Source organism: Ruegeria sp. CDSC068, from assembly GCF_059610545.1.
Window position 1 is genome coordinate 172410 of the sequence record NZ_JBXWNV010000001.1, and the last position, 55827, is coordinate 228236.

Annotated in this window: 54 protein-coding genes and 3 tRNA genes (2 of these 57 running past the window's edge); 32 read left to right on the forward strand and 25 right to left on the reverse strand. The window is 57.0% G+C overall.

The features are described 5' to 3' along the window. From AC2FID_RS00770 to AC2FID_RS00780, 3 genes are all read left to right on the forward strand, one after another. A protein-coding gene (locus tag AC2FID_RS00770) for a TetR/AcrR family transcriptional regulator (protein ID WP_282150876.1) crosses the window boundary here: on the forward strand, positions 1–446 show its 3' portion. It extends 223 nt beyond the left edge of the window; the window shows 446 of its 669 coding nt (coding positions 224–669); its start codon lies beyond the left edge, outside the window; it ends in the stop codon at positions 444–446. A gap of 129 nt (positions 447–575) precedes the next feature. Beyond that, complete coding sequence (locus AC2FID_RS00775; protein ID WP_496834958.1) at positions 576–1856, forward strand: hypothetical protein; 1281 nt, start codon at positions 576–578, stop codon at positions 1854–1856. Next, positions 1853–2635 (forward strand): COG3904 family protein, encoded by a 783-nt coding sequence (locus tag AC2FID_RS00780; RefSeq protein WP_496834960.1) that lies wholly within the window; start codon positions 1853–1855, stop codon positions 2633–2635. The genes AC2FID_RS00775 and AC2FID_RS00780 overlap by 4 nt, the downstream gene beginning before the upstream one ends. A gap of 31 nt (positions 2636–2666) precedes the next feature. Here AC2FID_RS00780 and AC2FID_RS00785 read toward each other — a convergent pair whose 3' ends face one another. Then, positions 2667–4091: a serine hydrolase domain-containing protein gene (locus AC2FID_RS00785; protein WP_496834962.1), complete on the reverse strand. Its 1425-nt coding sequence runs from the start codon at positions 4089–4091 to the stop codon at positions 2667–2669. A 206-nt stretch (positions 4092–4297) separates the two neighbouring features. Between AC2FID_RS00785 and AC2FID_RS00790 the strand changes: the two genes are divergently transcribed. Continuing rightward, positions 4298–7405: an ATP-binding protein gene (locus tag AC2FID_RS00790; protein ID WP_496834964.1), complete on the forward strand. Its 3108-nt coding sequence runs from the start codon at positions 4298–4300 to the stop codon at positions 7403–7405. A 13-nt stretch (positions 7406–7418) separates the two neighbouring features. Here the strand turns inward: AC2FID_RS00790 and AC2FID_RS00795 are convergent, their stop codons facing one another. From AC2FID_RS00795 to AC2FID_RS00815, 5 genes are all read right to left on the reverse strand, one after another. Next, a complete protein-coding gene (locus tag AC2FID_RS00795) occupies positions 7419–8420 on the reverse strand; it encodes a HupE/UreJ family protein (RefSeq protein WP_496834966.1) in 1002 nt (333 codons plus the stop codon). Further along, entirely contained in the window at positions 8417–9247 is an 831-nt protein-coding gene (locus tag AC2FID_RS00800) for a peptidyl-prolyl cis-trans isomerase (protein WP_496834968.1), read from the reverse strand. Before AC2FID_RS00800 ends, AC2FID_RS00795 begins: the two co-directional genes overlap by 4 nt. 76 nt (positions 9248–9323) lie before the next feature. Beyond that, positions 9324–11246 (reverse strand): DUF3604 domain-containing protein, encoded by a 1923-nt coding sequence (locus AC2FID_RS00805; RefSeq protein WP_109311954.1) that lies wholly within the window; start codon positions 11244–11246, stop codon positions 9324–9326. 290 nt (positions 11247–11536) lie between these two features. Further along, positions 11537–11968: a hypothetical protein gene (locus tag AC2FID_RS00810; RefSeq protein WP_496834892.1), complete on the reverse strand. Its 432-nt coding sequence runs from the start codon at positions 11966–11968 to the stop codon at positions 11537–11539. Next, positions 11965–13377, reverse strand: coding sequence for a GMC oxidoreductase (locus AC2FID_RS00815; protein ID WP_282168618.1), 1413 nt, complete (start codon positions 13375–13377; stop codon positions 11965–11967). Before AC2FID_RS00815 ends, AC2FID_RS00810 begins: the two co-directional genes overlap by 4 nt. Before the next feature lie 264 nt (positions 13378–13641). Here AC2FID_RS00815 and AC2FID_RS00820 point away from each other — a divergent pair, with 264 nt between their 5' ends. The 8 genes from AC2FID_RS00820 (at position 13642) to AC2FID_RS00855 (ending at position 22622) form a co-directional block, all read left to right on the forward strand. After that, the gene (locus tag AC2FID_RS00820; RefSeq protein WP_496834970.1) at positions 13642–15045 is read left to right on the forward strand and encodes an MATE family efflux transporter; all 1404 of its coding nucleotides are present in this window, start codon (positions 13642–13644) and stop codon (positions 15043–15045) included. Positions 15046–15235: 190 nt separating this feature from the next. After that, positions 15236–16597, forward strand: a complete 1362-nt coding sequence (locus AC2FID_RS00825; protein ID WP_109311955.1) for a V-type ATP synthase subunit B — start codon at positions 15236–15238, stop codon at positions 16595–16597. Continuing rightward, the gene (locus tag AC2FID_RS00830; RefSeq protein ID WP_282168616.1) at positions 16575–17180 is read left to right on the forward strand and encodes a V-type ATP synthase subunit D; all 606 of its coding nucleotides are present in this window, start codon (positions 16575–16577) and stop codon (positions 17178–17180) included. Before AC2FID_RS00825 ends, AC2FID_RS00830 begins: the two co-directional genes overlap by 23 nt. Continuing rightward, positions 17177–18973, forward strand: a complete 1797-nt coding sequence (locus tag AC2FID_RS00835; protein WP_496834972.1) for a V-type ATP synthase subunit I — start codon at positions 17177–17179, stop codon at positions 18971–18973. The genes AC2FID_RS00830 and AC2FID_RS00835 overlap by 4 nt, the downstream gene beginning before the upstream one ends. Next, positions 18970–19413, forward strand: a complete 444-nt coding sequence (locus AC2FID_RS00840) for an ATP synthase subunit C (protein WP_108858997.1) — start codon at positions 18970–18972, stop codon at positions 19411–19413. The genes AC2FID_RS00835 and AC2FID_RS00840 overlap by 4 nt, the downstream gene beginning before the upstream one ends. Then, positions 19413–20090, forward strand: coding sequence for a hypothetical protein (locus AC2FID_RS00845; protein WP_496753542.1), 678 nt, complete (start codon positions 19413–19415; stop codon positions 20088–20090). Before AC2FID_RS00840 ends, AC2FID_RS00845 begins: the two co-directional genes overlap by 1 nt. Position 20091: 1 nt before the next feature. Next, complete coding sequence (locus tag AC2FID_RS00850; RefSeq protein ID WP_496753543.1) at positions 20092–20784, forward strand: hypothetical protein; 693 nt, start codon at positions 20092–20094, stop codon at positions 20782–20784. Further along, positions 20781–22622, forward strand: a complete 1842-nt coding sequence (locus AC2FID_RS00855; protein WP_496834975.1) for a V-type ATP synthase subunit A — start codon at positions 20781–20783, stop codon at positions 22620–22622. Before AC2FID_RS00850 ends, AC2FID_RS00855 begins: the two co-directional genes overlap by 4 nt. A 10-nt stretch (positions 22623–22632) precedes the next feature. Here AC2FID_RS00855 and AC2FID_RS00860 read toward each other — a convergent pair. From AC2FID_RS00860 to AC2FID_RS00885, 6 genes are all read right to left on the reverse strand, one after another. After that, positions 22633–22707 (reverse strand) — tRNA-Glu (locus tag AC2FID_RS00860). Between the two features lie 24 nt (positions 22708–22731). Beyond that, a tRNA-Glu gene (locus AC2FID_RS00865) sits at positions 22732–22806 on the reverse strand. A 98-nt stretch (positions 22807–22904) separates the two neighbouring features. Continuing rightward, a complete protein-coding gene (recJ, locus tag AC2FID_RS00870) occupies positions 22905–24647 on the reverse strand; it encodes a single-stranded-DNA-specific exonuclease RecJ (protein ID WP_496834977.1) in 1743 nt (580 codons plus the stop codon). Between the two features lie 90 nt (positions 24648–24737). Further along, positions 24738–25721 (reverse strand): class II fructose-bisphosphatase, encoded by a 984-nt coding sequence (gene glpX, locus AC2FID_RS00875; RefSeq protein ID WP_058274789.1) that lies wholly within the window; start codon positions 25719–25721, stop codon positions 24738–24740. 70 nt (positions 25722–25791) lie between these two features. After that, a complete protein-coding gene (locus AC2FID_RS00880; protein ID WP_472723458.1) occupies positions 25792–27078 on the reverse strand; it encodes a homoserine dehydrogenase in 1287 nt (428 codons plus the stop codon). Between the two features lie 127 nt (positions 27079–27205). Continuing rightward, a complete protein-coding gene (locus tag AC2FID_RS00885) occupies positions 27206–27454 on the reverse strand; it encodes a hypothetical protein (protein WP_496834979.1) in 249 nt (82 codons plus the stop codon). Between the two features lie 99 nt (positions 27455–27553). On the opposite strand from AC2FID_RS00885, the gene AC2FID_RS00890 reads away from it, so the two are divergent. Next, positions 27554–28141: a TetR/AcrR family transcriptional regulator gene (locus AC2FID_RS00890; RefSeq protein WP_282118800.1), complete on the forward strand. Its 588-nt coding sequence runs from the start codon at positions 27554–27556 to the stop codon at positions 28139–28141. A 14-nt stretch (positions 28142–28155) separates the two neighbouring features. On the opposite strand, the gene AC2FID_RS00895 is transcribed toward AC2FID_RS00890, so the two are convergent. Then, positions 28156–29067: a pirin family protein gene (locus AC2FID_RS00895; protein ID WP_496834981.1), complete on the reverse strand. Its 912-nt coding sequence runs from the start codon at positions 29065–29067 to the stop codon at positions 28156–28158. Positions 29068–29225: 158 nt separating this feature from the next. On the opposite strand from AC2FID_RS00895, the gene AC2FID_RS00900 reads away from it, so the two are divergent. Then, positions 29226–29717, forward strand: coding sequence for a hypothetical protein (locus tag AC2FID_RS00900; protein WP_282168607.1), 492 nt, complete (start codon positions 29226–29228; stop codon positions 29715–29717). Here AC2FID_RS00900 and AC2FID_RS00905 read toward each other — a convergent pair. The 3 genes from AC2FID_RS00905 to AC2FID_RS00915 are packed head-to-tail and all read right to left on the reverse strand — an operon-like array spanning position 29653 to position 32607. Next, on the reverse strand, positions 29653–30267 hold the full coding sequence (locus tag AC2FID_RS00905) for a TadE/TadG family type IV pilus assembly protein (RefSeq protein WP_282118797.1): 615 nt from the start codon (positions 30265–30267) through the stop codon (positions 29653–29655). The genes AC2FID_RS00900 and AC2FID_RS00905 overlap by 65 nt on opposite strands. 1 nt (position 30268) lies before the next feature. After that, positions 30269–30823, reverse strand: a complete 555-nt coding sequence (locus tag AC2FID_RS00910; RefSeq protein ID WP_282118796.1) for a TadE/TadG family type IV pilus assembly protein — start codon at positions 30821–30823, stop codon at positions 30269–30271. After that, complete coding sequence (locus AC2FID_RS00915; protein ID WP_282168606.1) at positions 30820–32607, reverse strand: TadE/TadG family type IV pilus assembly protein; 1788 nt, start codon at positions 32605–32607, stop codon at positions 30820–30822. Before AC2FID_RS00915 ends, AC2FID_RS00910 begins: the two co-directional genes overlap by 4 nt. Before the next feature lie 325 nt (positions 32608–32932). Between AC2FID_RS00915 and AC2FID_RS00920 the strand changes: the two genes are divergently transcribed. The 4 genes from AC2FID_RS00920 (at position 32933) to rpoD (ending at position 38946) form a co-directional block, all read left to right on the forward strand. Then, positions 32933–34363, forward strand: coding sequence for a Glu/Leu/Phe/Val family dehydrogenase (locus AC2FID_RS00920; protein WP_282118794.1), 1431 nt, complete (start codon positions 32933–32935; stop codon positions 34361–34363). Positions 34364–34516: 153 nt separating this feature from the next. Further along, complete coding sequence (locus AC2FID_RS00925) at positions 34517–34813, forward strand: hypothetical protein (protein WP_282168605.1); 297 nt, start codon at positions 34517–34519, stop codon at positions 34811–34813. Between the two features lie 80 nt (positions 34814–34893). After that, complete coding sequence (gene dnaG, locus AC2FID_RS00930; RefSeq protein WP_496834985.1) at positions 34894–36843, forward strand: DNA primase; 1950 nt, start codon at positions 34894–34896, stop codon at positions 36841–36843. Between the two features lie 114 nt (positions 36844–36957). Further along, a complete protein-coding gene (rpoD, locus tag AC2FID_RS00935) occupies positions 36958–38946 on the forward strand; it encodes an RNA polymerase sigma factor RpoD (RefSeq protein WP_058277324.1) in 1989 nt (662 codons plus the stop codon). Between the two features lie 192 nt (positions 38947–39138). Here the strand turns inward: rpoD and AC2FID_RS00940 are convergent, their stop codons facing one another. After that, positions 39139–40146, reverse strand: coding sequence for a helix-turn-helix domain-containing protein (locus tag AC2FID_RS00940; RefSeq protein ID WP_496834987.1), 1008 nt, complete (start codon positions 40144–40146; stop codon positions 39139–39141). Between the two features lie 294 nt (positions 40147–40440). Between AC2FID_RS00940 and AC2FID_RS00945 the strand changes: the two genes are divergently transcribed. From AC2FID_RS00945 to ribD, 6 genes are all read left to right on the forward strand, one after another. Further along, positions 40441–40875: a thiol-disulfide oxidoreductase DCC family protein gene (locus tag AC2FID_RS00945; protein ID WP_496834989.1), complete on the forward strand. Its 435-nt coding sequence runs from the start codon at positions 40441–40443 to the stop codon at positions 40873–40875. Further along, a complete protein-coding gene (locus tag AC2FID_RS00950) occupies positions 40876–41424 on the forward strand; it encodes a DUF4166 domain-containing protein (RefSeq protein WP_496834990.1) in 549 nt (182 codons plus the stop codon). A 78-nt stretch (positions 41425–41502) separates the two neighbouring features. Beyond that, the gene (locus tag AC2FID_RS00955) at positions 41503–41904 is read left to right on the forward strand and encodes a hypothetical protein (protein ID WP_496834992.1); all 402 of its coding nucleotides are present in this window, start codon (positions 41503–41505) and stop codon (positions 41902–41904) included. Positions 41905–41922: 18 nt separating this feature from the next. After that, the gene (locus AC2FID_RS00960) at positions 41923–42336 is read left to right on the forward strand and encodes a secondary thiamine-phosphate synthase enzyme YjbQ (RefSeq protein WP_282150903.1); all 414 of its coding nucleotides are present in this window, start codon (positions 41923–41925) and stop codon (positions 42334–42336) included. A 121-nt stretch (positions 42337–42457) separates the two neighbouring features. Further along, positions 42458–42928 (forward strand): transcriptional regulator NrdR, encoded by a 471-nt coding sequence (gene nrdR, locus AC2FID_RS00965; RefSeq protein WP_058274803.1) that lies wholly within the window; start codon positions 42458–42460, stop codon positions 42926–42928. Beyond that, entirely contained in the window at positions 42925–44025 is a 1101-nt protein-coding gene (gene ribD / locus AC2FID_RS00970; protein ID WP_496834994.1) for a bifunctional diaminohydroxyphosphoribosylaminopyrimidine deaminase/5-amino-6-(5-phosphoribosylamino)uracil reductase RibD, read from the forward strand. Before nrdR ends, ribD begins: the two co-directional genes overlap by 4 nt. Here ribD and AC2FID_RS00975 read toward each other — a convergent pair. The 3 genes from AC2FID_RS00975 to AC2FID_RS00985 form a co-directional block, all read right to left on the reverse strand. Then, positions 44022–46019 (reverse strand): capsule polysaccharide biogenesis protein, encoded by a 1998-nt coding sequence (locus tag AC2FID_RS00975; RefSeq protein ID WP_496834996.1) that lies wholly within the window; start codon positions 46017–46019, stop codon positions 44022–44024. The genes ribD and AC2FID_RS00975 overlap by 4 nt on opposite strands. Next, positions 46019–47170, reverse strand: a complete 1152-nt coding sequence (locus tag AC2FID_RS00980; protein WP_282118786.1) for a polysaccharide biosynthesis/export family protein — start codon at positions 47168–47170, stop codon at positions 46019–46021. Before AC2FID_RS00980 ends, AC2FID_RS00975 begins: the two co-directional genes overlap by 1 nt. A gap of 80 nt (positions 47171–47250) precedes the next feature. After that, positions 47251–48549: a capsule polysaccharide biogenesis protein gene (locus AC2FID_RS00985; protein WP_496834997.1), complete on the reverse strand. Its 1299-nt coding sequence runs from the start codon at positions 48547–48549 to the stop codon at positions 47251–47253. Positions 48550–48690: 141 nt separating this feature from the next. On the opposite strand from AC2FID_RS00985, the gene AC2FID_RS00990 reads away from it, so the two are divergent. The 4 genes from AC2FID_RS00990 (at position 48691) to nusB (ending at position 51545) form a co-directional block, all read left to right on the forward strand. Further along, entirely contained in the window at positions 48691–49278 is a 588-nt protein-coding gene (locus tag AC2FID_RS00990; protein WP_496834999.1) for a riboflavin synthase, read from the forward strand. 112 nt (positions 49279–49390) lie between these two features. Then, the gene (gene ribB / locus AC2FID_RS00995; RefSeq protein WP_496835000.1) at positions 49391–50512 is read left to right on the forward strand and encodes a 3,4-dihydroxy-2-butanone-4-phosphate synthase; all 1122 of its coding nucleotides are present in this window, start codon (positions 49391–49393) and stop codon (positions 50510–50512) included. Positions 50513–50514: 2 nt separating this feature from the next. Next, a complete protein-coding gene (locus AC2FID_RS01000; RefSeq protein WP_282168596.1) occupies positions 50515–51066 on the forward strand; it encodes a 6,7-dimethyl-8-ribityllumazine synthase in 552 nt (183 codons plus the stop codon). Next, entirely contained in the window at positions 51063–51545 is a 483-nt protein-coding gene (gene nusB, locus AC2FID_RS01005; protein WP_058274810.1) for a transcription antitermination factor NusB, read from the forward strand. The genes AC2FID_RS01000 and nusB overlap by 4 nt, the downstream gene beginning before the upstream one ends. 154 nt (positions 51546–51699) lie before the next feature. On the opposite strand, the gene AC2FID_RS01010 is transcribed toward nusB, so the two are convergent. Further along, entirely contained in the window at positions 51700–52479 is a 780-nt protein-coding gene (locus tag AC2FID_RS01010) for a helix-turn-helix transcriptional regulator (RefSeq protein WP_496835003.1), read from the reverse strand. Between the two features lie 94 nt (positions 52480–52573). Between AC2FID_RS01010 and AC2FID_RS01015 the strand changes: the two genes are divergently transcribed. Continuing rightward, the gene (locus AC2FID_RS01015) at positions 52574–52870 is read left to right on the forward strand and encodes a hypothetical protein (RefSeq protein ID WP_282168594.1); all 297 of its coding nucleotides are present in this window, start codon (positions 52574–52576) and stop codon (positions 52868–52870) included. Between the two features lie 255 nt (positions 52871–53125). Here AC2FID_RS01015 and AC2FID_RS01020 read toward each other — a convergent pair whose 3' ends face one another. Further along, complete coding sequence (locus AC2FID_RS01020) at positions 53126–53551, reverse strand: SRPBCC family protein (protein WP_282168593.1); 426 nt, start codon at positions 53549–53551, stop codon at positions 53126–53128. After that, a complete protein-coding gene (locus AC2FID_RS01025) occupies positions 53548–53868 on the reverse strand; it encodes an ArsR/SmtB family transcription factor (protein WP_282168592.1) in 321 nt (106 codons plus the stop codon). The genes AC2FID_RS01020 and AC2FID_RS01025 overlap by 4 nt, the downstream gene beginning before the upstream one ends. Positions 53869–53984: 116 nt before the next feature. Here AC2FID_RS01025 and AC2FID_RS01030 point away from each other — a divergent pair, with 116 nt between their 5' ends. Beyond that, positions 53985–54416, forward strand: coding sequence for an MmcB family DNA repair protein (locus tag AC2FID_RS01030; protein WP_058274815.1), 432 nt, complete (start codon positions 53985–53987; stop codon positions 54414–54416). A 4-nt stretch (positions 54417–54420) separates the two neighbouring features. Here AC2FID_RS01030 and AC2FID_RS01035 read toward each other — a convergent pair whose 3' ends face one another. Next, positions 54421–54609 carry a DUF6324 family protein gene (locus AC2FID_RS01035; RefSeq protein WP_058274816.1) on the reverse strand — a complete coding sequence of 63 codons (189 nt, stop codon included), beginning with the start codon at positions 54607–54609 and terminating at the stop codon, positions 54421–54423. Between the two features lie 77 nt (positions 54610–54686). Here AC2FID_RS01035 and AC2FID_RS01040 point away from each other — a divergent pair, with 77 nt between their 5' ends. Then, on the forward strand, positions 54687–55169 hold the full coding sequence (locus tag AC2FID_RS01040) for a GNAT family N-acetyltransferase (protein ID WP_496835006.1): 483 nt from the start codon (positions 54687–54689) through the stop codon (positions 55167–55169). Between the two features lie 47 nt (positions 55170–55216). Continuing rightward, positions 55217–55293, forward strand: a tRNA-His gene (locus tag AC2FID_RS01045). 104 nt (positions 55294–55397) lie between these two features. Here AC2FID_RS01045 and AC2FID_RS01050 read toward each other — a convergent pair. Then, on the reverse strand, positions 55398–55827 hold the 3' portion of the coding sequence (locus AC2FID_RS01050) for an ABC transporter permease (protein WP_282118774.1). 377 nt of this gene lie beyond the right edge of the window; 430 of the gene's 807 nt are visible here — the last part of the coding sequence; its start codon lies beyond the right edge, outside the window; the stop codon is at positions 55398–55400.

The following is a 55827-nucleotide window of genomic DNA, read 5'->3' on the forward strand; positions in this document are numbered from 1 at the left end:
CTAGTGAACTATCGCAAGAGCGCCGTGAAACCATCAGCCGATTGGAGGAGTGCGGCGATTGGGACGCCGCGGACCTGATGTCAGCCTTCATGAGGCCGTTGTTGACCCGCGCATTCAGTAATGATCCCCAATGGCTGGCCTATGCGCGCATTGTGGCGATCGTTTCCGCTGATGCGCGTTGGCATACGCTGGCGAAAACCCATTTTGACCCGGTCGCCTCGCTGGTCGTTCAAAAGCTGTGCACAAAATACCCCGAGGCCGACCCGGCGAACGTTGCCGGGGCGCTGGTTTTTTCGGTGTCGTCTATGCTGGCGTTGTGCACGTCGGAATGGCGGATCAGGGCACTTTCCGGCCCTGACCAAAAACGCGACGCCGAGGGTGCAATCCGGAACCTGTTGCAGTTCTGTCATGCTGGGCTCACCGGTGTTTTGGATCCGTCCGGGTAGTCCAGCGACGATCAAACAACTTAGCCCCAACCCGCTCAACTTGAAGTTACGCACGGGACCATATCAAATGGTCCCGTGCGATATTATCTAGTGATTAACCAAGATTAACGATTGGGAGCGTGGGGTGACATGACAGAGACAAGGGACCGACTGACCGCGGAGGAGGCGAGGGGGCTGCGGACGGCCAAAGAGCTTGAGGCGCATCTAGTCTGGTTGGACACGTTCACGCCCGCCGCTTTGGGTGTTTTGGCCATAGCCTCAGGTATTTACACTTACCTTGGCGTTTCATCATTGCTGGAAGACAATGGCGCGGTGACCTTCTTCGCTGCGGTCGCCTATTCGATCGCAGTGTCCGTCGGCATCTTTGTGTTCTGGAGCTATATGCTGCGCTTACTGCCGTCGATGCGCACGGCCAGCGGTTTCATTGGCCTGACGATCTCGACGATCGTTGGATCCGTTGCAATCATCGCCATGTCCAGCTGGCTTAACGCTGCTGCCCTGGCCGGCGCGGCTGCGGTCGAACAGCACCTTGAAAACACCGTGCGCGACTACCAGGCGGCGCTTGAACAGGCGCATGACATTGCACTCAGCGGTCAGGCACTGGGGCGCGAGGTCGAACGCGCGCGTCAAAGCTTCGAAGAACTGGCCGAGCTGGAGCAATCCGGTGATCTTTCGGGCACGGCGGGCCGTGGGGCAGTGTTTCGCGTGCTGACCCAAAAGGCCGAAGAGCTGCGCAATCTGGAAGAGCAGATCGCAAACCAGCAGCCGCTGATCGAAGATGCGTTCCAGCAGGGCAACGAAATCCTCGCCCGAATGCGTGAGCTTACCGTTGTCCCGGGGCCGGTTGATCGCCGGTCAGTGCAGTTTTCCGAAGAAAGCGTGAAGCTGGCCGGGGTGATTTCGCGTCTGAACCAATACAACGTGGCGCCGCTTGTTGCGCGCGCTGCCGGGGATTTGCCGTCGTCGGTCGTGCTGCCCGAACTTGATGGGCGCAGTTCCGAGGTGCGCGATGCCCAGTCATCGACCATCAACTCGGTCCTGAACGCACTTGATCAGCGTGGCAAAACCCTTCGGACCGCTGCTGAAGAGGTTTTGGAGATCGAGCCGCCAATTGAGACGGCCTATAATCCCATTTCCAGTGCAGATGCGGTGATCAAGTATGCGCACAACTTTGTGCCGTCCTGGGCCGGAGCCATCGCAATCGACCTGCTGCCCGCCGTTCTTGTGTTCGTGCTGGCGATCACCCAAGCCGCTATCCGAAGCGGGAAGGACGGTATGAGCATTGAGGATACGCTAACGCTGTCTGACCTGCGCGCGGCCATGAATGCGATGAAAGATGTCGAGGCAACGATGGGCGTCGCAGATGCCGCAATTCTTGATCGCGCCACGCCGAAAAAAGACGAAACATGATGGGCTTCCTGTCCCGAATTGATGTGCGCAGGGGGCTGCGATACGTGCTGGTGGTCCAGCTGGTGATCGCAGGTATTCTGATCCTGTCGGATGTGGCCGACGTTGTCTCCAACCCGTTCACGCCAAGGGTTGAATTGCCGACAGGCCCCATCTCACCTGGGGATCAGCGGCGCGAGTACCGCACCGACCGCACCGATCCGTCGCTGTTGCCGCAGGACCAACCGCTGGATGTGCCGGTGCCTCAGAGCTTTCCCACGCGGTTGGAATTTACTGAAAAGCAAGCCGGTGATCTGGGGCGGGTCCTTCTGGTGAGCGGACAGATTGAAACAGGTGATGCTGATCGGTTCGAAAACCATTTGTCCGAGATGCAAGAACAACCCGACCTGATCGCGCTGCACAGCCCGGGCGGCCAAGTGTCCGAAGCTTTGTTGATCGGCGCGCAGATACGCGAGGCCGGGTTGTCATCGGCCGTACTGCCCGGCGCGGTCTGCATGTCCGCCTGTCCATATATTCTGGCCGGTGGGGTCGCGCGTATCGTGTCACTACAAGGCATTGTCGGACTTCATCAGCATTACTATGACCAACCGCGCCTGATCCCCGTGGTCTTTGCCGTTGAAAGCATCCAGAAAGGGCAGGGCGAGACGATGCAGCATCTGATCGACATGGGTGTCGATCCTGCATTGATGTTGTATTCTCTGAACACGCCGCCGGATCAGATCTATGCCCTTGTAGAAGATGAACTGACAAGCACCGGTATTGCAACGCAAATTCTGGATTAGCAAGAAGGACCCGACCAGCGGGTCCTTCTTATCAATCCTGCAAGACAGAGATGAGCGCCTCGGCCAGCGGCAACGAGGAATATCCGTGCCGGGAGGGTGTCAGACCCAGTCGCACAACGACCATGTCTTGGGATGGAAACACGCCGATAAACTGCCCGTCATGCCCCTGAAGCCAGACGGCATCTTCATAGGGTGGTAACCCACCCGGAGAGTCCAGCCACAGATGACCTTTGGCGTACATTCCGTCAGATGCGGCAACCGGCTCAAACATCCAGTCCGTAAAACCCTCGGGCAGGATTTGTTGGTCGTTCCATTCGCCTTTCTGCAATAGAAGTTGCCCAAAACGCGCCCAGTCGCGCGCAGTGGCATACATATAGCTGGACCCGACAAATGTGTCCGCCGCATCGGTCTCGAGCACGACGGATGTCATGCCCAATGGTTCGAACAGCGCCTCTTGTGGATAGGTCAGACTGCCATCGGTCAGTTTGTCCTGCCAGACGCGCGACAGGGCTGTAGTTGTCCCCGAAGAGTAGTTGAAATCCGCCCCAATCTCACTTTCCGCCGGGCGGCCCGAGACAAAACCTGCCATGTCATCATTAAGATACAGCATCTTGGTCACGTCCGAGACGTCGCCATATTCCTCATTCCATTGCAGGCCACTGGACATGGCCAGCATGTCCTTAAGGGTGATGTTTTTGCGTCCGTCCTGTGCCCAGTCCGGATAACTGTCGGTCAGCGTATCCTCCAGCGACATCTGGCCGGATTTGATCAGGGTGCCGATCAAGCCCGCAGTAACTGTCTTGGTTATCGACCACCCAAGCAAAGGCGTGTTTTCGTCAAACCCCTCCGCATAGGTCTCGCCAACGATACGCCCATCCCGCACGACAACCACGGCGCGGTATCCTTCGCCCAGAAGTGTGCTATCCGCCAGGATACGCGCGATTTCAGGGTCTTGTGACAGTTGAACTTCGGTACCGACGGGCCAGATTCCAGTGGGCAAGGGCTCGATCGTGGTCAGGGTCGCGTCGCTGAGCGTCGCGTCATGGACATTGGTGCAGCCAAGCCCCTCGCGATATTGCGAGGTCGCGGGGGCAAAAAACCGGAAAATCCGTGCCGTCACGGTTTGGGCTTCAGCGTCCACGTCGATCGAGATCTGCTTGAGCAGTGGGTGCCCCGGGGCCTGAACATCGACGGTCAGAACGTCTTCCGGGTCGCGCCCGGCAATGAAGACGTTGGAACAGACGATCTTGGCCGAATAGTTTGTTCCCACCTTCAATAGGTCAGGCGGGGCGATCAGCAGATAGCCCACAATTGCGACGACACCCAGAATAAGCGTGCCTGCGATGATTTTCAGCGCTTTGATGATCAATCGACTTTCTGAACCGGTCGTGCCGGCCCCCTCCCGTTTGTCTCCGGATTTCGTCCGAGTTAAGAGCGTATCGTCTTTGGTTGCCACCATTCCGTCGCGTAGGTTCCGGCCAATTTCAACTGTGGACCCGCCTTTTTCGTTTCACTTGACCAAAGCCTTGGGGTCGTCCTTGATGGTGACAAGCCCTGTCGGTCACGCCGGTAACTGAACCGGCAATTCCGATATCCTGGGCGCAATCAGGGAACGTTCGCTTGAATGAGCCCTGTTTGGATGGACGCAAGTGAAACGATTGCATGTCTGAAATCGAGATCTGGCTGGAAAAAAACGGCCTGTCAAAATACGCCGAGGCCTTCGCCCGTCATGAAATAGTGGTGGGTGATCTGCCTGAGCTGACAGAAGACGATCTTGTCGCAATTGGACTGCCGCTTGGGCCAAGGCGACGGTTTGCAAAAGCCTTGCGCGAACAATCCGGGGCCGGCGTTCCGTCACTACATTCGACCCTCAGCCCGACAATCGTTGCCGAACGGCGGCAGTTGACTGTCATGTTCATCGACCTCGTCGGGTCCACCGAGATCGCGCAGCGCTTGGACCCCGAGGATCTGGCCGAGGTTCTGCGCCTGTTCAAGGAAACCTGCGCGGCGGCTGTGGCTGCGTATGACGGCCATATCGCAAGTTATTATGGCGATGGCATTATGGTCTTTTTCGGCTTTCCGCATGCGCATGAGGATGACCCCGAACGCGCGATACGTGCGGGGCTGAGGATCATTCAGGAAATGCCGGAAGTTCGCACCCACGCAAAGCTCGAAGTGCGGATAGGGATCGCGACGGGGTTGGTCGTTGTCGGCGACCTGCGCGGTGAAAACATGTTCGAAGACGGCACCGCCATGGGCGAAACGCCAAACCTGGCAGCGCGCCTTCAGGCTATGGCCGATCCGGGCACTCTGATCGTCGCTCCGACCACGCACCAACTGGCAGGCGACGCGTTCGAGTATGTTTTGCGCGGTGCGTTCAAACTCAAAGGCTTCGCGAAAGAGGTTGAGGCCTGGCAGGTCACCGGAACACGAGAGACGATCAGCCGGTTCATGACGACGGACAGTACCGCGTTGCGCCCGTTGATTGGACGCGACCCGGAGTTTGACATTCTGCGCAGCAAATTGGCGCTGGCCCGGGCAGGCCAGGGGCAGGTCGCATTGGTATCCGGCGAAGCAGGTATCGGTAAATCCCGCTTAATCGAAGAACTGCGGTTGGGCGTTGCCAAGGCAGAAGCGTTGCAAGTGCGGTTTCAGTGCTCACCATATCATGAGACAAGTGCGCTTTATCCTGTGATCCGTCAGATTGAAAACGCTGCGGACCTGCGTGCTGATGATACAGGGAGCGTCCGGCTCAGGAAAATCGCCAAACATCTGGAAAATCCGCCTGACCACAGCGTGAAGCTGGCAGCGGCACTTTTGTCTGTTCCATTCGAAGACCAACTTGGTTCGCTGGATCTGACGCCACAGCAAGTCATGGATCAGACCCTGGACATGTTAGCCGGTCAGCTTATTGCACGGGCCGCGCGAAAGCCCATACTGTGCCTCATTGAAGACGCGCATTGGATTGATCCGACGACGAAAACCTTGCTTGACCGGATCGTGGACAGAATTCAGGAAGTACCGGTTCTGATCGTCATGACCTACCGGACGGCTTTTGATCCGGATTGGGCCGCCAAGCCCAACGTCACTCATGTCCCTCTCCGGCAGTTGGATTTCGCGCAGGTCCGCGAGATTGTTCATCAGGTGGCTGGGGATAAGCCGATCTCGCCCGAAATGTTCGGCGTGATCGCGGGGCGGACGAACGGTATTCCCCTCTATGTTGAAGAGGTGACAAAAGATTTGCTGGAATCCGGTCAATTGGCCGATCGGGCAGATGCACTTGGATTAGATGGCGCGCCCGGTCCTGCACCTTTGGTCCCCAGCACGTTACAGGATGCGTTGATGGCGCGATTGGACCGTTTGAGTTCGGCGAAGGAAGTCGCACAAATCGGTTCTGTGATCGGCCCGCATTTCACCTATCAATTGATTTCCGGCGTGTCCGGGTTTGGGGATAAGGCGTTGCGCGCGGGTCTGGATCTGCTGGTCGACGCGGGCATTGTCACCGTGACGCAGAAAAAGGCAGAAGAGACATTTGCCTACCGTCACGCTCTTATTCGTGACACGGCTTATAACAGCCTCCTGAAAAGCGAACGCCGCGGGTTGCATGCGCGCGTAGCAGAGGCCTTGCATCACGGAACGCATAGTCACGCAGATGCAGGCCCCGAAGTTCTGGCGCACCACTACACCATGGCGAAAATGCCCCGCGAGGCCATCGAACAGTGGCACCTTGCAGGCCAACGCGCAGCCGAGCGTTCTGCGAATGTCGAAGCGGTGACCCAGCTGGGACATGCGATACAGCAGTTGCACGAATTGGAAAGCACCGTTGAACGCGACCGCAAAGAGGTCGAGATACAAGTGCTTCGCGCGGGCGTGACCCGTTCGACGGCTGGCATTGCCGCCGATGAAACGGGCGCTGTCTATGCCCGAATTCGAAAGCTGTGCAACCGCTTGGACGAGACCGAGAACCTGTTTCCTGTTCTCAATGGCCTTTATTCGTTCCATTTGGTGCGGGCCGAATACGATTTGGCGAAGGACGCGGCGCGGCAAATCCTCGATCTGGCAGGTCAGTCTGACGAGGCGCATCATGTCATGATTGCCCATCGCGCGATGGGGGCGGTTTTGCTGCATATCGGTGATCTGGACGCGGCGCATGAACATCTACAGTTGGCGCTGGACCTCTATCAACCCGATCTGCATGGACGGCTTGCTTATGTCTACGGATCCGACCACGCAGCGATAACGTCGTGTTTTTTAAGCATGGCGCTGTGGTTGAAAGGCGATCCTGACCGAGCCGTTGATATCCAGCGAAGGGCCGTCGATGCCGCCAAGGACCTAAAGCATGCCCACAGTATCGCCCAGGCGCTGACCTATCTTTGCATGTTGCATACTTTGCGTCGTGAACCGGATCATGTTTTGAAAGCCGCTCAACAGCTTGAAGAGGTGTCCGAGAGGCACTCGTTTACCTTCATGACTGTTACTGCCAATCTGTGGCGCAGTTGGGCGACTGCTTATGATGTGCCGACCTTTAACAACATCAGCGCGGTACGTCAGGCGGCCGAGGCCTGGTGGGACAGCGGTGCGGGGAACTACAAACCGTTCCTTTTGACTTTAATCGCCGAGCTGATTTTGAAAGCCGGTGATCCCGAGGGTGCCCAGCAGGTATTGTTCGAGGCACGCAAGCACCAGAAACTAACCAACGAAGGCTGGGCTCAGGTGGAAACGGACCGGGTTCAGGCGCGTTTACTGCAGCAGCAAGAGGCCGCGAAGTAGCGGTCGCTCCAATCTAAAACCCGCTGACGCGTTCAACCAACCAGTACATCGACACGCAGCCGATGGCATATCCTGTGACGGGTACGGCGACTACGCCAGCCCTTTGGGAAATTGTGGGCAGCGTAAGGCGCCACACCAAGATCAGGGCCGACAGTCCGGCAATAAACAAAAGTTGCCCGGCCTCGACCCCGATGTTGAAGGCCAGCAGTGCGGCGAAGATATCCTCAGTTGGAACTCCAATATCGGCCAGCGCGCCGGCAAATCCCAGCCCGTGCAACAGCCCGAAGCAAAAGCAGACGATCCAGGGATATTGTTCGGACAGGCGCAGCTCACCATCTTTTCGGTTGAGGATTTCCAGAGCGAGGAACACGATTGACAAGGCGATCACGGCTTCGACCGGAGGGCCGGGCACGTTCAGCACGCCCAGAGTGGCAAGCGCCAGCGTAATGGAATGCGCGACGGTAAAGGCGGTCACCGCCCCGACCAACCGCCATGGATCGCGCACCAGCACAAACAAGGCAAAAACAAACAGAAGGTGATCCCAACCTTCCAGAATATGTTCGAACCCAAGGCGGAAGTAACTGCTCAGAACCGACCAGGTCGTTGGCTGTTCTGGAATGATCAATGCAGGTGTCTCGGGTGTGAACCGCAATGTGGATGGTTCTGACGAGATGGGTTGGATGCGCAGCAGAACGTCGTTTCGTTGTTGCTCCAGCCCTTCAATGGTGATGGTGTGACCGGCGATATCGTCCTCGCATTCAAGAACCCAGGTCGCGATCCAAGCTGTTCCGTCGGACCGTGGCTCGGGTGCTCGGTTTTGGGCACAGTGAGCGGGCAATATGGCATCGATACCCATGGGGCGGCCATTCACATCAGGCTTGCGCCATAGCACTTGCCAGGTGTTGCTCGCCAATTGCCGCAGGTCCAAATAACCGGGGTCAAGTGCATGTGCATGTCCCGCTTGTGCAGCGAACATCAGCCAGCCCGAGAATAACAGGCAAAAGAGCCGCTTCATTCGACTGCCTTGTCCATGTCGGGTGTTTCGACTTGGTAATTCGACGCCAGGCTTTCATATTGCGCCTGCGCCAGGTCCGACCCGGCTTCGCGGCGCCATTCCAGTAAAACGGTATCGCGGATATCTTCCAGCTTTGGCAATATGGGGTCTTGTTTGTCTGTAACGCGAACGACGTGGATGCCATATGCGGATCGGACTGGGCCGGACCAGTTGCCTGGCTCCAACGAATTCAGAGCCGCCGAAAAGCCAGTGCCAAAGTTTGCGTCCACCATGCGCACTACTGTCAGAGGCATCGACTTTGGAAGCAAAGTTGTCGATCCGATGCTGCTCCAGTCCTGCTGAGTGTTTGCGGCCTCGATCGTGCTTTCGATGGCATCCAGCTCAGCGTTCTCGTTCAGGTAGATCTGATCAAAAGCAATCTGTGCCGGTTTGGTAAACCGTTCCGGGTTTTCGTTCAGAAAGGTCTGCAACACTTCGGGCTCGGGTTCGATCGAAGCTGCGATTGCGTCAGTCAGAAAATCCATCTTCTGCGCCAGGCGTGCACGGATGACCTGATCACCTTGATCCAGGCCCAGCTTGCGTGCTTCGCGCACAAGAACTTCTTCGCGGATCGCCCCGTCTATCAGGGCCTGTAACTCATCTTCCGTCGGTGGGCGGTTCCAGCTGTTTTGGAAACGTGTTTTCAGGAGGGCGACATCATTACCGTCGATTGTGATCGTGTCGGCTTCTTCAGCGACGTCCTGTTGCGGGGAAACCCATGCAAACCAAGCGAAAATGGCAACCCCGATCAAAATGAAGTGGAATAACGGCTGTTTTAGAATTTGCATTCGGGTTCTCAATGTCGTGTCGCAATATTGCCGGGCGGGGTTGACCGCCCGGCAATGTCATTAGTGTCTTGTTCGGTTATTCGCTAGGTGTGTACCAGATTGGCGACGAATACGCGCGCTCTTGATGGATCAGCTGCGCCTCTTCCGGCAATTCAATACCGAACCGGACCTTGTCGTACAGGACCCAACGGGGTGTGGGGATTTCAAGCGCCCGGACATAGTAGAAGGCCCGCGCATTTGGATCAAAGTCTGGATCGGCCCAAACCGACACAAGCTCGGCGGTTCCAATCGTGTTACTCCAGCTGGCGGTTTCGATATCGACGGTGTTGCCGACAGCCGGGACTTTGCCGTTTTCATCAGCAGCCCGGTCATCCGACCATGCAACGTCGTAGACTTTCTCGTGCAACTCTCCTTCGCCATCGAGCCACCCTTTTACGACCTGTACCCGGTCCAGATTGGCCCCAACCGGATCGCGTAGCGCTGCAATCAGGAATGAAGGCGCTCCATCACCTTCGTTAGGGCGTAAGTCCGAGCCCATCGGAACGCCTTTGGTGTAGCCAACGTCCGCAAGGAACCGGGTCTCAAGATCTGCTTCGTCAAATTCCCATCCACCAAAGAACCGCAGACCGATCCGAGGACCAGTCGTGGCATAGGTTTCACGCCGTTTGAAAGCATCAAAGATCGCGGAACGCGTGTTCTCGGTGGCCCAGACGGCAGTGTAACCAGATGCGACAAGAAGGTCGCCGGGGATTTCGCCAAGATCATTGGCGATGAAGGGGTGCTGGATTCTTGTGGCCGACGGTTCAACGCTGACGGACTTTCCGAAAAAGTTGTCCTCTTCAGCTGTTGCCAGCGATGTGTGGCTGTCTGTTGCCCCACCCATTCCGAACTTATAAGGGTTCACCCCGAATTTTTCTTCCAGCATCAGGCCACGTTTCAAGGCTTCTCTGGCATATTCACCGGCCAGCATGTCCTCTGTTTTCAGCTCGGTAATGTCGAGGTTGCCGACGTCCCAGTTTTCATAGTCCGCAAATTCGTCTTCCGGGCTTAGGAAGGGGTGTGCTTCTCCGTCGCCTTTGATTTGGGTGACCTCATAATGCGGCTCCCACTTGGCGCGGTTCTGCACGTATTCTTCGTCTACCTTGCCGCCGTGATAAGTATCCTCAGTGGGGAACATCCAGCCATTTGACAGGTTGCCGTTATGTGCAAAAGCAACCGCGCGACCGCCGGTTTTACCCTGATATTCTTCAAGCCACGCATAAAGCGCCTTGGGGTCGGTGTCGCCGTAAGGAGGCTGAGTCACGGGTGGCACCATTTGCAGTGCCCGAATTGGTCCGTCACGTAGCATGACATTGCGGTGCAGGTTGAACCCCTTGGGAACGGACGTCCATTCAAACCCAATAAAGGCGGTGAAATTGCCGGGGTCGTTGTGCCGTTCCGCTGCCATAACGATGTTTTCCCATGTAAATGCGAATGCGTCCGCGCCTGGGCTGTATGACTCAAGTAGGATTTCCGGCAGGGTCATTTGAGAGAAATTTGTAATAATGTCGAAGGCCGCTTTCCCGGCTTCTTCACCGCCTGCTTTGTATCCCTCGTACCACTCCAAGCCTTTTGGGTCACCAATAACGCCAGGTTTACCGGCCTGCAGGTCCGGGGCGAAACCCATCAAATCAGTATGATCCGTCAGCACCATCCAATCCAGGGGCCGCGCCAGCCTGACGGCCTGACCGGTTGACGAAATAACTTGTTCCCCCTTTGCGAACCGCCATGCCTCATCAGGAAGCAAGGTGTTTCCGAATGCGCCCGCATCCAGCGACAAACCGGTGTGCAGGTGTGTGTCACCCCAGAGTGGCCGTTCAGGAAATGATCGGTTGGCGTAAGGCGAATATGGGCGGTCGGCAAAGGTGCCCTCGGCAGCCTCTTTGCTGGGGACCGCGTCTGCCCATACAAGTGATGGTAATGTCAGCAAAGAGATCAAACAGGTTGTAAGTCGAAGCATTGAAACCTCCCCAGGTCGTCGCGCAAATCGAATATCGTAAATTCAGTATATTCATTTCTTATAATGTATTGGACGAACTTTTGTACTGATTTTTCTACCATGGGACCTGCATCCAGCGCAGGCCGGTGCCTCTTTCGGGTGGGGGTGCTTGGATAACCAACTCAAATACAGCTCGAATACGGGTAAGGTCGCCCCGAAAGTTGTAGCGAAACAGAAGTATCCACGCCGGTTTTGTGGTTTATGCTTGCAGGCCCGAACCGTCGCATACCGCACCGGAAACTGTGGTTCGATCACGCCAGGGTGTACCCCTGCGCGCCCAGCTGGTTCTGGCAAGAGTTGAGAAAAGGATCGAACAAGGCAACGAATTCAAGTGGCTTGCCGAGTTCGGTTGCAAGGATCACATTCGTTGAGGTCGCAAACTTGTCCACGACGCTGTCTTTTATCCGTCCGAGCTTTTCGTCTACAAAAGGAACGTCCTGAAGACCGGTCCAGTAAACCATATCCAACACCTGACCCTGCGTACCTTTCTCAAGGACGAAATCCTCGTACGCCTGTGCAAATTCATGTGCTACCGGATCATCGGCGATCTCGGGGCCGTAGACGTCGCGGATCACCTCCAGCGCATGCGCTGCGATGCCATGCCCTTTGATCCCCCGATATGCCAGGCCAAGGCCGACGACCCCTGCACCTAACGCGATTACCTTGCGACGGGAAAACTTCATGTAACCGCCTCCGATGCGCGAAGCGCCAGCGCCGAGATTGTCAGCGACGGGTTGGCGGGCGAACAGGTGGGGAATGCACCCGAGCCAAGTACAAAGACGTTGGCTGCGGAATGTAGGCGCAGCCTGTCGTCAACGACTGAGTCTTCGGCGGAAACGCCCATCCGGTGCGTGCCCTGGATATGAGCGTCAGATGGCAGAATGTCTGAAAACCACAGATGTTCGATTGTGTCCGGAATTATGTCGGGCAGACCAGTCTTTACTCGCTCTATACCGCGTTTGGCATAGTCGGAATATCCAGTCCATTCGATGACTGGTTCATCATCTTCCAAAATGACGCGGTTTTCGGCGATGGGAAGATCTTCAACTGCTAGGCGCAGGTTAATACGGTTTGCCCATTTGCCGGGTTCTTTTCGGATCGATACAGGTGCGTTTATGGTTTCGATGAGGACCGCTGCGGACGTTCTACGATCTACGTCATGGTAAAAATGATAGCCAAGTCCGGTTTCCGATGTGCCGCCAAAAAAAGCCTTTAGTTTGGCTGTGTCCACTAGGACTTTCACTGCCGCTTGTTCGTGAAGGTACCGTCCTAGCGCGTCATTGCGAACGTCCGAGCGTTTCAAAATGGCTGCGTTGAATATTGCATTGGTACCCAGCGCAACTGTGTCGGCGCGAAGGCGCACTTCATTGCCATCGTTACTTTTGACGCGAATACCGCGTGCGCGTCCGCCTTCGATATCTACCGCCCTCACTTCGGTGCCAAGTAGGTAGTGCGAACCAGGATGGGTGAGTTTGTCGAAACTGTTCAATACGGTAAATTTGGAGTCGATAGGACACGTCCGACATACCCCGTTTGCACAGCACGTTGGTCGTGAACCGCCGTTTGACGTAGCGTTGGATGCAGGTACCCATAGAGGCGAAGATTCCTGTAAAGCAGCATCAGCACGCGAAGGAGTATGTGCGGGGTAGGGAAATGGCTTTCGGCGTGGAAGAATATCCTGTGACTGACCGCCAGCAACTTCGATGATATCTTCGACACGTTCCCAATAAGGTTCGAGATCATCGTAACTAATAGGCCAGTCAATACCGACACCAAACATGCTGTTCAGGGCAAAGTCGTTTGGATGGAATCTGGGTACATTGCCCCACCAGTAATTCGAGTTTCCACCAAGTAGAGTGTAGGCGAGCCAATTTTTTTTCAGCCCGGACGAGTTTCGTTGTGTAAAAGCTTCTTGAACCGCGGGGCCGTTTTCGATCTGGTCCGAATGTGTGTATTCATCGCCCTTTTCGACGAACAACACATTCAGGTCCTGCGGAAGCCCATGACCGAAGAACATCGCTGAGAAACTGGATCCTGCGATTATCACGTCCCATTCACGAGAGCTGGCTTCGTCTAAAGATACGCGCTGCATGACAACAGGTTGACCTTTTTACTCATCAAACAAACAAGGGGCTGAAAATCAGCGTAGAATAACAATTCTGCATAGTATGGCATGAAAACGGCCGCGCGCAAGTCAACTGGCCGATAGGGCTATGATCATTGATGGGCAAAGGCGGCCTAATTCACAAATTGAATAAACATTGGGCGACTCCGGCGCGCGCAGATCAGTTTGAGGTTGCTGATTGGTGCCCATCACGGGCAGATTGCTGGTGAGGGCAAATGGACGGACCAGCCAATGACACAACAATCCAAGGGCATGGCTGTCTTTTTGACCGGCAGTTTGATGCGGCATGTGACCCGAATGTCGCTGACCACCAGCATTGGTCTTATGGCAATCTTTGCCGTGGATTTCGTGGACATGGTGTTCATCTCGATGCTGGGCAACGACGCGTTGGCCGCAGCGGTCGGCTATGCGGGCACGCTTTTGTTTTTCACCAACTCGATCAATGTGGGGCTGTCCATTGCAGCCGGGGCTCTTGTCGCCCGCGAGTTGGGGGCCGGGCGGCCCGAAAAAGCCCGGCAATTCGGAACCAGCGTTGCCCTTCTTGGTATTTTGATGGGATTGATTGTGTCTGCCATGGTCATGATTAATATCAAGTTTCTGCTGTCTTTGCTGGGCGCGCAGGGTGAGGTTCTGCAATTGGCCGCACGGTATGTCAGTATCATTCTGCCGACCATGTGGGTGATGGCTGCGGCAATGACGGGTATGGCTGTGTTGCGTGCGCACGGTGATGCGCGCCGGTCCATGCAGGCTACGATTTACGGCGGGCTGGCAAACGCAATTTTGGATCCGATCCTGATCTTTGCTGTTGGTCTTGGCCTGGATGGAGCGGCGATTGCCTCGGTCATTGCGCGTATCTGTATGCTGATAGCAGCGGTCCGGCCCGCCGTGCGCGTGCACCGTGGATTTGCGCGACCGTCGCTGAGGCACTTGAGGGAAGACCTCCAGCCGGTGCGGGCGATTGCGATACCGGCGGTTCTGACCAATGTCGCCACGCCGGTCGGCAACGCCATCGTGATCCGTGAGGTTGCGCAGTTTGGCACCGATGCCGTGGCAGGCATGGCCGTAATAGGACGGCTGATGCCTGTTGCCTTTTCCGTCGTGTTTGCACTGTCCGGGGCCATAGGCCCGATCGTGGGGCAGAACTTTGGGGCAGGGCAATATGGTCGGGTGAAGGGTGCATTCCTGGCAGGCGTAAAATTCACCGCCGTCTATGTGGTTCTGATGGCGGCGGTGCTGTTCGTCCTGCGTGCCCCCATCGCCGACTTGTTTCAGGCCCAAGGCGAGACGCGGGTGCTGATCTATCTGTTCTGCGGGCCGTTGGCCCTGGCGTCGTTCTTCAACGGTGTGATCTTTGTTGCGAATGCAAGCTTCAACAACCTTGGCTATCCCATTTATTCCACGTGGGTTAACTGGGGGAGACATACGCTGGGCACGTGGCCCTTTGCGGTCGCCGGGGCCTATTTGGCTGGCGCTCCAGGTGTGTTGTTGGGGCAGGCGCTGGGCGGTGTGATATTTGCTGCAATCTGCTGGGTAATGGTGCGCGGCGTTGTCTCGGGCCTGACTGCGCCAACAGAGATCGACCCATTTGCCGGGCAAAGCCGGCTGCAATCCCTGTTTGGGCGCAGGGGGTGGTGAACTGTCCCGGGCGCTGGAACACCAATGATTTTTGGTCACCAGAAGCGACTTTTGTCTCCTTTTTTGCAGCCAAGGTATCCTCATTTGCCAATTCATGAATTCGTTGTAAGCTGAACTTATGATTGCAAAAAACGCCAAGTTGTTTCGGGGCGTTGATTTAAATAGCACCTTTAACGACCGAGGATGAGCAATGTCCGGAAGTCTTTTGAAGTACACGCGTGTTCTTGAGATTGTCGGAGACACGATCAAAGTCAGGGTGCCTCTGGACGGATCGACTGACGCAGCAGTGCGTTTCAATGATCTGGCCGTAATCGAAACCGTGGACGGCCACAAGACACTGGCGCAGGCCATTTTTATTGACCGGGATGTTGTCACCCTGCAGGTGTTTTCCGGCACCAAGGGCATCTCGACCGAGGCGACGGCGACGTTCCTGGGCCACCCGATGCAGACGCCATATTCCCAGAACATACTGGGCCGTGTTTTTGACGGCGCGGGTGTATCTATTGATGGTGGACCTGACCTGTCGTCTGAGCCGCGCGTGGATATTGGCGGGCCAACCGTGAACCCGGCGGAACGCGCCGTGCCCAACAAGATGATCCGGACGGACGTGCCGATGATCGACGTGTTCAACACACTGGTCGAAAGTCAGAAAATCCCGATTTTTTCCGTCTCGGGTGAGCCGTTCAACGCGTTCCTCAGCAGAATTGGTGTTCAGGCGGACGCGGATATCGTGGTGTTCGGCGGGCTAGGGTTGATCTTTGACGACTACTTTACCTTCAGGACGTCCTTCGAGGATGCGGGCGTGTTTTCCCGAACAGTGATGTTCGTCAATCAGGCGATGGATCCGCTGGTCGAACGGCTGCTGGTACCCGATATGGCACTGGCCGTGGCCGAAAAATTCGCGGTAGAAGAAGGCAAGCGCGTTCTGGTCCTGCTGACCGATATGACCGCCTACGCCGATGCGATGAAAGAGGTCGGGATCAGCCAGGAACGCGTACCCTCGCAGCGTGGATACATGGGGGACCTCTATTCCCAACTGGCCCGCCGGTACGAAAAAGCCTGTGACTATGCCAAGGGCGGATCGGTCACTGTGCTGACCGTGACAACGATGCCGGGCAATGACGTGACCCATCCAGTGCCGGATAACACGGGCTATATCACCGAAGGGCAGATCTATCTGCATTCGGGCGTGATTGACCCGTTCGGCAGTCTCTCGCGCCTCAAGCAGAACGTGATTGGCAAGACAACGCGCGAGGATCACGGGCAGATCATGAACACCATGATCCGGTTCTATTCCGAAAGCCGAGACGCCGCGCAGAAACAGGCGATGGCCTTTGACCTGTCGGATTATGACCATCAGCTGCTGAAGTTTGGCGACCTGTTCAAGACCCGTTTCATGGACATCAACGTTTCAATCCCGCTGGAAGATGCGCTGGATTTGGGGTGGAAAACTCTGGCCGAGTGTTTCGCACCTGGGCAGCTACTGATGAAGCAGGCCCTGATCGACAAGTATTTTCCAAAGGATGCCGATGGCGCGGTTGCAGCTGAATAAATCGTCGCTCGCGCGCGAGCAGACGCAGCTGAAAAGCTATGAGCGGTTCCTGCCATCGCTGGACCTTAAGCGTCAGCAATTGATGGCAGAGCGCGCGAAGGCGCGCGAAGATGTGCAGCGCCTTCAGGATGAGGTGCAGGAACTGGCGCAAAAGGTTGGAGAAAAACTGCCGATGCTGGCGCAGCAAGGCGTTGATCTGGACGGGTTGGTCGAGCTGAAAGACTACAAAGTCAAAGAGGTCAACGTCGTGGGGGTCAAGATGCCTGCGCTGGACCGGATAGAGGTTGCGGTGCGTCCGTATTCCTATCTGGCCAAACCTCATTGGGTCGATGCGGCGGCCCGGTTGCTGCACGATATGATCGAGGCGCGTCTACGGGTCAAAGTGGCCGAAGAGCGGGTGAAGATATTCGATAGGGCTGTGGCCACCATCACCCAGCGTGTCAATCTGTTCGAAAAGGTTCTGATCCCGCGCGCCAAAGCCAACATCAAGAAAATCCGCATCTATCTGAGTGATGAGCAGATGCAGGCCGTCGTGCGCTCGAAAATCTCGAAACGCAAACATGCGCAGGAGGCTGTGTCGTGAGTGTTGCGAGGCTCAAAAAACTGTCGCTGGTCGGGCAAGCAGGCCAGAAGGCTGCGACCCTTGAGGCGCTGCAGAATCTGGGCTGCATGCACGTCCTGCCGCTGGCTTCGCCACCCGCTGAGCCGGAAAAGATCAGTGAGCGCGGCGCGCGCAATGCCTATAAGGCGCTGCGGTTCCTGAATGACGTGTCCGAACCGCGCCGACAGATCCAGCGCGATCCCGGTTTTGGGATGGACCAGTTCGTCGGGGATGTGCTGGACTTGATGCAGCGCACTCGTGACATGACGGATCATAGGGATTTTCTTGCCAACCGCATTGCAAAGGTGCGCCCTTGGGGCGATCTGGATTTTCCACCAGACGATGTTTTGGCGGGGAACCGGTTGTGGTTTTATCAACTGCCACTGAAGTATCGCGATGCGTTGGAGGCCCTGGATATGCCCTGGGCCATACTCGAGCAGGACCATAGGTTCATCTATGCCGTACTGATCGACCCGGATGAGCCGGATGACGATATCCTGCCAGTTCCGCGCACACACACAGGATCGCTGCCCATTCACGAGCTTGAGGCGCAACTGGAAGAGGCTGAGATCGCCATCGAAGCGCTTGAGGCTGAACGCGTTGCGCAAACCCGATACCTAGCACTGATGCGCCGGAACCTTTCGGTTGCCGAAAGCGCGGCCGAGCTGGCCCATGCCACGCAAAAGGTTCGCGACGAAGAGGCGATGTTTGCCCTTCAGGGCTGGGTGCCCGAGGATCGTATAGATGCGGTTCTGGACATGGCAATCGCCAAGGACGCTGCCGTACTGATCGAAGAACCCAGCCCCTATGACAGCCCGCCAACCTTGTTGGAACAACCGGAAAAGCGCAGTGCTGCCGTGGACTTGGCGCTGTTTTATCAAGTGCCGGGTTACAAGGGCTGGGACCCCAGTGTCATCGTCGCCGTTTCATTTGCGGTCTTCTTCGCAATGATCGTAGCCGACGCGGGATACGGCGCGATTATCCTGTTGGGCCTTTTACTATTCTGGAAGCGGCTTGATGCAACACCGGGTGAACGATCCTGGCGACGCTTTGGGGTGATCATTTCCAGCGCAACAATCCTGTATGGCATCCTCGTCGGCAGTTATTTCGGCGTGTCGCCAGCCGAGGGGTCGTTCTGGTCCAAGCTCAAATTGCTCGACCTGAACAATTTCGGCGCGATGATGTTGGTCTCGATTGTCGTTGGCGTTTTGCATTTGGTACTGGCCAATGCGCTTGCCGCACGGGCGGCATGGGGGCACCGGAAGGCCATCGCCAATCTGGGCTGGATCGCTGCGCTGATTGGCGGGTTCGTTCTGTGGCTCAGCTACATGAAGGGTAACTCTCCGGTGCCGGGCGCGGCCTTGATGGGGATCGGGGTTCTGGCCATCGTCTGGTTCTCAAGCGAGCGGATAATCAAGAAACCAACCGACTGGATTTGGCGCCTGATCGGAGGGCTGCAAAGCCTTGCCGGGGCCATGGGGGCATTCGGCGATGTGCTAAGCTACATGCGCCTGTTTGCGTTGGGTCTGGCCTCGGCCTCACTGGCGATCACGTTCAACGATCTGGCGGTTTCTGTCATGCATTCGCTCAAGGGGTTGGGCGTTCTGTTCGCCCTGCTGATCCTGATCATCGGCCATATTCTCAACTTCGCGCTCGCCATGATGAGCGGCGTCGTCCACGGTTTGCGTCTCAATTACATCGAATTCTTTAAATGGGGTCTGCCGGACGAAGGCATTGTCTTTCGACCGTTCGCCCGCAAGGAGGTTCAGGAATGAATGAGCTTGTTTTGACATTGGGTTGGCTTGGCATCTACGCGCCAATGGCGCTGGGCGCAGCCGCCAGCGCCGTCGGATGCTCGATCGCGGGCATGGCCAGTATTGGGGCCATGACGGAAACCGACGGCGGCTATGGCCGCTTTGTCGGCGTTTCGGCCTTTCCTTCGACGATGGTGATTTATGGCATCGTCATCATGTTTACCCTGAACCGCGAGGTGACGCCTGAAAACGCGGGCGGCTTGTTCGGGATTGGTATCCTGTCGGGCATCGCATTGATGTATTGCGGGATCTGGCAGGGTCGGGCCTGTGCTGCGGCGATCAACGCCACCAAGGAAAAGCCTGAGATCTTTGGCCTGGCGCTTGCCCCGGCAGCGATCATCGAAGGGTTTGGCGTGTTCGCCTTTGTCTTTGCCCTTGTCATCAGTGCGGGGATCAGTTGATGGCACAGGATGGCATGATTTCTCATGGCGTGGATGCCTTGATCGATAAGCTGCGCAATGATGGCGTGGCTGCTGGTCAGGCCGACGCCGAAAAACTGCGCACTGAAGCCAAGGCCGAAGCCGCCAAAATTCTGGCGGATGCCAAACGCGAGGCGGACGACCATCAAAAAAAGGCACGCATCGATTCCGACAAATATCGCGCTGCTGGGGAAGAGGCGCTTAACACCGCCATGCGTGATGCGGTTTTGACCATGAAGGGTGGATTGACCGACCGCTTTCGCGAAGATGTCGAACGTCTGGTGACCAAGGAAATGGCTGAGCCGGGCCTGCTGAAACAGATGATTTTGGAGGTCGTCGGCCGCGAATCCGAAGGCGTCAATCTGGATGGCAAGGTGCAGGTTATTCTGCCCGCCAAAGTCGCAACGCAAGAAGACATCAAGCAGAACGCCGATGACATTCAATCCGGTAAGCTGACCAAATACGTCCTCGGCCTGACAGCCGACATGTTGCGTGAACAGGTAGAGCTGCATGCATCGGATGACGCGCAGGGTGGTATCCGCGTGCGGGCCGAAGATCAGGGCGTTGTACTTGATCTAACAGACAAGGCGGTCGCCTCGTTGCTGATGGAGCATCTGCAGCCCCGGTTTCGCGCCGTGCTGGAAGGTGTGATCCGCTGAGATGTCTGACCAAGACGCCTATATCGCCCTGATCAGCAGCCTGCCAGGCTCTGAGCGGTTGTTCGTGGCCAAACAACCTCCGCTGTCGCGGCTGCGGCTGGATCGTCGCCTTAAGGCGCTGACGCCCGAGGACGCTAAGGTTCTGAAGGTTATGGAACATGCTCTGAATTGGGGCGCATATGACATGGATGTCACTGACCCGCAGGCTGTATTGAGATGCAAACAAGCGTTGGCCGAAATCCCGCAACCATCCTTGCGCCGCCTGTTCCTTGAACGGATGGACCTGCGTACTGTTGTTGCAGCACTGCGCCTGCGCGGGCACGGTGGCAATCCGCTGTCCGGTGCGTATGGGTTTGGACGTTGGAGCCGTCACATCCCCGCCAATTGGGGTGACCCGGATTTCCGTCTGTCCACGGCGATGCCGTGGATCAAGGAAGCACGCCAGTTGCTTGAGGCCGAGGACCCCTTGGGTCTGGAACGACTGCTGCTGTCAGTCAGCCATAAGCAACTGAAACGACACGCCGCCCGTCACCTGTTCGATTTTGAGGCCGTGGCCATCTATGTCTTGATCTGGAACATTTTCGATCGCTGGGCGCAAAGCAACGCGCAGAATGCGGCCGCAAGATTTGAGAAGCTGGCCCAGCAAGCCATGAGCAATGTCGCAGATTTCGATTTTGAGAGAGTAAGCGCATGACTGCCCAAACATCTTCGGTTCAAACCGCAACCGCCCGCGTTGTCTCTGTCCAGGAAGGGCTTTTGAAAATTCAGGCCAACCAAGACGCCGCCGGCGTTCCGGGACAACTGGTCAAGAACGAGGTCGTGTTCATCCTTCCTACCCGTCCGGGCCCGGGCGGGCGTCAGGAACGCCTAAAGGCTGAGGTGCTGCGCGTGCGCGGCGATACTGCCGACGTTCAGGTCTACGAAAGCACGGACGGCGTAGCTGTTGGTGATCCGGTTGAACAGTCAGGACAACTGCTTTCGGTCGAACTTGGGCCGGGCCTTTTGGGGCAGGTCTTTGACGGCCTGCAATCGCCTTTGACCAAGGTTGCGGCCGAGTTCGGGACTTTCCTGCCGCGCGGGGCGGATGTGGCGCCGCTGGATGATCAGGCAAAATGGTCTTTCACTCCCACAGTCAAAGTTGGCGATATGGTCAAGGCCGGCGACAGCATTGGCACTGTTCCCGAAGGCCGGTTTACCCACAAAATCATGCTGCCTTTCAACTGGGTCGGCGACTACAATGTTGTGTGGGTACAGAAAGGTGCAGCTTCGATCCATGAGATTGTCGCGCGTCTTGAAGACGAGCAGGGTGGGGAGCACACGCTGACCCTGTGCCAAAAGTGGCCGGTACGACGACCGTTACCCGAAACCATCCTGAAACGCGCCCTGTCGGAACGGTTGTACCCGACGGAACCCGTGCTGACCTCGCAACGCCTGATCGACACGTTCTTCCCCATAGCGCTCGGTGGCACGGCCTGTATTCCCGGCCCGTTCGGTGCGGGCAAAACCGTGCTGCAAAACCTGATCGCTCGGAACTCCAAAGTGGATATCGTGATCGTGGTGGCCTGCGGTGAGCGTGCGGGCGAGGTGGTGGAAACGATCCACGAATTCCCCAAGATGACCGACCCGATGTCGGGCGGCAGTCTGATGGACCGGACGATCATCATCTGTAACACCTCTTCCATGCCTGTAGCGGCACGTGAGGCATCGATTTTCACCGGCATCACCCTGGGCGAGTATTACCGCCAGATGGGCTATGACGTGCTGTTGATCGCTGACAGCACCAGCCGCTGGGCGCAAGCCATGCGCGAGACTTCCGGCAAGCTGGAGGAAATCCCCGGTGAAGAAGGCTTCCCTGCCTATCTGGAAAGCTCGATCAAGGGCCTGTACGAGCGCGCAGGGGCGATGAAGACGAATGATGGCGATCTGGGTAGTCTGACGCTGATCGGTACGGTTTCGCCTGCGGGTGGCAATTTTGACGAGCCTGTGACGCAGTCCACGCTGTCTACCGTGAAGTGCTTTCTGGGGCTGTCCTCGGAACGGGCTTATAAACGGTTCTATCCTGCGGTTGACCCAATGCTTAGCTGGTCGCGATACACCGATCAGCTCTCGGATTGGTACGACAAGAACGCTGAGCCCGGTTGGACAGGCAAGGTGCGCGATCTACTGGCCCTGATTGAAAAAGGCGAACAGGTCGACCAGATGATGCAGGTGACCGGCGAAGAAGGTGTCACCATCGAGGACTTCGTCACGCAGCAAAAAGCGCTGTTCGTGGACATGGTGTACCTACAGCAGGATGCCTTTGACAAAGTCGATGCAACCGTTCCGCTGGAGCGCCAGAAGATGACGTTCAAGCTGATCTATGATGTTACGCAATCAACTGCGGAATTCGAAGATAAGGGTGAAGTGCGTCAGGTGTTCACCCAGCTCACAGGTCTTATGAAGAACTTCCACTACGCCGCGGAAAACACACCGGAATTCAAATCGCTGTGGGTGCAGATACAGGACCTGAGCAGTGAAAAATTTGGAGTGTAGGTCAGGGAAATGGTAGCCCGTAGGGGAATCGAACCCCTCTTTCCAGGTTGAAAACCTGGCGTCCTAACCGATAGACGAACGGGCCATCTGGTAGTGGCATTAGCACAAGTGGTAGCCCGTAGGGGAATCGAACCCCTCTTTCCAGGTTGAAAACCTGGCGTCCTAACCGATAGACGAACGGGCCACGCTGGCTTGTGGAGGGCCTTTTACGGTTTACCTCTGACCCCCGCAAGCCGAAAAATGCAGGGATGCGAAACTTTTTTGGCAAGGCTGGATATGGGCTCAGTTTGCCTCTGCCACGTCCTCCAGTCTCAGCTGAACGCTTTGCCGTCCACCCCATGTGTTCACCTCAAGCCGTCCGGCGAAATGAAAGCGCGCGCCGCCATGGTTGGACAGCTTTTCCCCCATCGGTCCGTCAAAAGCTCCAAAGGCAATGGCATCAAGGCCACCACCAACCCCGTCGGACAGCGACAGTTTCAGATGGGAGTCGCCGACGCGCTTGGCAAAGCGCACCTGCAGGTCCGGCAACGCATAGCGTGGGGCAGGGGCGCTGGCCCCGAAAGGACCGGCTTTTTCTATCTGTTCGATCAGATCGACCGAAGCTGCGCCCGGCATAAGCGCTCCGTCTAGCTTCATGTCTGCAGGACCGCCTTTGCCCGCGCCTTGCTTGGCCAACAACTCGCTGAGGCGTTCCATGGCCGGTTCCAACTGATCCCGCATAACGGTCAGCCCTGCGGCCATCTTGTGCCCGCCGCCTTTGACCAAAAGTCCCTCAGCCGCCAATCGTTGGATTGATGCCCCCAGATCAACGCCAGAAACCGACCGTCCTGAACCCTTGCCTTCATCACCATCAAAGCCGATGACAATGGCGGGTCTGTTGGCGTTTTCCTTGAGGCGGGATGCCACGATGCCGACAACGCCGGGATGCCACCCTTCGCCCGCCGCCCAAACCAGAGGAGCTTCCAATCCGCGTTTCTCGGCCTGTTCCAGTGCTGCCGCACGTACTGCGTTTTCGATATCACGACGCTCGGTGTTCAACTCATCCAACCTTTGAGACAGCGCTTCAGCTTCGGTCATCGAGTCCGTGCTCAGCAGTCGCGCGCCCAGATCGGCCTGACCGATCCGCCCGCCCGCATTGACGCGCGGACCCAGAAGAAAACCCAGGTGATAGCTGGTAGGGGCTGAATCCATGCGCGCCACATCCGACAGCGCCACTAAACCGGGCCGCTGCCGCTGTGCCATGACCTTAAGGCCTTGCCGCACCAGCGCCCGGTTCGCGTCGATCAGCGGGGCCACGTCTGCAACGGTTGCCAATGCCACAAGATCCAGCAGCCCGATCAGGTCGGGACCCTTAACCTCAGCCTCACGCAGTTGCCGCCCGGCCTCAACCAGCATCAGGAACACCACGCCGGCAGCGCAGAAATACCCCAAATCACCGCTCTCATCCTGCCGGTTTGGGTTCACGACCGCCACGCAATCGGGCAGCGTTTCACCACCAAGGTGGTGGTCCAGCACAATGACATCCGCGCCTTTTGCCGCCGCGATAGGTTCATGGCTAAGCGTTCCGCAATCCACGCAGATGATTAGGTCATGCGCAGCCGCCAGTTCCTGCATTGCAGGCACGTTCGGCCCATAACCCTCATCAATTCGATCTGGCACATACAGCGTGGCTTGCAGCCCCATCTGACGCATCCAGACAAGCAACAAAGCCGCCGAACTGCCCCCATCGACGTCGTAATCGGCAAAAACCGCGATCCGCTGCTTGTTTCGGACAGCTTCCAAAAACCGCGTTGCGGCGGTCTCCATATCTTTCATGGACCGGGGATCAGGCAGCAATTCCTTCAGCTTTGGTTCAAGAAAGCTTTCGGCTTCCACGGGGGGCACGCCGCGCCGCGCCAGAACCTGACAAACCGCACGTGGCAGCCCGGACTGTTGCACCAGCATTTCCGTGGCCCGTTCGACCTCGGCCTCCGGTCCGATCCAACGCCGCCCGGTCAGTGACTGCTCAACCCCTAAAAAGCTCATGCCTGCCTCTCATATGCTAAGGCCGGACCCTCTCGGATCCGGCCTCATTGTATCTATCGAAACCTCTGTCAAAGGCAAAGGTGCAAGCCATCACGCGTTGTCGTGCGGCCAGGTTGGCGTGCGGTAGGACATGCGGCGCACCGACCCGGTTTTGGAACGCATCAGCAGGGTGGTGGTTTCAACCCAGCCCGGCTGGCGTTTGATCCGCGGCAGCAAAGAGCCACCGGTCACGCCAGTTGCGGCAAAGATCACGTCTGCGGTTACCATCTCATCGCGAGAATAAACGCGGTCCAGATCGGTGATGCCCGCCTTGGCGGCGCGGCCACGCTCGTCGTCGTTGCGGAACAGCAGGCGGCCAAAGATCTGCCCACCCATGCATTTCAGCGCGGCAGCGGCCAGAACGCCCTCGGGTGCTCCGCCTTGCCCCATGTACATATCGATGCCGGTCTCTTCGCTTTCGGCACAGTGCATGACGCCGGCCACGTCACCATCGGTGATCAGGCGGATCGAGGCGCCGGTTTCGCGCACTTCAGCGATCATCGCTTCGTGGCGGGGACGCTCCAGAATGCAGACGGTGATGTCGGCAGGCTTGCAGCCCTTGGCATTGGCCAGCGCTTCAACACGCTCGCGCGGGCTCATGTCGAGGTTCACGACGCCTTCCGGAAAGCCCGGACCAATGGCCAGCTTGTCCATATAAACATCGGGTGCGTGCAGCATTGATCCGCGCGGGCCCATCGCGATCACGGTCAACGCATTCGGCATGTCCTTGGCGGTCAGAGTCGTGCCCTCAAGCGGGTCCAGCGCGATGTCCACGCCGGGGCCGTTTCCGGTGCCCACTTCTTCGCCGATGTACAACATCGGTGCCTCGTCGCGTTCACCTTCGCCGATTACAACGACGCCTGCGATGTCCAGAAGGTTCAGCTGTTCGCGCATCGCGTTCACAGCCGCCTGATCCGCAGCCTTTTCGTCACCGCGTCCGACCAGCGAGGCCGAGGCCAGAGCGGCCTGTTCTGCGACCCGCGCAAGGCCCAGAGACAAAAGGCGGTCGTTGAAATCGATTTTGGCAGCGCTCATTTTTTCGTATCCTCAGGTCAATAAAGGCGTTTCATCGGGCATAGCCTGCGTTTTGTGCAGGCCGCAAGGGTCAAACCTCTTCAATCCGCAGTGCAACGGGCTCTCCCGACACGACATCGGTCGTCCGGAGGCCTTCCAAAGCGACATCCAGCGTGGCACGCGTGGTCTTGTGCGTAACAATCAGAACCGGCGCGGTGGCTTCGGTGTGCCCGTACTGGCGCATTCGATCGATTGAGACACCTGCATCACCCAGAATAGCCGCCACTTTCGCCAGAGCACCCGGTTTGTCGAATAGTGCAAGGCGCAGGTAGTAGGGGGCGGGCAGGCCGGTTATGGCAGGTTTTGCCTCTTCCAGTGTCGTGGCGGGACGGCCAAAAGTTGGGATCTGCAATCCCCGCGCCAGATCGCAGACGTCGCCCATCACGGCGCTTGCCGTCGGACCTTCGCCTGCGCCAGGGCCGCGCAGGACAACCTGATCGACCGCGTCGCCTTCGATCACAACCATGTTGGTGCCGCCTTCCAGCTGACCCAGGGGCGAGCCGCTGGGTACAAGGCACGGCTGCATCCGTTGTTCCAGACCGCGTGCCGAGCGCTGAGCGACGCCCAGCAACTTGATACGATAGCCCATGTCGGCTGCCTGATGAATGTCATCCAGACTGATGTGCTGGATGCCTTCGATCTGGATGCCGTCGAAATTCGGTTTGGTGCCAAACGCGATTGAGGACAACAGCGCCAGCTTGTGCGCCGCGTCGATGCCGCCCACGTCCAGGTTCGGGTCAGCCTCGAGGTAGCCCAGCTCGGCACATTCCTCGAACAGCGCGTTATACCCCAGCTCCTGCGATTGCATCCGCGTCAGGATATAGTTGCAGGTGCCGTTCATCACGCCCATGACGCGGGTGATCTCGTTCCCGGCCAGCCCCTCGGTCAGGGATTTGATCACGGGGATACCGCCCGCAACGGCGGCCTCAAAACGGATCACACGGCCTGCGGCCTCCGCTTTTTCAGCCAGCTCCTGACCGTGAATGGCCAACAAAGCCTTGTTCGCGGTCACCACATCCTTGCCAGCGGCCAACGCGGCCTCGACAGATGCTTTGGCGGGGCCGTTTTCGCCGCCCATAAGTTCGACAAAAATATCGACATCGTCGCGCTGCGCCAATGAGACGGGATCAGTCTCCCATGCATACTCCGACAGGTTCACGCCGCGGTCTTTGTTTGCGTCGCGCGCAGAAACAGCGGTGATTTCGATCGCGCGACCTGTACGCGCCTGCAGCAGGTCGGCATGGCGGCGCACGATCCGCACGACACCCACGCCAACTGTTCCCAAGCCGGCAATTCCCAGCCGCAGCGCCTGTGTCATCCCGTGGGTTCCTTTCCGCTCGAATGTCCTTGGTTTCGGGCTGTTTGCCCGTTCAAAGGTGCCTTAACGGGTTCGGCGTCGAGGCGCAATCCGGGACAGCGGTAACAGTCGGTTGAAACGCGAAAGGTCAGTTGGTTTGCGCGTTCTGCAGCGCTTCGGCCCTTTTGGCCAGCGCTTCGCGGCGCGCGGTCAGGTCTTCTTCAACCTCGGCCGCTTGGTTCACGGGATCTATGGGCGGGCCAAGAATGTCCTGAAGTGGGACCAGCTTCGGGTACGCGGCCGAGCGCACATTCGGCTGTTCGCGTCCTTCCAATTCCGGGAAGTCCGTGCAGGCTGCGCAAGTTAAAACCAGAACCAAAAGTGGCAGGGGCTTCATACCGAACCCTTTCAATGGTGACTGACCCCGTGATGCACCTTTTGCGGCGGTCGTTCAAGCGGGGTTCTATATGAACGCTTGTTCATATACGGTGGCAGTATGGCACGTACCCAAGGCTCACACTCCGATATCACCGGCCCGCGCATTCGAAAAGCAGCGCTGGGGCTGTTTGCCCGATATGGCTATGCAGCCGTGTCCATGCGCCAGATCGCAAAAGACGTGGGTGTGCAGGCGGGGGCGCTGTACAACTACACGCCCGACAAGCAAAGCCTGCTGTTTCGCCTGATGCAGGATCACATGCAGGATCTGTTGGCCGCTTATGGTGAACTTGAAAAACCCACCGATGCCGAGACTGCGCTACGCCGCTTTGTCGGCTTTCACATTCGGTTTCATATGGAGCGACCGGATGAAGTCTTTATCGCCTATATGGAGCTGCGCAACCTCACGCCCGAAAACTTCTCGGAAATCGAAGGCCTGCGCCGGGCTTATGAGGATTCGCTTGAAGCCATCTTGCAGGATGGGCAGAAGTCTGGGCTCTTCTCGGTTGCCGATACCAAAATCGCGACCCTGGCCGTGATCGCGATGCTGAACGGTGTGATGACCTGGTACCGTGCAGGCGGACGCTTGTCGCTGGACGAAGTAGAGCAGGTTTATTGGGATATGGTCAGACGCGCCGTAACCGCCTGACCAACTTTGTCTAATCAGTGCGCGGCGCGGATGAATGTGCCATTGCGGAGTTCTTTGAACGCCAGTTCCAGTTCGGCACGCGTGTTCATGACAATTGGGCCATGCCATGCGACAGGCTCATCAATGGGCGCGCCGGAGATCAACAGAAACCGGACACCTTCCGGACCAGCTTGAACCGTGACCTCATCACCGGTGCCAAACCGAACCAGAGTGCGGTCACCGGACAGATCACGGATGTTAACCTCTTGTCCCGCGACTTCTTTTTCCAAAAGCACGCCGGTAGGTTGTGATGCATCGGCAAAGGCCGCCTGTCCTTGGAACACATAGGCAAACGCCCGCCGGCAGGTGTCGATGCGAAAGGTCTTTCTCACACCGGCCGGAACCTGAATATCCAAGTACTGCGGGTCGGCGGCAATACCGTCTACCGGGCCGGTTTTGCCCCAGAACTCACCAACAATAACGCGCGCAGTGGTGCCGTCATCATCAATGACCTCGGGGATCTCTTTGCTTTGGACATCCTGATAGCGGGGGGCTGTCATCTTTTGATCTGACGGCAGATTGCCCCACAGCTGGAAACCGTGCATTTGGCCCGCACCGTTTCCCTTGGGCATTTCCTGATGCAGGATTCCGGACCCAGCGGTCATCCACTGAACGTCGCCTGCGCCCAAAGTGCCGGTGTTGCCCAGCGAATCCGAATGCTCGACCGAGCCGGACAGGACATAAGTTATGGTTTCGATGCCGCGATGCGGATGCCAAGGGAAGCCTGCCTGATAATCCTTGGGGTGATCATTGCGGAAGTCGTCGAACAACAGGAACGGGTCAAGCTCGGACGGGTCCTGAAAGCCAAACGCCCGGTGCAATTTGACGCCTGCGCCTTCCATGGTTGGCATGGCTTTGCGGGTTTCCAATGTTGGTCTAAGGGACATGATGGCCTCCTGAATTTGTGAGGATCATGTATGCTGTTGGCGATATGCGTCAATTTGCGTGCAAACACGGGTGCTGTGCGCAATTCCATAGTCGGCTTCCCTCTGTTTTTCGGCAGACAAAGCGGATAAACCCGGACCGAGCAGAGCAGGGGACGTCAATGCAACAAGAAATTCTGGCCACGGTCCGACCTTCATCATCCAGACGTTGGATAGGGGTGGGGATGCTGTCGACCGTGGGTGTGCTGGTCATCTATGTCGCTTTGACCACGCCACCGGAACCGGCCTGGCTGGTCTTTTTACTTGTCGTTGGTGTGGCGGCGTTCTGGCTGGCCTATCGCATGTGGCAAGCCACCAGTGACTGGATCGAGCTGACCGAGACTGAATTGCGGACCGGTTCAGGGCAGGTGATTGCGCGTGTCGAAGATATCGAGTCGATCGATCAGGGGGTGTTTGCGTTCAAGCCGTCAAATGGATTTTTGTTGAAGACTACGGAAAGCGCAGGAAACAGCTGGGCACCGGGACTGTGGTGGCGATTGGGGCGCCGTGTTGGCATCGGCGGCCTGACCACAGCCGCCGAAACCAAATTTATGCTCCAGGTGCTACACCCACTACATCCTGCTGACAGAACCGATCAGAAACGTTTGCCTTAATTGTCGGGACAAATCGTGGACGCGTGAAAACCACGTTGTCAAACTTATGCGGACTGGCCAACCAATCAGTGTTAATCGGCGGATCATAGTCTTTGGATGTTTCCACAACGATCAAAGTGTCCAAGTCCGCCATCGCTGGCAGGGTGTCAGCCAATGGTTTGACGTTTCCATTGTTCCAAGTACCCGTAAACCCGCAATGTGTCGACCACTCAACAATATGAAGATCGTCTTCGGCGTTGTACCTGACCAGTGACAAACGCATCTTCAGCGGCGTGTTATCGCGCACCATTCGATTGAATATCACATACATGGAGCTCGCGTAGGTGTCGGTAATTTCGTTCTCAGCTTCTCGCGAGATCAAGTCGCTGACCGTGAACGCAGCTTTCAGGTTGGCGGTGCTTTCGCGAAATCCGTCAAAATACCCGTAAGTCATCACTACGGACCATACGAGCATCGGAGCTAACAGAGCCGATTCCACCGTCAGGCTACCACTTTCGCGACGCACAAAAGTCCCGAGAGCGCGTCGGAGGCATGAATAAAGACGCGTCATATCAAGGCTCCTGAACAAAGGTTGTCGTTGACGTAAGTGTGATCAGGCCATCATCGTCTGACAAAGCCCGGCTCATGTCTGTTCCACCCCGTCCTAATGCCGTCGTCGGGAAAAGCGGATCGACCCTCGCGCAAGCGCGCAAGATCATCAGTGCATTCGCCCCGCCACTTGAAAACTCTCGGACCGGTTTGGCCTCTTCCGCCCTATCCGCACAGTCCGCTTCGACAGGGAGGTTCACCCCCCCATATGGGTCTTGAACAATCATCTCCAACTGCAGGTTTTTGGAGCAATCTTGCATGATGACCATTTCATTGCAGATCGCGTCTTTGATCGTATCGTGCTGCGTGTCCTCCAAGCCGATCCCAAGTCGAATGTTACGCACAACTAGGTCCATGGAACGATCCAGCATCGCCTGCTGAATTGTGACCAGCGAATATTCGATGACGCCCAGAATGAAGAACATGTAGACGGGGAACCAAATGACGAACTCAATGGTCAAGCCACCGTCCTCAGTGCGTTTGAACCGAAGAACTTTTCCCAGAGCTTTGCGGATCATTGCGTCAACCTCAGGCGTTTGATTGCCGTAGCAATTGAGTCAAAGACCTCTGTAATCGTACGTTGGTCATCGCCCAGGCCGCCACTCGCTTTGACTTCGTAAAAGAACCCTGCGCCGCTGGAACAATTTCTAATCGCAGTAACACCTACGTCGGGCGCTTCAAATGCAATGCCATAGACATCAACATTCTTACCCTTGACTTGGGTACAGATATCGCTCAACCGGGTGTCTTTCTTGGTCCGGTAAATCTCGGTGAATGCGTTGTCATACCAAGTTTGATTGTGGTTGGACTGCCAAGCGTAGTTGTACTCGGCGTTCCAGTCCAAAGTGACGCGATTCCACAGTTGCGGGTAGGTCAGGCGCACTGATTGATCTGCCGCTTCACCGCCAAAGGGTTCGGTCTGGCCCTCCAACTCCTGTCTGGTCCAATAGTACGCAGGCGGCTCGTCAGGGGCAGATGTGCGGACGCTATATTCGCCGCCGTACCTGTCGGTTCTACAGCGGAGTTGACCATACCTATTATACCAACAACTTCTGACCTCATGCTCATAATTTGGGTTGTACCAAACATCCGAAGGCCCATCGCGGTATGCCTCGTTCAAAACCCAGTTTTCAGTGTTCTCGCCGTCGGTCATGACGATCAAGATTTTTTTGACGTCTGATTCATACTTCATCGGACGGTTGTCAAACACCGCCGGAACAATCTTCTTAGGATCAAGGCCCGTGGTGACATCCAGACCCGTATCCGGATCTACAGAATCAGGATCGGCATTTTGTCGGGAAAGCTTGTTAATTACAGGCTGAAATTGAGGGTCCAGCAGCGCGGCCCCCCATTTCACTCCGATATCAATCGAAGTGTTTCCGCCTGGAGTCATCGCCGCGATCTGATCGTGCAATTCGGAAACAACGTTCGTCACTGCTGTAATATCGCTGCCCGCACGGGTGGTGCAAACCGAGCGCGAGATTTGGTGTCTTTCGTCATTGTAATCGTCATAATAGTTTCTGCGGTCGAAATGCGCCGTACGATTGAGACTTTTGTCCGGGTCAATCCAGTGTTCTCTGAAATCGCTATCCACAAAGTCAACGCAGTGCGAATAGTCGTGCTCGGTCGTTACACCGGGCATGTTGCCCAGGATATTTGCACCGGCGTTTACTTGGTTGTTGTACGGTATGATCGAGATCGAAATCTTGTCCGGATTCTCTTTCTGATACATCGTCGTCACAAACTGTGTAGCGGCGTCCTTAAGAGCTTCCATTTTTGTTTTGTTTTCCGTCGCGGAATCCCAGCTCATCGATCCGGAGATATCGAGAACCATCGCGATTTCGATCGAGCCGATAGACTCTTCCGCGACACTTGTGACCGCGGCTGTAAGCGTTCCGTATCCAAAAAACGTCAGGAAGTGTGTTTTAACGTCTACTTCAGCGTTGGCCGTGACCTTCCTTGATCCACCGCGAGGATCATCGACCACCACAGGTTCTCCGGTTAGTTTGCCCCGGACCTCAGACTTCTCGATATAGGATTTAACCACTTCCACCGGTGGGAGTTCTTGTTTGACGTTCGCTGCAGCAAGAACCGCACGATCGAGCGTACCTTGGAGGCTGGCCCTGTCACGCTCAAAGTTCATTATGTCCACACCGATTCCGGCTGTCGCCATGATGAGGATAAATCCGACGGCAACAAAGATCGTAAAGACCCCGCCATCCTCGTCGCGGGAAAAACGATCAGCAGACGCAGCTGCTTTCTTAAAATTCTTGGTGTTGCACTTAAATATGCGCATTTTCATCTGGCCGACCTCGCTGAGCAGACATCCGGCGCTGCTAAGGAAAAGTTAACGTTTGAAAACTAACGGCGAATCGTGGCGTGAATTGGGCGGAAGTGCCGAAGATATGGCAACTTTGGGCGCGAACCGTAGATAATTGAACGGCTTTTTTGCCTCTGTTTTCGGTCAGGCGACAATTCTTCCAAAGTTAAGCGCCGTGCGCGACTCAGCCCGGTCCGAGAGCTTTCGTGACGATTTCGGGTTTTATTGTTGCTTAATTATTGATCGTTTAGGCAATGGGTGCGACAAAACGTCAGAACGCTCGTCGTTCGTCGGCACGGAGGATTACATGACGGCCATTAATGAACCCAGCTTTCGCGAAAGTGTAGATTTGATGTTTAACAGGGCGGCGTCCCTTATGGACCTGCCGCCGGGGTTGGAGGAAAAGATTCGTGTCTGCAACGCCACCTACACTGTTCGGTTCGGCGTCCGACTGCGCGGCGATATTCATACGTTCACCGGTTACCGCTCGGTTCATTCCGAGCATATGGAGCCTGTAAAGGGCGGTATTCGTTACGCCCTTGCTGTGAACCAGGACGAGGTCGAGGCGCTTGCCGCCCTGATGACTTATAAATGTGCTCTGGTTGAAACGCCCTTTGGTGGATCAAAAGGGGGATTGTGCATCGATCCCCGCAAATACGAAGAGCACGAGTTGGAGCAGATCACCCGCCGCTTTGCCTATGAGCTGGCGAAGCGCGATCTGATCAACCCGTCGCAAAACGTGCCAGCCCCCGACATGGGAACGGGTGAGCGTGAGATGGCCTGGATGGCGGATCAATACGCCAGGATGAACACGACGGACATCAATGCACGCGCCTGTGTTACAGGAAAGCCGCTGAACGCGGGCGGTATCGCAGGCCGGGTTGAAGCAACAGGTCGCGGCATCCAATACGCCCTGCGTGAATTCTTCCGCCACCCGGAAGACATGCAAAAGGCGGGGCTGACCGGCAAGCTGGATGGAAAACGTGTCATCGTTCAGGGGCTGGGCAATGTGGGTTATCACGCCGCGAAGTTCCTGAGCGAAGAGGATGGATCCAGAATTGTCGGCATCATCGAATGGGATGGCGCGCTTTATAATCCAGACGGGATCGACGTGGAATCCGTGCGGCAATGGATCGTCAAGCATGGCGGTGTCAGTGACTATCCGGATGCGACGCACTCGGCCGAGGGTGGTGCAGTTCTTGAAGAAGAATGCGATATCCTCATCCCGGCTGCTCTGGAAGCGGTCATCAACCTGTCAAACGCAGACCGGATCAAGGCGCCTTTGATCATCGAGGCTGCGAATGGTCCTGTGACTGCAGGTGCGGATGAGATTCTGCGTAAGAAGGGCACGGTGATCATTCCGGACATGTATGCAAACGCGGGCGGTGTGACCGTTTCCTATTTCGAATGGGTCAAGAACCTCAGCCATATTCGTTTCGGTCGCATGCAGCGCCGTCAGGAAGAGGCGCGGCACGAGCTGATCGTGAGTGAGCTGCAGCGGCTGGATCGTTATCTTGGCGATGCCTGGTCGATGTCTCCGGACTTTAAGGCCAAGTACCTTCGCGGCGCGGACGAGCTGGAACTGGTGCGCTCGGGCCTCGATGACACGATGCGCATTGCCTATCAATCCATGCGCGAAGTCTGGCACAGCCGCGACGATGTCGAGGATCTGCGGACGGCAGCCTATATCGTGGCCATTGACCGCGTCTCGAAAAGCTATCGCGCCAAAGGGCTGTGATGTTTTGAAATCAGGGGCAGCCTGGCTTTGTCAGGCTGCCCCAACGGTATGGGCTGGCCGACTTAACCACGGTAGATACGCCAAAAACGGCAATGGCAGGCCGTGCCTGCGACAGGTAAGCTGCAGCGACAGAATCGATTACCGGAGTTCCCTATGTTGCGTATCGCCATTGCAGCCGCTTTGCTGGCCACCCCATTAGTTGCGGAAGAAACCAAAGAGCAAAGCTGCCAATACCAGGCTGAAGTTGTTGCGGCGATCCAGAAGGCACGGCTGGACCGTGTAAAAGAGCGCAACGTGCCCCAGGCAGTTGCCGAAACCAGCCCGACATGGCCCGAAAATTACAATGCTGCCATCCCGTTGATCGCGCCTTGGGTCTACGAACAAAAGATGCGCGATGTACGCAAAAAGGATCTGGGTGCCGCGTGGCTTGAGCTGTGTTTGCTGCAATAATCCACAGCCCCATCATTTCCCTGTGGACAAACGCGCGTCATACCCTTGGCGCGCGTTCTTGTTTCTGTCAGGTTTGACCCATGTCTCTGCCCCCCGGATTTCTGGATGAACTACGCACCCGCCTGAGCCTGTCACAGGTTGTCGGGCGTAAAGTCATGTGGGATCCGCGCAAGTCCAACCAGGGCAAGGGGGACATGTGGGCGCCATGCCCGTTTCACCACGAAAAGACCGCGTCCTTCCACGTCGATGACCAAAAGGGGTTCTACTACTGCTTCGGGTGCCATGCCAAAGGCGATGCGATCAGCTTTGTGAAAGAGACCGAGAATGTCTCATTCATCGAAGCGGTTGAAATTTTGGCGCGCGAGGCAGGCATGCCCATGCCTGCACGCGATCCAAAGGCACAGGAAAAACAGGACCGCCGGTCGCAACTGGCCGACGTCATGGAGCAGGCCGCGCAATTCTTCCGCTTGCAACTCAAGACCGGGGCAGGGGGCGCCGCGCGCGATTACTTGACCCGTCGAGGATTGGATGCACAGGCGTTGGACCGGTGGGAGATTGGGTTTGCGCCGGATGGCTGGCAAGGGTTGTGGGATCACCTGCGCGGCAAGAACGTGACCGAGGACCTAATCCTTGGGGCAGGGCTGGCCAAACCTTCGAACAAGGGCAAAAAGCCTTATGATACGTTCCGCAACCGGATCATGTACCCTATCCGCGATCCGCGCGGGCGGTGCATCGCGTTTGGCGGTCGGGCAATGGACCCCAATGACAATGCGAAATACCTGAACTCGCCCGAAACGGAATTGTTCGACAAGGGGCGCAGTCTTTATAACCACGGTCCGGCACGACAAGCCTCCGGCAAGGGGCAGCCCTTGATTGTAGCCGAAGGGTATATGGATGTAATCGCCCTAGCCGAAGCCGGGTTCGGAGCGTCGGTCGCGCCGCTGGGCACGGCTATTACCGAACACCAGTTGCAGCTCCTGTGGCGCGTCTCGGACGAACCGATCATTGCGCTGGACGGTGACACGGCGGGTTTGCGTGCCGCGATGCGCGCGGTTGATCTGGCCTTGCCGCTGCTGGAGGCTGGTAAATCCCTGCGGTTTGCCCTGATGCCCGAGGGCAAGGATCCCGATGATCTGCTGCGGGCTGAGGGTCCGGCAGCTGTGAAATCAGTGCTTGAAGGCGCGATCCCGATGGTCAAACTGCTGTGGCAGCGTGAAACAGAGGGCAAGGTGTTCGACAGCCCGGAACGCAGGGCGGCGCTGGACAAGGTGCTGTACGATAAGATCAGCCAAATCAGTGACAAGTCGATCCGGTCGCATTACGAGCAGGCAATCAAAGACCTGCGCTGGCAGTTGTTCCGTCCGCAACGTCAGCCGCAAAATCGCCAATGGCAGCCACGGGGTAAGTGGCAACCTCCGAAACAGCCAGCAACCCCCGGTGCGCGCTCATCTTTTCTGGCGTCTTCAGAAACCGCGGATATCCAGATGCGCGAGGCTGCGATTCTGGCAATCGCCATCCTGAACCCCACTGTTGTGGTCCAATTCGAACATCAGCTTGAAGAAATGGAGTGCCACGATCCCGATCATGCCGCTTTGCGCGCCGCCATCCTTCGGCATGCGATCGACGATCCAGAGCATCTGAAAGACCACATTTTTGAAACTTTGGGCGGCGAAATCCTTGAAAACCTGCTGGCCCTTCGCCATGTCGCAGTAATCCCTTGTGTGTTCAAACCAGGCGACGTCGAAAAGGCCGAGATGACTCTGGCCGAGGAACTCGCGAAAATCAAAGCGCTCCGGGGATTGGATGCCGAGATTGCCGAAGCTGCAGAGGAACTGTCTGATCTGGCTGATGAAGCGCTGACATACCGGCTGGCCCAGGCCGCCGAAGAGCGTAACCGCACAAGCCGCAGTCAGAACGAGGATAGGGCGGTTTTTGACATCGCCGATAACGGCGCACGAATCAACCGCGACGAGAAAGACGCGTTTCAGGCGATCATGTCTGGCATCAATTTTGAACGGAAACGTCGCTAAAGTGGTGTTTTCGTAAGGCACTGGAAAAGAAAAACGGGTAAACGGGTGGCCGAATCACTTCTACGCGCTAATGATTCGGTACAAACGAATCACCCATCCCTGCAGGAGCATTGAATGGCCGCCAAGGATACAAACGAAGACCGCAAATCCGACGAGCAGGAACAGGAAATCTCGCTGGACATGAGCCAGGCCAACGTCAAGAAAATGATCGCCGAGGCCCGCGAGAAAGGTTACATCACCTACGACCAGCTCAATCAGGTTCTGCCGCCTGATCAGGTCAGCTCGGAACAGATCGAAGACGTTATGTCGATGCTGTCCGAGATGGGCATCAACATCATCGAAGATGAAGAGGCCGAGGAAGAAGAGAACAAAGGCTCGACCGAACTGGTTGCTGCAGAAAGCAACCGAGAGGTTGCGCTGGCGGGTGCTGGTGCTGAAAAGCTGGATCGCACAGATGACCCGGTCCGCATGTATTTGCGCGAGATGGGCAGCGTCGAACTGCTGAGCCGCGAAGGCGAGATTGCCATCGCCAAACGGATCGAAGCCGGTCGCAACACCATGATTGCCGGTCTGTGCGAAAGCCCGCTGACCTTCCAGGCGATCACCATCTGGCACGACGAATTGTTGTCCGAAGACATTCTGTTGCGCGACGTCATTGATCTGGAGGCCACGTTTGGCAACCAGTTAGACGAAGACGGGGATGTTGAAGAGCCGGTTGTCGACACGTCTGCGGTTCAGGCGGCAAAACCCGCCAAGGACACCGGCCCCGAGCTGGACGCCGATGGCAACCCGCTGAATAACGATGACGATGATGACGACGACGAGCAGGCCAACATGTCGTTGGCCGCGATGGAAGCCGCGCTGAAAGATCAGGTTCTGACCACACTGGAACGGATCTCGACCGACTTCTCGATGCTGTCGGAAATGCAGGATAGCCGGATCTCGGCGACTCTGAACGAAGACGACACCTTCTCGGAAAAACAAGAGGCGACCTATCAACAGCTGCGATCTGAGATCGTCGAATTGGTGAACGGTCTGCATCTGCATAACAACCGTATCGAAGCGCTGATCGACCAGCTGTACGGCATTAACCGTCGCATCATGTCTCTGGACAGCTCGATGGTGAAACTGGCGGATCAGGCGCGCATCAATCGTCGTGAGTTTATCGACGCCTATCGTGGACGCGAACTGGACCCGAACTGGCTGACCGAGATGGCAGAAAAGCCGGGCCGGGGTTGGCAGATGTTCATCGAACGCTCGACCGCCAAGGTCGAGGAACTGCGCAACGATATGGCTCAGGTCGGTCAGTATGTCGGCCTGGACATCCCTGAATTCCGCCGCATCGTGCAGCAAGTTCAAAAGGGTGAAAAAGAGGCGCGTCAGGCCAAGAAGGAAATGGTCGAAGCCAACCTGCGTCTGGTGATCTCGATTGCCAAAAAGTACACGAACCGTGGCCTGCAATTCCTTGATCTTATTCAGGAAGGCAACATCGGCCTGATGAAGGCGGTGGACAAGTTCGAATACCGCCGCGGGTACAAGTTCTCGACCTATGCGACCTGGTGGATCCGTCAGGCGATCACGCGTTCCATCGCGGATCAGGCCCGTACGATCCGTATCCCGGTTCACATGATCGAAACGATCAACAAGCTGGTCCGGACCGGTCGTCAGATGCTTCACGAAATCGGACGTGAGCCGACTCCGGAAGAACTGGCCGAAAAGCTGCAGATGCCGCTTGAGAAGGTTCGCAAGGTGATGAAGATCGCCAAGGAACCGATCAGCCTTGAAACGCCGATTGGCGACGAGGAAGACAGCCAACTGGGCGATTTCATCGAGGATAAGAATGCTGTGCTGCCTTTGGACAGCGCCATTCAGGAAAACCTCAAGGAAACGACCACCCGGGTTCTGGCCTCGCTCACACCGCGTGAGGAACGTGTTCTGCGGATGCGTTTTGGCATCGGTATGAATACCGACCACACTCTGGAAGAGGTTGGTCAACAGTTCAGCGTGACCCGCGAACGTATTCGTCAGATCGAGGCGAAAGCGCTGCGCAAGCTCAAACATCCCAGCCGATCGCGCAAATTGCGGTCCTTCCTGGATCAGTAATCAAAAAGGCGCCTCAATCGAGGCGCCTTTTTCTTATCCGTTCACGCGTTATCACGGTGACCGGTTCAAACCTCAAATTGGCGAGAACTCACAAGTCATGCGGCGATGTGGCCCCTATTTCTGCCTTGTCCACTCATGGGACAGGCCGGGGCGAGGCTGTGCCGCTGACGACCCCCGGCCACCCTTTCCGTGTTACGGTCCCAACCGAGTGCGGAACGTGCTGGGTGCCTGACCGGTCCAGCGTTTGAAGGCCGTAGAAAACGCAGGTTGATCCGCATAACCCAGCGAATAGGCGATTTCCGACAAGGGCATCCCGTTGGTGATAAAGGTCTGCGCCAGATCGCACCTCAAGTCTTCGACAATCTCACGATAGCTTGTGCCTTCATTGTTCAGCCGTCTGGCAAACGTGCGCGGGCTCATCCCAAGGTTCGAGGCTGCGTCGTCCGCCTGAATGATCGCGCCGGGCATCGACCGGGTGATCAGCCCCTCGACTTGCGCCCTGAGTTTTTGCGCGGGCTGGTCACTTTCGGCCTGAACCCTGTCGCCATATGACAGAAGATGCTCGCGCAGGGAGGGGTCATATGTCGGCACCGGCAGATCCAATGAAGACAGCGTCAGTATTATTTCCAACCGTTCTGCACCAAAGGACACAGGAAAGCCCGCTAGTTTCTGAAACTCTTTTCCGGCTTCGCCGACCTCGTGCTGAAAGCGGATTTCGATAGGAAAAAAACTTGTCTGCGTTAACGAGCGTATGCGGGCGAGTGCCGCGAAAATCAAAAATTCGGTACGACGGTGATATCGGGCAAAACTGGCATCCTTCCAGTCGGCTTCGATTGAAGCAAAATTTCCGGAAACGCGCAGACTGAAGAATAACGCCGGGTCTATCATCCCGTGAAACCGCGACGAGTTTTCGATCACCTGCTTCAGATCACGCGAGTATTTACTGATATACGCCGTCAGGCTGGAGGACGACATGAAGCCAAGCCCAGCACTGGCCGAAAAGGTGATGTCATTGAGCGCGTCGCAGGCGTAGCGGACAAACAACGCCTCTTTGTGCGCGCTATAGGCTGTTGCAGGTGGCGCAATGTCGCTGCGGCTCAGACCGGATTTGGCCAGCACGCGATCACCAATCGAAGGATCTTCTGCCCTTTGATCTAGTGTTTTGGACAACACTTGAATGCGGGCAATATCGACGTCCATGTTCAAACCCGAGTTAGCAGCGTATTTCGTTTCGCGGCCTTTGTTCCGGCCGCTGTCATCTATTCAAATAACAATGGCAGAATTTCGCAAGACTACATTGGGTGTCATACGTATTTTCCGCGTGCTGTCGGGTTAAGCCTTGTGGGGATGAGGTCAGAGCCCAGGAAACTGGTCGCGCAGATGACCGGCGGCTCCCCGACACATATCAATTCGCAAAGATGGCCCAGTGTCGCATTGCCCGGAATGTGCAGTGATGCGAATGTGCTTCAAATTGGGTTAGCAGGCGTAACTGATATGACCACACTGGCAACCGATGCGGCAGATGGTCAGGATTTCATTGTCTTTGACGGCGAATGCGTTCTGTGTTCGGGGTTTTTTCGTTTCATGGTCGCCCGGGACAAGGCGCAGCGGTTCAAATTTGCCACCGCGCAGTCGCCATTGGGGCAAAGGCTGTATTCTCACCTCGGACTACCGACGCGGGACTTTGAAACCAATCTCGTCGTTACCGATGGCGTGGTTCATCAACGGTTGGATGCTTTCGCAGCAGCGATGCGCAAGTTGCCGGGGTTTTGGTGGGTTCTTTCGGTCTGCAGGTTTTTTCCTCGCATCATCAAAGACCCGCTGTATTACGTAATCGCCAGAAATCGGTATGCAGTCTTCGGACGTTCGCCGACCTGCATGATCCCAGGCAAAACGTTGCAAGCTCGCTTTCTGCCTGAGGGGTTCTGAGTGCACCCTGATCCATTTATGCAAGCCTTGCCCGTGGGCACGAACCTGCCCAAGGCACTGCAGGCCTTGCACAGCACGGGCGGGTTTTATTCCGGGCGATGCTCGGTCACGCCGGGCAAGGGGTGGCTGGCCAAACTCGCGTTGCGCTTTGCCGGCATGCCGTCCGGGGGTGACGACATCCCGGTGCGTCTCAGGGTCGAGCAAGAGGGAAACGCTTGGACATGGACGCGCGATTTCGATGGTCACATCACCCGATCGCGGCTGACATTGGACCAGGACCAGGGATGCGTCTGCGAGCAGTTTGGGCAGGTCTCCGTATGGTTAAAGCCGGTATTTGTACCCGAGAGGTTAGAGATCCAGATCATGCGCCTCAGCCTGTTGCGAGTTCCTTTCCCGAAGGTGCTTCTGCCGCAATCAAAGACCGAGGAATGGCAGGATGATGAAGGACGGTTCCGGTTTGACGTGTCGGCCCGGATGCCGCTTGTTGGGGCTTTAATCCGGTATCAGGGCTGGCTAACGTTCGATCACGCGGGGACCCGCGTTGACTGAATTGATTGTGAACCAGCTTTGCCCGGTAAGAATGTATACTATTTGAGAAATTACCTCGAAATGAATGAGAGTATGATTATGAAACAGGTTATGACATTGGCGGTTTCTGCCGCGATCTTGCTGTCTGTGCCCCTATCGTCGGCCTCGGCTGCGCGAAACGGATTTCAGACGGTTGCCGTCAACAGCAATATGTTCGAAGTGATCCCGCGGGCCCGTCAGGACGTGGACGGGTATTGGTGCGCGGCTGCAGACTTTGCGCGCCGGACTTTGGGTGCAGGTTGGCAGCAACGTATTTATGTGGTGCGCGGCTATGGTCCCAGCGAAGCAACGGGCCGCCGCACGGCTGTTCAATTCTCGCTGCAGCAACCTACAAACGTTGCCCAGCAAAGCAGTTCGGTCTCAGTCGGTTTCAAGGCTGGCGAAAGCATGTCGGTTCAGGGGGCAAACGGACGTTGCAACATCCGCCCGTTCCGCGACTGATCGAGGATTGATCGCCATATGCAGACCGAGTTTATTATTTCGACGAATGGACCAGGGTTGTACGAAATCACCCGGGGCGTGCGCAACTGGCTTAACTCGGTCTCAGGCGATGGTTTGCTGACATTGTTCGTGCGGCATACGTCGTGTTCGCTGACCATTCAGGAAAACGCTGATCCTGAGGTGCAATCGGACCTGCGCGCCTTTTTTGACAGATTGGTGCCGCCGTCCGACGACCCCGCGATGGCCTATCTGCGCCATACTTACGAGGGCCCCGACGACATGCCCGCCCATATCAAGGCGGCTCTTTTACCTGTATCGCTGTCTATTCCCGTGTCCATTGGGCAACCGATGCTGGGGACATGGCAAGGTATTTACCTGTTTGAACACCGCACCGCAGCGCATGTGCGAAAGGTCGCGGCGCATTTCGCCTGACCCCTTTATGTTGCGGTGGAAATTTCCGACTACCCAAATCCTAGCGGCTACCCTATAGTTGTGGATAAGTAAGTCATAGTGCTTACAAAAAGAGGCGGAACCAGGGACGAGGAGACGGTGGATGCGCTGCCCGTTTTGCGGAAATATCGATACTCAAGTCAAAGATTCACGCCCGGCAGAGGACCATGCGGCCATTCGTCGGCGTCGGTTCTGTCCCGCGTGTGGGGGGCGGTTTACGACCTACGAACGTGTCCAGTTGCGTGATCTGGTGGTAATCAAAACCAACGGCAAACGCGAAGATTTCGATCGGGACAAGTTGGAGCGTTCGATCCGCATTTCGATGCAGAAACGCCCGATTGATCCGGAACGTATTGACCAGATGATTTCTGGTATCGTGCGTCGTCTGGAAAGCATGGGCGAGACCGATATCCCGTCCAGCAAAATTGGCGAGATCGTCATGGAAGCTCTGGCGCGGATCGACACCGTCGCCTATGTTCGCTTTGCGAGCGTATACAAGAATTTCCAGGCGGCCGATGACTTCGAGGAGTTTGTCCACGAACTGCGCCCGCCGCAGCCTTCGACGGACGAGTGAGCGAAACAGATAAGCGATACATGGCGCTTGCCCTGTCTTTGGGGCGGCGCGGTCAAGGGACGTGCTGGCCAAACCCAGCCGTCGGTTGCGTGATCGTGCGTGACGGGCGCATTGTGGGACGCGGCTGGACCCAGCCGGGTGGTCGCCCACACGCCGAACCGCAAGCGCTGGCACAAGCCGGAGACGCGGCACGGGGTGCCACGGCCTATGTCACGCTTGAACCCTGCGCCCATCACGGCAAAACACCCCCTTGCGCCGAGGCCCTGATCGCTGCCGGTGTGGCCCGTGTTGTCGCGGCCATCGAAGACAGCGATCCGCGTGTTGCAGGACAAGGCTTTGCCATGCTGCGCGAGGCGGGGATCGAAGTGACCACCGGCGTTCTGGCCGAACAGGCAGCCCAGGATCTTGCGGGGTTCTTCCTGAAAACCGAACAGGGGCGTCCTTTCGTAACCCTGAAACTGGCCAGCAGTTTTGATGGGCGCATCGCCACCGCCACGGGGCATAGCCAATGGATCACTGGCCCAAAAGCGCGGCGTGCGGTGCATGCCATGCGTGCGCGTCATGATGCGGTGATGGTAGGGGCGGGCACCGCGCGCGCCGATGACCCATCCTTGACCGTTCGGGATATAGGGGTCGACGCTCAGCCTGTGAGAATTGTGGTCTCGCGCCATTTGGACATTCCCTTGTTGGGGCAGCTGGCGCGCACGGCTGCTGAGATACCCGTATGGCTGTGTCACGGCCCATCCCCGGATGCCGAGCGAGCCCGCGCGTGGGACGGGCTTGGGGCGCAACTGCTGCCTTGCGCGCTGGACGATCACCAGATCGATGCAGCGGACTTGTTGCAGCAGTTGGGTAAAGCAGGTCTGACCCGCGTGTTCTGCGAAGGCGGGGCGGCTTTGGCCGCGTCGTTGCTTGCCGCGGATATGGTCGATGAATTGGTCGGGTTCACCGCTGGGCTTGCGATCGGTGCCGAAGGGTTGTCAGCCATCGGCACGCTGGGGCTGGACAAGTTGGATAATGCCCCGCGTTTTGAGTTGATCGAGACCCAGGTCATCGGGCCGGACATCCTGCACCGTTGGGCGCGGGCGCTGCGTTAACGACGCCAGATATGTGCATGGGTCGCGAATGCGCCTTGTAGTTTTGACAGAACTCGAAGCAGTGGACCGCCTACGGGCGCCGCACCTTGTGACAGCCGTTCAACCGCAACTTCTACGGGGCAGGGCTCACCTGTCACAGGGTCCATATACCGGGGATAATCGATCAGCGCCGCGTGAGCCAAACCTAAAACCGTTGGTCGTGCGCCCCTGCGGACTGGGACGGTTCCCAAATCGTTCGTCAGCCCCCAACCCGCATAAAAAGGCGCGCCAAGGGTGGTCACATTGACACCGCGCATCAAAGCCTCGAACCCTAGCAATGAGGTCATGGTCCAGACCTCCTGGACCTGCGACAGCAGAGCTGCCGGGTCGCAATGGGTGGCGATGACATCGGCGAGGGCTGCGTCCTCGACTGCCCCATCGCGCAAGCCCGCTTCGACGTCGGGGTGCGGTTTGTAGATCAGAATGGCGTTTGGGTTTGCCTCGCGCACGGCGCGCAACAGGTCAGCATTTGTGCGAACAGTGCTGGTGCCCAACTGGATTGAAGCATCGTCTTCAACCTGACCGGGGACGAGTATGCGATGCCCCTCAGGCAAATCCGGTGCGCCGACCCCTGTGTTGTACTTGGTGATTTGGGCGGACACGATTTGAGCGATCAGCCTTTCGGCACGCAATTCCTGATCTGGCCGCAGAGTTTCCCGGGCGGCAATAAACCCTTCCAGTTGGCTGGGATGCGTCGGGTCGTAATAGATCCCCTGATTGTCCGTTGCCAATGACAGGGGCGGTACAAGTTTTGCGCCCAACCCGCGCGAGCGTAGAAAGCCATCCTCGACCCGGACGGCACTTTCCGTGCCCTTGGCTTTACTTGCCCAGACCATATGAGGTCGATCTGACTGCGCTGGTTGATCGTCGGTGAAGCGGATCGTTTTCTCGCGCCCAAACACCCGTTGCAGGTGTTTGCGTTTCCACAGGCGCATACCCGAGGCGGTCCATCCCTTGTGATCCTGACGCCAGGCGCGGGTTCTCGCCTCAAGCGTGTCCAGAACGGTTTCCATCTCGCACAGCTGGTCCCGGTATGGATCGTACCAGGTTGGATAGAGGATCATCGCTGCAGCGAACAATTGCGCGCGCGTCAGGTTGCGTTGGCGGCGTGGCAAGTGTGCTTCATCCTGCGTCAGTCCCCAACCTGCATAGAAGGGCTGGCCAAAAACACGCGGCTTATGTCCGGCCAAAATCGCCTCGAACCCCATCTGTGAGGACAGGGTGTAAACGCCAACCGCACCTTCCAACAAAGCCCACGGACTGACCGGTGTGTTGATGACCGAGACGCGATCGGTTTGGTCGGCGGTGGAGAAATAGCCTGAACGATGCCCGGCGATGGTATCGGGATGGGTCTTGATCAGAACTGTGGCGCCAGGGTTCTCTTCTTGCGCCATCACCAGCATTTCGCGAAACCGGGCCTCATCCCCGGCGCTGGCCGTCACAGCCGCGTCGTCGCGGACCTGATCCACCACCAGTACATAGCCGGGGTCAGGAGGCGGAGCAGTCAGATCAAAGGCCGAGTATTTGCTAAGGTGCAGGTCGCGCATCCGTTCAATCCCGCCCCGTGCGCGGTTCAGCAGAGCGGTGTCGTCCAAGGGATCGGCGGCCAACAGCGTTTCCAGATCGGACGCCTGAGCCGCATCGAAATGTAAGCCGGATCGATCAAGCAACAGGCCCAGAGGCGGCTCTCCGCTGCGGCCAGGATGCAAAGACCGAAGAAAGGCGTCTTCGACGCGCAGCACTGGGGCATTATGCCGAGTCGCAACAGAAAGGCCGCGATGGGCCGTCGGGCTGTTGCCCCAAACTCCGACGGCATCACCGTCTCTGGGCAGGCCAATCCGGATGTCGTAACCGGACAGGGACAATATTCGGCGAATTCGGCGGGATGTCAGGAAACCACCATTGTAGACAAGCAGCCGGGTACGTTCAGACCCGGCTGTTGTTTCAGGCGACATCAGTTGCCTGTCAGCGTGGCGACATTGGCCAGGGGTGTAAGGCCACCGGAGATCAAGGAAATAGACTTGGTCCACTGCGCATATGGTGCTTCGGTCACGTAAATAGTGTCATCATCGCGAATGACGAAATCCCGTGCAATGAACAGACCGTTTGGTGCCGTCAGGTTCAGCAGGTAAATCATACGCTGATCGCCCTGCAGGTCCGGACGGCCCATCACCGAGCGTGCGATATCCTGGCGTTCGTCACGCAGGATAAATATCCCCGTTGGATCCGAAGACAGCGACAGCAGGCCGCCGACTTGCGCCAAAGCCTCAAGCGCCGAAAGGTCCTGCGTGTCAAACGCCACGCGCGACTGGCCGCCAGTTGCACCAAGGGCAATGTACGACCGGCTGTCCGCTTCGACCAGAATGCGGTCGCCGCCGCGAAGGGCCACATCCAGCTTGGAATTGCTGAACAGGTCATCGTACCAGATGGTCCCTTTTTGGTTTCCGCGTATCAATGTCACGAGCGAAATGTCAGTACCACCTGATGCACCTACACCAGTTGATACACCTCCGGCCTCTGACAGCATGCCGGTCAACGTGCGGGTCGGGAGTTCGATTGGATAGATTCCCGGCGCCGCGACGCTTCCAGACACCGCGACAGTTGCGCCATCCCCGGCGGACCGGCGGACCTCGACCTGAGGGTCTGGCGTTTGATCCTGTAGTTTTGCAGTGATCACCTGACGCAACTGCTCGGGTGTGTTTCCAGACGCACGCACACGTCCGGCATATGGCACGAAGATGAATCCGTCGGCGTCCACCTGAACTTCACTCAGCGTGGTCGAGGATCCGACTTCACCTGACAGCAGGCCGTCATCGACGTTTTCCCAGATCGTCAATCCCAACACGTCTCCAGGGCGAACGGTATCCGCCGTCAGGCTTTGCGCGCTGGTGAAGGAAGACGAGAAACCGAATTGGGGGATTTTGGATGTCGCTCGTGCGACCCTGTCATCCACCTCGACGACAAAGGCATTGCCACCATTTTCAACTGAACCCGCCAAAATCTCGGACTTGTTGGGGCCAGATTTAGGGAGCTGGCACGCGGCCAGCACGCCACATACAGCCACAAGGGCGGCCCCTCGCACCCAGCGAATTGGAAAGCACTGCACTGCCGATTATCCTCAGTCGTCTTTTGTTTGCGTCAACTTAGCTTGTTCGGGGTTCAACATCCAGCACCAACCAACCCGGCTTATTCGACGAGCTTCAACTGTGGCGTCGACGCCTCGTTGTCAGACAAAACGGACTGATAGGGATCATGCGACTGCAACAGCATGTCGGCGGCGCGGCGCAGCAGTTGCCGTCGCCCACGAAGTGAATAAAAGCCGCCGGGTAACTGGCTGGTTTTCAGAAGAAATTTCCGGTAGGCCCGATAGGCTTCGTGATCCGGTACGTCTGGGTCGGCAAAGAACTGGGCAATGGGTTGCTGTGAAACAAACTCGGGTTTGTCGTAGACGGACTTCCCAAAACTGCGCAAAGGGATTCCGCGCCACAGAACTTGTTGACCGGCCGTAGAGTTGATCGTCACTGCTGTGTTCGCGTCATCCAGCAATCCAGCCAGTTTGCCGCCGGGAACGTAGTGCACGCGATCCGCCACTTGGTGCGCGCGGGCTATTTCGCGCGCTCTGCGGCGCAGCGGCTCGCGATGGTTTTCCAGCGGATGTTCCTTCAGAACCAGAAGGTGATGGCCCGGAGCGCCTTTGGCAAAACCCGATATTACATGCTCCAGAAAATCCGACATGCAGGTATAATCTGAATGGGCCTGCACCGAGCTGTCATGACCCAGTTGCAACAAGGCCAGGTGATAGGGTGCGCCGTTTTGACGAACGCGCATGGTTGCCCAGCGACGCCTAATTCTGTGGAAAGGCATCAGCGCAAGCCGTTTGAAGTACAGGCGAAACTCTGTTGATACCGGCAATTCCCGGTGCGTCTTGAAGTTGGAGTACCTCCGGTTCAGGAACAGGACAAACCAGTGGTAAAGCGCACCGTAGAATATGTGTTGCCGCATATCGCCCCAATGGGACGGTGGCGGTGGAACTGGTGCCTCGGACTGGTCAAGCGCATCTTGCATCTGGGCGACGTCCAAAGACATCAACCGTGAGTGTCCATTTGATCCGTTCCGTTCGTAAGTGACCCACCACGGGCGCAGATACCCCTCTTCGAAGACATGGACAGTCACGCCCACTTCGCGCGCAACATCCGCAGCTTTGGCATGAACCGGGCGGGTGTCGCCGTATAGAACGATATCTGTGACCGATCGTGACCGGATCAGTTCCCTAAGGGTTTCGGGCCATTGCTCGGAATTGTCCAAAAACGGGATGTAGGTGCTGCGGTCAAACCAGAACGCTTCATCGCCCGCGTTAAACCCCACGCGCAGAACATCAGCCTCGGCGGCGCGCAAAGCGCGTGCCAGTGCGCTAAAGAAAGGGCCATGCGGTCCCTGCAAAAACAGGAAGACACGGCGATGCGAGCGCGAGGCGAGTGGATGCATCCGAGACTGCTCTTTATCGTTTGGTACCAAAATTATGCCTGTATACATCAATCCGGGCAAGGCAGGGCTTGCCCGCAGCGTTTCTTGGGCTTACCTCGGCGGTTACACATACGCACAGGTTATAAGCTAAGGGTGAAAGCAATGTTCACAGGGATCGTCACCGATATCGGAATTGTTACCGAGTTGGACCAGCAAGGGGATCTGCGTGCTCGGATCAAAACCGGCTATGACACTGCGGGTATTGATATTGGCGCATCCATCGCCAGTGACGGCGTCTGTCTGACTGTGATTGCCCTTGGGGATGATTGGTACGATGTGCAGATCAGCGCCGAGACGGTGTCGAAAACCAATCTGAACACATGGCAAGTTGGCAAGCGCGTGAACCTTGAACGCGCGCTCAAGGTTGGGGACGAACTGGGTGGGCACATTGTTTCCGGCCATATCGACGGCGTGGCCGAGGTTGTTGCCCTGCAGGACGAAGGCGACAGCACCCGTGTAACGTTGCGCGCGCCCAAGGAATTGGCCCGCTTTGTCGCGCCCAAGGGATCAGTTGCGCTGAACGGAACCTCGCTGACGGTCAATGACGTGGACGGTTGCGATTTCGGGATCAATTTCATCCCCCACACCAAAGAGGTGACAACATGGGGCGATGTCTCGCTCGGTGATCAGGTGAACCTCGAGATTGACACGTTGGCGCGCTACGTCGCCCGTTTGGCCGAGATGTCCTGACCCAACGGTTTCGACGCCGCGTTTTGACGATCCGTGGCCGCAAGCGCTCTGGTATTTGAGCGCTTGGTGGTCTATCCAGCCGTCCAGACACGCTCTTGTGAAAGGCTGCCCCATGAGCTTTGAAACCCCCGGTCCCGTCGAGGCCCAGCTGCGCGACGCGATCAGCCCAATCGAAGATATCATCGAAGAGGCGCGCAAGGGCCGGATGTATATCCTGGTCGATCATGAAGATCGCGAGAACGAGGGTGATCTGGTCATCGCGGCCGAGTTTGCGAATGCCGAGGCGATCAACTTTATGGCCACCCATGGGCGCGGGTTGATCTGCCTGCCGATGACGGCAGAGCGCGTCGACGCCCTTGGCCTGCCGATGATGGCTGTGAACAACTCATCCCGTCATGAAACCGCGTTTACCGTTTCCATCGAGGCGCGCGAAGGCGTGTCAACCGGCATCTCGGCAGCAGATCGCGCGCTGACCGTTGAAACAGCAATCAACGAACAGAACACGATGGCGCATATCGCGACACCGGGTCATATCTTTCCGCTGCGCGCCAAACGGGGCGGGGTGCTGGTGCGCGCCGGTCATACAGAGGCGGCGGTCGATATCTCTCGGCTTGCCGGGTTGAACCCCTCAGGGGTGATTTGCGAGATCATGAAGCCCGACGGCACCATGGCGCGCCTGCCTGATCTGGTCGCGTTCGCCAAAGAACATGACATGAAGATCGGCACGATCAGCGACCTGATCACGTATCGCTCGCGCAACGACAATCTGGTCGTCGAAACCTCGCGCAGGACTGTGACGTCAGAATACGGCGGCGAATGGGAAATGCGTCTGTTCACGGATCAGACACATGGCATCGAACATGTCGTCATGATCAAGGGTGACATCACCACGCCCGAGCCGGTTTTGACCCGAACCCATGCACTGCATGAAGCGCCTGATGTTCTGGGCCTGGGTCCAAAATCGCCGCAGGAACTGCCGCGTGCTATGGAAAAGATCGCCGCCGAGGGGCGTGGCGTGGTTTGCCTGTTTCGTGAACCGCGCAACGCGCTGTACGCAACCGATGACGAAGGCCCGCGCACCATCAAGCAAACCGGTCTTGGGGCGCAGATCCTGTCCAAGCTGGGCATCCAGGAACTGGTGTTGCTGACCGATACACCGGAAACGAAATATCTGGGGCTCGACGCGTTTGGAATCTCCATCGTCGGAACCCGTTCCATTCTCAAGGATGATTGATCGTGGCTGAACAAGACAAACACGGCGTGCTGCCAACGCCGACATTCGACAAACCTGTGAAACTTTTGATTGTGGTGGCGCCCTTCTATCGGGCCATTGCCGACAATCTGGTTTCTGGTGCCAAGGCCGAGATCGAAGCCGCTGGCGGTACCTGCGAAGTTGTTGAGGTTCCGGGCGCGCTGGAAATCCCGACCGCCATCGCCATGGCAGATCGCCAGTGCAACTATGATGGCTACGTGGCGCTGGGCTGTGTCATTCGTGGCGAGACCACGCACTATGAAACGGTGTGCAACGACTCGAGTCGGGCGATCCAGTTGATGGGTCTGCAGGGTCTTCTTATTGGGAATGGCATCCTGACGGTCGAAAATGACGATCAGGCTGAGGTACGTGCAAATACCAAAAAGATGAATAAAGGCGGTGGTGCGGCCGCTGCGGCCTTGCATCTGATTGCACTCAGCCGTAAGTGGGGCTCTTCCAAAAAGGGCGTCGGGTTCAAGCCGCCGTCCGAGTCCATCCTTGTGGCGGGCGACAACAACGGACCCACGACAGCATGACCCAGACAGACGCGCCGAAACCGGCCAACCAGAAACGCCTGATGAAATCCGCCGCCCGGCTTTATGCCGTGCAGGCGCTGTTCCAGATGGAGCAATCGGGCCAAACGACGGAAGCAGTCGTGAACGAGTTTTTGGATCATCGGTTTGGCGCTGTCTATGAGGGTGAGGAAATGCTGGACGGCGATATCCGCGTGTTCCGCAAGTTGGTTGAAGACGCGGTGAATTATCAGGCACCGATTGACCAGATGACCGACCGCGCTTTGGTCGCCAAATGGCCCATCGCGCGCATTGACCCGACCCTGCGCGCCACCTTCCGTGCAGCCGGGGCCGAACTGACCCAAGGCGATACGCCACCAAAGGTCGTCATCACCGAGTTCGTTGATGTGGCGCGCGCGTTCTTCCCGGAAGGTAAAGAACCGAAATTCGTCAACGCAGTTTTGGATCACATGGCCCGCGAAGCACAGCCAGAGGCGTTTTGAGTTAAGCCTTAGTCCAGATGAATAAGTCGCAGCCACACAAAGCGCTGCGCCTGAAATCTAATAATACGCTTGTTCAAACAAGTCTTCGGCCTCCACCACTCACAGTTTTTTCCAAAGACACCAACATTTTACCGGAACGTAGCCGGCGTGCCACCTATCGATTCCGATAGCCCGGCGGATTGATCAGGCCAAGTTGCATCGCTCGGACCAGTGCGGATTCTCGGGTCGGGGCTCTCAATTTTTCGCGCGCATTCTTCAAATGGGTTCGTACCGTTATTTCCGAAAGGTTCAATAGTTCGGCGATTCTGTCGTTCCGGTGCCCAAGAGCCAAAAGGTTCAGGACCTGCAGCTCTCGTGGCGTCAGGTCCGGAGTGGTTGGAGCAATGCTTGTGATGTCGTACACACGACCGTGATTGCTGGGGATATCCGATCCCAGATTGGTGGCCAGCACGGTTGCCAGGACACGCATTTCGCGCTGCCGTTCAGTCATCTGAACCTGGGCGTCCGGTCTGTCCGATGACAGAACCACAAGCTTGGCCTCGTTGTCGGGGCAGGGAACCACCAGAGAGTAAAGGTGAATATATCCGGCCTTTTCCAGATCGTGGTTCAGACCCAGCGCCTTGGAGGAATGGCCGTCCGCGGATCGGAGGCTTGCGGCCTGCACGTAGAGGCTTTCCTTGCCATTTTTAACCTGCGCCAGCATCGGATCTGCTTCGGCGTAACCTTGGCTGTCATAGCGGTTCAGCCAACCTTTGGACATTGAACTTCGAACCCAATGAATGGCGCCAGTCTCGGGTGTGAAGCAAAGCATGTTCAGGGCGTTAAACCCGATCTCATTCAGACGGTCTAACGTGAACTCCCAACGTTCCTGATCATCATGGCGCAATGACAGCTCTTCGAGAAGATCAAGCGTGAACAGGCTGAGGGCATTCATAGAGACTCCGAATATAGTGTCGCACCCGTTGAGGCCGCGGTTTACTCAGCACGACCATGCGCTATCATCACGGTATCAGACAAGGAGCTTTGTCGTGCCCAAACTGATCCGCCTTTACATCACACAAGTTGCATGGGGATTTGTCATCTCAGCCCTGTTTGTCGGGGTGCTGCTGGCGCTGAACGTGGCCAACTTGCGCGGCCTGATTTTCGGATCCGAGATCGGGTTAATCGCTCTGGCAATGATCTGGTTCATGAATGGCATTGTTTTCGCCGGTGTTCAGTTCGCTTACGCGATCATGAGTATGGCGGAAAAGCCGCAGGGCCCTAGACGCGGTACACCTATTGCGGCCAAATTCGAACCCGCCCGCGTGGCGGTGGACAAGGGCTGAGCCAACCTATTTCGGAAAATGAAGACTCTCCCAGACCGGGCGAGGGATAAGTTCATGTGGCGGGACCGCCAGTCAACCGTGCGGTGTGATTCCCGAGGACCTGTATGTACAGGTGGGCGCCAGGTAATCAGGCCAGGACCTGAACAGAGCCAGCCCCCTCGGAATTGCTTAAGGCCACCAGAATGCTACCAATCACAAGAAGGGCAGAACCCGCCACGGGCCTAAGTAGGGGTTGCGGCGGGTTTGCACAAGGGGTCAGGCGCCAACAGTTTCGTGCAGCGCATTGCGCATCTTGCCCAAATGTTCGTCCCAACCGTCATCGAGTGCAAGGATCAGGCCAAATGCCTCTGCGCCTTGCGGCAGCCCTTCGTGAACCAAGCCCAGCCGGGTACCGCCCGGTACCGGGTCCAGCGTCCATTTTACGACACTAACAGCGTCTCCCATGGGTTTGATGGTAAATGTATATTCGAGATATTCGGGCGGACGGGCAGCGCGTACCTCACCCCAGATCAGAAGATCGCCACTGGATGTACCGAACATCTCAAGCTTCTGACCGGCGGCCAACGGACGCTCTGGTTTGTGAAACCACTCTGCCAAGCGGGCAGGTTCGGTCAAATAGGCCCATACGGTTTCCGGCGTGGCCCTCAGGAAAATTTGCTTTTGCAGAACTGCATTCGTCATTTTTTATTCCTTTCAATAGCTTCCTTCAGATTATTCAGGCGATCATCCCAGAACTGGTCAAAATAGCTGAACCAGTCGAGGATGGGGGCCAATCCGTTCGGCTCCAGCCGGTTAATGCGCTCGCGTCCACGCGCCTCGACGGTGATGAGGCCGCCGTCGGAAAGAACGTTCAGGTGCTTTTTGACAGCTGCACGGGTCATATCGAACTGATCGGTCAGTTGAGCGATCGTCATGTCGCCAGAGGCAAGGATTTGGACGATTTCCCGTCGGGTCGGGTCCGCTAGGGCGCGGAATGCGTTTTGAATTTGCGTCTGCATTGGTCACCTCAATAGTGATACCATTTGGTATTGTAATGTATGAGATACCAGATGGTATCATGTCAAGAGTTTTTCTGGCGCTTGATTTTTGTTCACGAATTGTTCACATTTCAGGAATGACACTGGATTTACAGCCCGGACAAAAACTGGCCCGTGGGGTTTCGCGCCACTTGTTGGCGCATGGCTTTGTATCTGTTGAGGAATTTGTCCCCACCCGCGGTTTACGCGTCGACGTCATGGGATTGGGCCCCAAGGGGGAACTGTGGGTGATCGAGTGCAAATCTAGCCGCGCAGATTATCTGACGGATTCCAAATGGCAGGGGTATCTGGATTGGTGTGATCGCTTTTTCTGGGCCGTCGATACCGATTTCCCAACCGATCTGTTGCCCGAGGAAACCGGGCTGATCATCGCAGATGCATATGACGCCGAAATTATCCGAATGGCACCGGAAGATAAGCTGGCACCTGCGCGGCGCAAGAAGATGATTCAGAAGTTTGCAACAGATACAGCCCGCAGATTGCAGGCATTGCGTGATCCAAGAATTTGAACTGTCAGTCTTTTACGATCCGGGCAGCTTGCACAGCGGCGAGGATTTCGTCCGCGATTTCTTCCGCTTCTTCAGGTTCGAAATCCATCGGAATTTCGACGCCGTCGGCCTCGATGAACAGGCGCACCATGCCGTGGTCGGTCGGGCCGATCTGAAGGTTTGCCTGAATGTCACGTTCGGTGTTGATGCCCATTTGCGCCTCCGGGACTGAGCGTTCCTGCTAGCGCGCAAAGGGTTGAGAATCAAGCCGCCTTTGAGGTCAGGTAAGGTATGAATGATATTCTGATCAGACCATTTCGGCCAGATGATGCGCCCTGGTTGGTCGAACAGCACGGTCGCCTCTATCAGCTAGACGAGGGGTTTGATGACACTTTCGCGCCCCTCGTTGAACGGATTCTGGCGGAATTCGTTGACGCGCACGATCCGACACGAGAGCGGGGCTGGATCGCGGAGCAGGGTGGCGCGCGCCTTGGCAGTATCTTTTGTATCGCGCTGAACGACCACACCGCAAAATTGAGGTTGTTTCTGTTGATGCCAGAGGCCCGTGGACAGGGCTTGGGTAAACGCATGCTCAACACATGCACGGGGTTCGCCCGCGATTCTGGTTATCGTGATATGGCCTTATGGACCCATGAAAGCCATCGGGCAGCTTGTGCACTTTACAGGGCTTCCGGATGGCAATTAACCGGCAGCAAAAAGGTTCATTCCTTTGGCTGTGATCTTGTCGAACAAAGCTGGGAAATTCGTCTTTAATTCTCTTGCATTCCCTGCGCGTGTTCGGTACATCGCCCCTCACGAGTGCCGCCTTAGCTCAGTTGGTTAGAGCGCTGGATTGTGGATCCAGAGGTCGCCGGTTCGAATCCAGCAGGCGGTACCATTTTCCCTTATTCATAACGCTTTCTCAGTACTTTCCTGAGATTCGCGGCAAGAAAAAACCGGGCCAAAAACAAGCCCGGCTGCCGAATTGTGTGGTTGCCTGACTTAGCGCGCCAGGTTCAGACGGAACCTCATCTTGGCCTTTCTGGCCGCTGGCAAGTGGCGGTTCAGTCGTTTGTTGATCAGCCCGAACACCCCGACCACCACCAGCGTCAGCAGGATGAAGTAGAAGGCCAAGATCGGGTAGGGGATGAACGGATTGAACGTCTTGTCGGCGAAATAGCTGGCGTAGTACAGCGCGTCGCCACGTTGCTGCCAGGCGGGGAAGGCCGAGAAGAAGACCAGCGTGGTGGCGTGAAACAGGAAGATTGCTTCGTTCGTATAGGCAGGCCAGGCCAGACGCAGCATGGTGGGCCAAATGATCCGGCGGAATCGCGACCAACCGGACATGCCATAGGCATCAGCGGCCTCGATATCACCCTTGGGGATCGAGCGAAGCGCGCCATAGAAGATCTCGCCGGTATAGGCGGCGGTG

What these genes read in the sequence shown, in the direction of transcription:
- AC2FID_RS00900 (WP_282168607.1), top strand. Translation starts at nt 29,226, where the DNA reads ATGCAACAAGAAATTCTGGCCACGGTCCGACCTTCATCATCCAGACGT.
- recJ (WP_496834977.1), bottom strand. Translation starts at nt 24,647, where the DNA reads ATGAGCTTTTTAGGGGTTGAGCAGTCACTGACCGGGCGGCGTTGGATC.
- AC2FID_RS00850 (WP_496753543.1), top strand. Translation starts at nt 20,092, where the DNA reads ATGTCTGACCAAGACGCCTATATCGCCCTGATCAGCAGCCTGCCAGGC.
- AC2FID_RS00800 (WP_496834968.1), bottom strand. Translation starts at nt 9,247, where the DNA reads ATGCAAATTCTAAAACAGCCGTTATTCCACTTCATTTTGATCGGGGTT.
- nrdR (WP_058274803.1), top strand. Translation starts at nt 42,458, where the DNA reads ATGCGCTGCCCGTTTTGCGGAAATATCGATACTCAAGTCAAAGATTCA.
- AC2FID_RS00920 (WP_282118794.1), top strand. Translation starts at nt 32,933, where the DNA reads ATGACGGCCATTAATGAACCCAGCTTTCGCGAAAGTGTAGATTTGATG.
- AC2FID_RS00780 (WP_496834960.1), top strand. Translation starts at nt 1,853, where the DNA reads ATGATGGGCTTCCTGTCCCGAATTGATGTGCGCAGGGGGCTGCGATAC.
- AC2FID_RS01040 (WP_496835006.1), top strand. Translation starts at nt 54,687, where the DNA reads ATGAATGATATTCTGATCAGACCATTTCGGCCAGATGATGCGCCCTGG.
- AC2FID_RS00855 (WP_496834975.1), top strand. Translation starts at nt 20,781, where the DNA reads ATGACTGCCCAAACATCTTCGGTTCAAACCGCAACCGCCCGCGTTGTC.
- AC2FID_RS00975 (WP_496834996.1), bottom strand. Translation starts at nt 46,019, where the DNA reads ATGTCGCCTGAAACAACAGCCGGGTCTGAACGTACCCGGCTGCTTGTC.
- AC2FID_RS00820 (WP_496834970.1), top strand. Translation starts at nt 13,642, where the DNA reads ATGACACAACAATCCAAGGGCATGGCTGTCTTTTTGACCGGCAGTTTG.
- nusB (WP_058274810.1), top strand. Translation starts at nt 51,063, where the DNA reads ATGACCCAGACAGACGCGCCGAAACCGGCCAACCAGAAACGCCTGATG.
- AC2FID_RS00895 (WP_496834981.1), bottom strand. Translation starts at nt 29,067, where the DNA reads ATGTCCCTTAGACCAACATTGGAAACCCGCAAAGCCATGCCAACCATG.
- AC2FID_RS00840 (WP_108858997.1), top strand. Translation starts at nt 18,970, where the DNA reads ATGAATGAGCTTGTTTTGACATTGGGTTGGCTTGGCATCTACGCGCCA.
- AC2FID_RS00925 (WP_282168605.1), top strand. Translation starts at nt 34,517, where the DNA reads ATGTTGCGTATCGCCATTGCAGCCGCTTTGCTGGCCACCCCATTAGTT.
- rpoD (WP_058277324.1), top strand. Translation starts at nt 36,958, where the DNA reads ATGGCCGCCAAGGATACAAACGAAGACCGCAAATCCGACGAGCAGGAA.
- AC2FID_RS00885 (WP_496834979.1), bottom strand. Translation starts at nt 27,454, where the DNA reads ATGAAGCCCCTGCCACTTTTGGTTCTGGTTTTAACTTGCGCAGCCTGC.
- AC2FID_RS01035 (WP_058274816.1), bottom strand. Translation starts at nt 54,609, where the DNA reads ATGGGCATCAACACCGAACGTGACATTCAGGCAAACCTTCAGATCGGC.
- AC2FID_RS00960 (WP_282150903.1), top strand. Translation starts at nt 41,923, where the DNA reads ATGCAGACCGAGTTTATTATTTCGACGAATGGACCAGGGTTGTACGAA.
- ribB (WP_496835000.1), top strand. Translation starts at nt 49,391, where the DNA reads ATGAGCTTTGAAACCCCCGGTCCCGTCGAGGCCCAGCTGCGCGACGCG.
- AC2FID_RS00830 (WP_282168616.1), top strand. Translation starts at nt 16,575, where the DNA reads ATGGCGCGGTTGCAGCTGAATAAATCGTCGCTCGCGCGCGAGCAGACG.
- AC2FID_RS00915 (WP_282168606.1), bottom strand. Translation starts at nt 32,607, where the DNA reads ATGAAAATGCGCATATTTAAGTGCAACACCAAGAATTTTAAGAAAGCA.
- AC2FID_RS00940 (WP_496834987.1), bottom strand. Translation starts at nt 40,146, where the DNA reads ATGGACGTCGATATTGCCCGCATTCAAGTGTTGTCCAAAACACTAGAT.
- AC2FID_RS00825 (WP_109311955.1), top strand. Translation starts at nt 15,236, where the DNA reads ATGTCCGGAAGTCTTTTGAAGTACACGCGTGTTCTTGAGATTGTCGGA.
- AC2FID_RS00775 (WP_496834958.1), top strand. Translation starts at nt 576, where the DNA reads ATGACAGAGACAAGGGACCGACTGACCGCGGAGGAGGCGAGGGGGCTG.
- AC2FID_RS00795 (WP_496834966.1), bottom strand. Translation starts at nt 8,420, where the DNA reads ATGAAGCGGCTCTTTTGCCTGTTATTCTCGGGCTGGCTGATGTTCGCT.
- AC2FID_RS00890 (WP_282118800.1), top strand. Translation starts at nt 27,554, where the DNA reads ATGGCACGTACCCAAGGCTCACACTCCGATATCACCGGCCCGCGCATT.
- AC2FID_RS00945 (WP_496834989.1), top strand. Translation starts at nt 40,441, where the DNA reads ATGACCACACTGGCAACCGATGCGGCAGATGGTCAGGATTTCATTGTC.
- AC2FID_RS01025 (WP_282168592.1), bottom strand. Translation starts at nt 53,868, where the DNA reads ATGCAGACGCAAATTCAAAACGCATTCCGCGCCCTAGCGGACCCGACC.
- glpX (WP_058274789.1), bottom strand. Translation starts at nt 25,721, where the DNA reads ATGAGCGCTGCCAAAATCGATTTCAACGACCGCCTTTTGTCTCTGGGC.
- dnaG (WP_496834985.1), top strand. Translation starts at nt 34,894, where the DNA reads ATGTCTCTGCCCCCCGGATTTCTGGATGAACTACGCACCCGCCTGAGC.
- AC2FID_RS00985 (WP_496834997.1), bottom strand. Translation starts at nt 48,549, where the DNA reads ATGCATCCACTCGCCTCGCGCTCGCATCGCCGTGTCTTCCTGTTTTTG.
- AC2FID_RS00790 (WP_496834964.1), top strand. Translation starts at nt 4,298, where the DNA reads ATGTCTGAAATCGAGATCTGGCTGGAAAAAAACGGCCTGTCAAAATAC.
- AC2FID_RS01010 (WP_496835003.1), bottom strand. Translation starts at nt 52,479, where the DNA reads ATGAATGCCCTCAGCCTGTTCACGCTTGATCTTCTCGAAGAGCTGTCA.
- AC2FID_RS00990 (WP_496834999.1), top strand. Translation starts at nt 48,691, where the DNA reads ATGTTCACAGGGATCGTCACCGATATCGGAATTGTTACCGAGTTGGAC.
- AC2FID_RS00810 (WP_496834892.1), bottom strand. Translation starts at nt 11,968, where the DNA reads ATGAAGTTTTCCCGTCGCAAGGTAATCGCGTTAGGTGCAGGGGTCGTC.
- AC2FID_RS00955 (WP_496834992.1), top strand. Translation starts at nt 41,503, where the DNA reads ATGAAACAGGTTATGACATTGGCGGTTTCTGCCGCGATCTTGCTGTCT.
- AC2FID_RS00815 (WP_282168618.1), bottom strand. Translation starts at nt 13,377, where the DNA reads ATGCAGCGCGTATCTTTAGACGAAGCCAGCTCTCGTGAATGGGACGTG.
- AC2FID_RS00805 (WP_109311954.1), bottom strand. Translation starts at nt 11,246, where the DNA reads ATGCTTCGACTTACAACCTGTTTGATCTCTTTGCTGACATTACCATCA.
- AC2FID_RS00880 (WP_472723458.1), bottom strand. Translation starts at nt 27,078, where the DNA reads ATGACACAGGCGCTGCGGCTGGGAATTGCCGGCTTGGGAACAGTTGGC.
- AC2FID_RS01020 (WP_282168593.1), bottom strand. Translation starts at nt 53,551, where the DNA reads ATGACGAATGCAGTTCTGCAAAAGCAAATTTTCCTGAGGGCCACGCCG.
- AC2FID_RS00845 (WP_496753542.1), top strand. Translation starts at nt 19,413, where the DNA reads ATGGCACAGGATGGCATGATTTCTCATGGCGTGGATGCCTTGATCGAT.
- AC2FID_RS01030 (WP_058274815.1), top strand. Translation starts at nt 53,985, where the DNA reads ATGACACTGGATTTACAGCCCGGACAAAAACTGGCCCGTGGGGTTTCG.
- AC2FID_RS00910 (WP_282118796.1), bottom strand. Translation starts at nt 30,823, where the DNA reads ATGATCCGCAAAGCTCTGGGAAAAGTTCTTCGGTTCAAACGCACTGAG.
- AC2FID_RS00905 (WP_282118797.1), bottom strand. Translation starts at nt 30,267, where the DNA reads ATGACGCGTCTTTATTCATGCCTCCGACGCGCTCTCGGGACTTTTGTG.